Below are 57,671 nucleotides of genomic sequence, written 5' to 3'. Positions count from 1 at the left end.
ATCGCCGCCATCACGCCAAGCTCGCGGTAATCGTCGAAGCCGAGGTTGCGGTCTTCCTCGTCGGGGTTCTTCCAGGAGATGCAGAACACCGTGAAGCCCTGCGCCACCGCCCAGGCGATCAGGCTCTCGGGCGGGGTGAGATCGAGGATGTAGTATTTCATGATCCACGCGGGCACGATCAGGAGCGGCGTGGCCTGCACCGTCTTCGTCACCGGCGCATATTGGATAAGCTCGATCAGCCGGTTGCGGAACACCACACGGCCCTTGGTCAGCGCCACCGTCTCGCCGGGGCGGAATTGCGCCTCCTCATCAGCCCCCTGCGTCAGCGCGCGCATGTCCTCGGCCAGATAGTGTGCGCCACGGATCAGGTTGCGCCCGCCTTCCTCGCGGGTCCGGGTGATCAGATCGGGGTTGGTGGCAAGGAAATTCGAGGGCGCCATCATGTCGAGGAACTGCCGCCCGTAAAAGGCAACGAGCTTCTCATGCGCGCTTTCGACGCCAGAAAGCCCGGTCGTCGCCTCTTTCCACCAGGCCTCGGTCGCCAGAAAACTCTGCGCATAAAGCGAGAAGGGGAATTTCTTCCACTCCGTGCCCGCGAAGCGGCGATCAGACTTGAAGGGCGTCACGCAATCGAGCCCGTCGGCACGGCCGCCACGCAGCTGGCATTGCACCTCTGCCGCCAATTGCTGGGCGCGCGCCAGGGCATTGTAGCCGAGTTCGGCCTGTTTGCCGGGGCTCATCGCCAGATGCGCGGCCCAGTCGGCCCAGGCCAGCCACAGAGAGACCGGTGACAGCCCCCCCTCCGCCTTGCCCATCAGCGCGTGAACCATACGGTCAAAGCGGCGGAACCCGGCCTCGTCGAGCACCGGTTCCGCCTCGGGGCGGGTCTTCAAAGGGCTATTCATTCGATCCTCATTCTGCGGGCGGGCGCGCCCGCGGTCCTGTCCGGGCGGCAAGGCCGCCCGGTTCGTCCTCTTGCCCGGCTGCGCGCGGCCGGGCCATGGCCACCGCTTACAGCACTAGTCCTTCGCCTTGCCCGCCATCGACAGCATCGCCGTCCCCTCCTCGGTCGCGCTGCGCAAAGCGGTTTCGGCAATCTCCCCGGCATGGGCCGCCAGTTTCGTCGTTTCTACCGAATAATCGGTGAACATCCGGCCCCAGAAATCCTGCCAGATCTGCATTGCCATGGCGGGATCGTCGACCTTGGCGAGATCGGCGAGCATCGCCTTGTCGCGCTCGAAGCGCGCCTTCAAGAAATCGAGCAACTCGATATTCTGCCCCAGCATCGCCTCCGCCATCCGCGCTTGCGGTGCAAAGAACATACTCCAGGTATCGAGCACCGAGGCTTTCGCCTCCATCTGTTTCATCGTTGTCTTGGCCATCGCAGGTCCTCCCCAAGTTGCGATGCTTCATCATATCATGATTTTGCATATGCAGCATCGATTTTCGCACAAACCCCCAAGTCCATGCTGCACTGCGGCGATCATTTTTTGAGCAGATGCCCTTATTTTCGCAACTGCCGCGCGAAAAGCGTCGCTTTGACATGGCGCCGTCAGCCCTGCCCCCTAAACTCGGGGCAGCACAGGAAGAGACCCATGGCGATCCACGCATCCATTCATCACCTCACGCATTACACCTATGACCGCCCGGTGAACCTCGGGCCGCAAATCATCCGGCTGCGCCCGGCGCCGCATTCGCGCACGCGCGTGATTTCCCACTCGCTCAAGGTCTCGCCCGGCGGGCATTTCGTGAACCACCAGCAAGACCCCTATGGCAACTGGCTGGCACGCTTCGTTTTTCCCGAGCCGGTGCGGGAGTTGAAGATCGAGGTCGATCTCGTTGCCGACATGACGGTTTACAACCCGTTCGATTTCTTCCTGGAGGAAACGGCGGAGCTTTGGCCCTTCGACTACCCCGAAGAGCTGCGCGAGGATCTGAGCATCTATCGCACGCCCGAGCCCGCCGGGCCGCAGCTTGCTCATTTTCTCGGCACGCTCGATGTCACGAAAACCCGCACCGTCGATTTTCTGGTCGCCCTCAATGCCCGGATTTCGCACGACGTAAACTACACCATCCGCATGGAGCCCGGCGTGCAGATGCCGGAGGAAACGCTCTCCTGCGCCTCCGGCTCGTGCCGTGATTCGTCCTGGCTTCTGGTGCAGGTGCTGCGCCATCTGGGCTTTGCCGCGCGCTTCGTCTCGGGCTACCTCATCCAGCTTGCCCCCGATGTGAAGGCGCTCGACGGCCCCTCCGGCACCGAGGTCGATTTCACCGATCTGCACGCCTGGGTCGAAGTGTTCCTGCCCGGAGCGGGCTGGGTCGGGCTTGACCCGACCTCGGGGCTCTTGGCGGGCGAGAGCCATATTCCCTTGGCGGCAACGCCGCATTACCGCAATGCAGCACCGATCTCGGGCGGCTTCACCGCGGCGGGCACGCCCGAGGTGCGCTTCGATTTCGACATGCAGGTGAAGCGCGTGGCGGAGCATCCGCGTATCACCAAACCCTTCTCGGACGCGGCGTGGGAGCGGCTCAACGCGCTTGGCCGCAAGGTCGACGAGCGCCTCACCGCGGGCGATGTGCGCCTGACGATGGGGGGCGAGCCCACCTTCGTTTCGGTTGACGATTTCCAGTCCGACGAATGGAACACCGAGGCCGTGGGGCCGCAAAAGCGCGCCCTTGCCGATGACCTGATCCGGCGGCTGCGCGAACGCTTCGCGCCGGGGGGCTTTCTTCATTACGGGCAGGGCAAATGGTATCCGGGCGAGAGCCTGCCGCGCTGGACCTTCTCGCTCTACTGGCGCCGCGACGGGGCGCCGGTCTGGCGCAACCCTGATCTCGTTGCGCGCGAGGCGGGCACGCCGATGGGCGCGCCCGAGGCGGGGCGGTTCATGGCTGCCTTTGCCGAAAGGCTCGGGCTCGACCCGGCCTATGCCCAGCCCGCCTATGAAGACCCGGGCGAATGGATCCTGAAAGAGGCGAACCTGCCGCCGAACGTCTCGCCCGAGAATTCGAAGCTGAAAAACCCCGAAGATCGCGCGCGTTACGCCAAGGTCTTCAGCCGAGGTCTGACCGAGCCCTCGGGCTATGTGTTGCCCATTCAGCCGATGTGGCAGGCGGCCGACCGCCCGGCGCGCTGGCGCTCCGAGCTCTGGAAGCCGCGGCGCGGGCATATCTTCCTCATCCCCGGCGACAGCCCAGTGGGTTTCCGGCTGCCCTTGGGCGCGCTGCCATGGGTGCCGCCTGCCGCCTATCCCTATTCCTACCCCGCCGACCCCTCGCTCCCGCTCGTGCCGCTCCCCGATTTCCATGCCCAAGTTGAAGCGCGGCGCCGCGCCGTGCAGGCCGAGATCGACGCGCTCGCCCGCGAGGAGACGGAGCGCGCCGCGCTCCTGCCCCCGGTCACGCCCGGTCATGCGCAAACCGCCCGCCCCGGCGCACAGGAAGCGCCCCGCCAAGCGATGCAGCCGCAAGACACGCATCTGGGCGCGGGCACCGACCCCTCGGGGGGCGCGGTGCGCACCGCGCTCACGCTCGAGCCGCGCGACGGCAAGCTTTGCCTCTTCATGCCGCCCTGTGACACGCTTGAGGATTATCTCGACCTGATCGCCACCGCCGAGGCGACCGCGGCAGATCTGAACATGCCGATCCATATCGAGGGCTACGCGCCGCCGCATGACCCGCGGCTCAATGTGATCCGCGTCGCCCCCGATCCGGGCGTGATCGAGGTGAACATCCACCCCGCGCACAGCTGGGAGGATTGCGTTGCCACCACCGAGGCGATTTACGAAGAGGCGCGCAATTCCCGCCTCGGCGCCGACAAGTTCATGATCGACGGGCGCCACACCGGAACGGGCGGCGGCAACCATGTGGTGGTCGGCGGCGCCACGCCAAACGACAGCCCCTTCCTGCGCCGCCCGGATCTGCTCAAATCGCTGATCCTGATCTGGCAGCGCCATCCCTGCCTGAGCTACCTGTTCTCGGGCCTGTTCATCGGCCCGACGAGCCAAGCGCCACGCATCGACGAAGCGCGCCACGACACGCTTTACGAGCTGGAAATCGCGCTCGCGCAAATCGGCGACCCGGTGGCCGGCGGCCCGCTGCCGCCGCCTTGGCTCGTCGACCGGCTGCTGCGCAACATGCTGATCGATGTCACCGGCAATACGCATCGCGCCGAGATCTGCATCGACAAGCTCTTTTCGCCTGACGGGCCGACGGGACGGCTTGGGCTGGTCGAGTTTCGCGGCTTCGAGATGCCGCCGCATCCGCGCATGTCGCTGGCCCAGCAACTGCTTTTGCGCGCGCTCATTGCGCGGTGCTGGGCCGCGCCGGTGCGGGGCCGCCCGGTGCGCTGGGGCACGGTGCTGCATGACCGTTTCATGCTGCCACATTACCTCTGGGAAGACCTGCTCTCGCTGCTGGCCGATCTGCGCGCGCATGGCTTTGACTTCGACCCGGTCTGGTTCGAGGCGCAATCCGAATTCCGCTTCCCCTTCTGCGGCCAGATCGCGGCGGAGGGCGTGCATCTGGAGCTGCGTCAGGCGCTTGAGCCCTGGCATGTGCTGGGCGAGACCGGCGCGATCGGCGGCACCGTGCGCTATACAGACAGCTCCGTCGAGCGGCTGCAAGTGAAGCTCACGAGCCTGCATCAGGACCGCTACACCGTGATGTGCAACCGCCGCCCGGTGCCGCTCGCGCGCACGCAAACCGCGGGCACCTCGGTCGCCGCGGTGCGCTTCAAGGCCTGGCAACCGCCCGCGAGCCTGCACCCGACCCTGCCGGTCAACACGCCCCTTGTGTTTGACATCTACGACACATGGTCGGGCCGCGCGCTTGCGGGCTGCACCTATCACGTCGCGCATCCGGGTGGGCGCAATTACGAGACCTTCCCGGTCAACGCCTATGAGGCCGAGGCGCGGCGTCTGGCCCGGTTCGAGCCGCATGGCCATGCGCCCGGCCCCTACAGCCCTGCCCCCGAACGGCCGCATCCGGAGTTCCCGCTGACCCTTGACCTGCGCCGCCCCATCGGGCTTGAGTGAGCCAAAACGATGTGAGTCATGACCGCGAGCCCCGCCCCCGATCTTTTCTCGGCCTACCGCCTCCGCGAGGGGGTGGCTGATGAGCTTTTCGACGCGCAGGGCCAGATGCGCCCGGTCTGGCGCCGCTTCGTCGAACGGTTTGCAAAGCTCTCGCCCGAGGAAGTCACCACCCGGTTCGAGCGCGCCGATCAATATCTGCGCGATGCGGGTGTGTTCTTCCGGCAATATTCGAACGAGCCGCTGACCGAGCGTGCCTGGCCACTCTCACATATCCCGGTGATTCTGCACGAGAAGGAATGGGAAGAGATCTGCGCCGGGCTCACGCAGCGCGCAGACCTGCTGGAAGCGGTGCTGGCCGACCTCTACGGCCCCGGCCGGCTGGTGAGCGAGGGGCATTTGCCCGCAGAACTCATCGCCGGCTCCAAGCAATGGCTGCGCCCGATGGTGGGCGTGAGCCCCCGCGGTGGTCATTACCTCCATGTCCTCGCCTTCGAGATCGGCCGCTCGCCCGATGGCCGCTGGTTCGTGCTGGGCGATCGCACCAATGCCCCCTCGGGCGCGGGCTTCGCGCTCGAAAACCGCATGGCGACGGGCCGGATCTTTCCTGAGCGGTTCCCGCGGGCGCATATTCACCGGCTCGCGGGTTATTTCGGCGCCTTCCGCGCGGCGATGGAGCGGCTCGCCCAGGGTGCGAGCGGGCGCGAACGGGCCGCTGCGATCCTGACGCCGGGCCCCTCGAACGACACCTATTACGAACATACCTATATCGCGCGCTATCTCGGCCTGCCGCTCCTGGAAGGCGAGGATCTGCTGGTGCAGGACGCGCAGGCCATGGTGCGCACGATCGAGGGGCCGCAGCCGCTTGGCGTGCTCTGGCGCCGGATCGACGCGGCCTTCGCCGACCCGGTGGAGCTTGATGCCACCTCGCGCATCGGCACGCCGGGGCTGGTGGAGGCGGTGCGGGCGGGCAACCTTGCCATGGTCAATGCGCTCGGCTCGGGCGTCCTTGAGATGCGCGCCATGCTCGCCTTTTTGCCGCGGGTCTCCGAAGTGCTCTCGGGCGGGCCGCTCAAACTTCCCAATATCGCCACCTGGTGGTGTGGCGGCGCCGCCGAGCGCGCCTATGTGCGCGAAAATGCCGAGCGGATGATGATCGGCTCGGCCTATGCCTGCGACCTGCCCTTCGATCTGGGCGCCACCACCGCGCTCGGCGGCGCCTTCCGGGGCTCGGCCCGCGCCTCGATCGCCGAATGGCTGGAGGCAGAGGGCAACATGCTGGTGGGCCAGGAGGCGGTGACGCTTTCCACCACGCCCGCTTGGGTCGAATCGGGCGCCGGGCAAAACCGGATCGAACCGCGGCCGATGACGGTTCGGGTCTTTGCGGCGCGCGATGCCCATGGCCGCTGGGTCTTCATGAAGGGCGGTTATGCGCGCATCGGCCGCTCGGGCGATACGACCGCGCTGGCGATGCAGCGCGGCGGTGCGGTGGCCGATGTCTGGGTGGTGGGGGACCGCCCGGTGCGGCAGGAAACGCTCTTTCCCAAACCCATCCGCGGCGTACGCCGCGCCTCTCCCGGCATCCTGCCCGCGCGTGCCGCCGACAACCTGTTCTGGCTTGGCCGCTATGTCGAGCGCACCGAAGATGCGATCCGCCTCATTCGCGCCTATCACCTGCGCCTTGCCGCCACCGACAATATCGACGATGCGCGGCTGCGGCTTCTGCGCAGCTTCCTGGCAGATTACGGTATCGACCTCGCCCGTCCGGTGCCACAGGCGCTGATCGAACGGATCGAGGCGGCGCGGCTCTGCGCCTCCAAGGTGCGCGACCGGTTCTCGACCGATGGCTGGTCTGCGCTTGCCGATCTTGCCAAGACCGCGCGCCAGATGAGCCAGACCGCGCGCCCGGGCGACGATGCCGCCCGCGCCATGTCGGTGCTGTTGCGCAAGATCACCGGCTTTTCCGGCCTCGTGCACGAGAACATGTATCGCTTTTCGGGCTGGACCTTCCTGAGCTTCGGCCGCGCGCTCGAACGTGCCGATGCGCTCTCGGCGCTTCTGGCCACCTTCGCCGATCCCAAAGCCCCCACCGGCACGCTCGACATCGCGATCGAGGTGGCCGACAGCGTGATCACCCATCAGCGCCGCTACCGCATGGAACGCTCGCGCGAGACGGTAGTGGACCTTCTGGCGCTTGATGGCGACAATCCGCGCTCGCTCCTGTTCCAGATCGCGAAGCTGCGCGCGCTCGCCGCCGATCTTCCCAATGCGCGCGACAAAGGCCGCCTCGCCGCGCTTTCACGCGCCATAGTGCCGGTCGAGAGCCTGCTTTCGGTCGCCTCCCCCGACGAGATTCCCACCGCACGGCTTCACGAGATGCGCGGCGAAATCGCCGAGATCTCGGATCTCGTCTCGCGCAGCTATCTCAGGTGAGGCCATGCGTTACGACATCCACCTGAGCATCGATTATACCTACGCCGCGCCCTCGGACCATCTGCGCAACCTTGTGCGCCTGCTGCCCGCCGAACTGCCTGGCCGCCAACGTGTCTGGTCGCGCAAGCTCACCGTCACGCCGACCCCGGACGAGCGCCGCGACACGATCGATTTCTTCGGCAATGCGATGACCTCGGTAGTCTGGCACGGGCCGGTGGCGGAGGCGATCTTCGAGCTATCGGCCCGGGTCGAACGGCTGGCAGTGGGTGACCCGCTCGACCTCTCGCCGCCGCTTGCCGATCTGGGCGCGGAAGTGACGGGAGAGATGACGTTGGCGCCCGCCTCGCCGCATCACTTTCTCGGCGCCTCCCCGCGCGTTGTGCCCTGCGCCGAGATCACCGCCTTTGCCCGGGCCGCTGTGCCGCGCGGCATCTCCGCCTATGGCGCCGTTACCGCGCTCGGCCATGCGCTCCATCACCACATGAGCTTCGACGCCGAGGCGACAACCGTCGACACCCCCCCGCGCGAGGCCTTCGTGCAGCGCCGCGGCGTGTGTCAGGATTTCACCCATGTGATGATCGCCGGGCTCCGGGGGCTCGGCATTCCCGCGGGCTATGTGTCTGGTTTCCTGCGCACATTTCCGCCACCCGGCGCGCCGCGGCTGGAAGGCGCGGATGCGATGCATGCCTGGGTACGCGCCTGGGTCGGCCGCGAGATGGGGTGGATCGAGTTCGACCCGACGAATGATCAGGGCGCCGGGCTCGATTATATCTCCGTGGCGGTCGGGCGGGATTACGACGATGTCGCCCCGGTGCGCGGCGCGCTGCGCTCCGCAGGCAGCGCCGAGACCAGCCAGGCGGTGGATGTGCTGCCGCTCGACAGCTGATGATGCTGGCGCCGGAGATCCTGCCGCTCGGCCTTGATGCGCTGCTGATCCGCTACGCCACCACGTTTTCGGAGCGCGCAAACCGCGCGGCACAAGCGCTCGCTGCCCGCCTCGAGGCCGCGCCGCTCCCAGGGCAAACCGAGGTCTCTGCCGGACTTGGTTCGGTGCTTTTGCGCTTCGACCGGGAGGCCACCACGCGCGCAGCACTCCAGGCAGCGTTGCAAGAGCGCCTTGCCGCGCCGCCGGAACCGCTTCCGGAGCCGCGGCATTTCCTTGTGCCCGCCTGTTTTGGTGACACCGCCGGGCCACAGCTCGCCGAGGCCGCCGCGCTGGCGGGGCGAAGCGAAACCGCTCTCGTGGCAGAACTCTGCGCGACGGAACTGCACGTGCTCGCGCTCGGCTTCGCTCCCGGGCAACCCTATCTCGGCATGCTGCCCGAGCATTGGCAGATGCCGCGGATGGACCGGCTCACCCCGCGTGTCGAGCCGGGCACAATCACCACCGCGATTCGCCAGATCGTGCTGTTCGCCGCGCCCTCGCCCACCGGCTGGCGCGCGCTGGGCCGCTGCGCCCTGCGCCCCTTTGCCCCTGGCGCGCCGAACCCTTTCGCGCTGCGCCCCGGCGACCGGCTGCGCTTTACCTCGGCAAGCGCCCCGGAAATCGCGGCGCTGGAAGCCGCGGGTGATCCGATGGGCGGAACTATCCGGAGTTTCCTGAAATGACGGGCTTTATCGAAGTGGCTGGCATCGCTTCGAAAATCACCGTTCAGGATCTTGGCCGCCCGGGGTTCACGGCCATGGGCCTTGCCCCCGGAGGCGCAGCCGACCGGCGCGCTCTCTGGGAGGCCGCCGCCCTGCTTGATCTCCCCGCGCCCGGGGCCGCACTCGAAATGCCGCTTGCCGGGGGCCGGTTTCGTCTCACCGCTGCGAGCCGCATCGCGCTTACCGGCGCGCCAATGCGCGCATATTGTGAGGGGCGTGCACTTGCCTGGAACGCCAGCCATCTGATCCCCGCGGGCGCCCTGATCGAGATCGGCGCGGCCGAAGCGGGGGTTTACGGCTATCTCTCGCTCGCGGGCGGGATCGCGACGCCCGAACGGCTGGGGGCGCGCGCCACGCTCGCCGCCGCGGGCCTTGGCACCGTGCTTGCGGCGGGCATGCGCCTCCCCTTCGCCCCCGATCCCGCCGCCGAAACGCCAAGCCGATGCCTGCCCACCCCCGCTCGCTTCTCGGGCGGCACGCTGCGGGTGATCGAGGGGCCGCAGACCGCGTTCTTCGATCCGCAAACGCGCGCGCGCGCCTTTGCCAACACCTTCGCGGCGGGTCCGGCAAACCGCCAGGGTCTGCCCCTCCATCACGACGGGGCCCCCTTTCAAAGCCGTAGCGCGGCGCTCCTGTCGGATTTCATCACCGCAGGCGACATCCAGATCACCGGCGCGGGCATGCCCGTGATCCTGCTCGCGGAATGCCAGAGCATCGGCGGTTATCCGCGCCTCGGCACGGTGATCCCGGCCGATCTGCCGATTGCCGCGCAGGCCCGCCCCGGCACGCCCCTGCGCCTTCTCCCGATCTCGCTCGAGGCGGCCGAATCCGCCTCGCCCCCCGAGCCCGCACAGTTTGCCGCGCTGCGCCGCAGTTGCACGTCCCTGATCCGCCGCCCCGATGACATCCCGGACCTTCTCGGCTACCAGTTGATTTCAGGCGTGGTGCGCGGGGATGAGGAAGACGGATGCGGGTCGATCTGAACGCGGATATGGGCGAGGGCGCGGGGACGGATGCCGCACTTTGCGCCGTCGTCACCTCGGCCAATATCTGCGCCGGGCTGCATGCGGGCGGTGCGCTCGAGATGGCGCGAGTAATGCGGCTGGCCGCCACGCGGGGCGTCGGGCTGGGGGTGCATCCGGGCTTCGAGGACCGCGCGCATTTCGGCCGCAACCGGATGAATCTGAGCTGCGCTGAAATCGCCGATCTGATCGCCTATCAGACCGGGGCCGCGCAGGCCGTCGCGCAGATGAACGGCCTGCAATTGCGGCATTTCAAGCTTCATGGCGCCCTGGCCAACATGGCCTCGGAAGATCCGGCGCTTGCGCAGGCCTGCTTTGGCGCGGCGCGCGCCGTCGCCCCCGGTCTGCGGCTCGTGGTGCTTGCCGCCACCGCGCAACAGGCCGCGGCCGCGGCGATGGGCGCCGATTGGGCGGGCGAGATCTTTGCCGACCGCGCCTACAACTCCGATGCCACGCTCGTCGACCGCAAGCTGCCCGGCGCCGTGCTCCATGAGGCGACACAGGCCGCACCGCGGATTCTGGCGATGCTGCGCGCGGGCGCGATCATTTCAGAGACGGGCCACCAGATCCCGGCCCGGATCGACACGATCTGCCTGCATGGCGACAGCCCCGAAGCACTCGATATGGCACGGGCGCTGCGCGCCGGGCTCACGGCTGCAGGGGTGACACTCGCGCCGCTCTAGCGCCCGAGAAAGCGCAGCACCGAGCGCGCCGCCCGCTTCCCCGGAGCCTCTCCCCCGGCCCCGAGCCGCGCCATCGTCACGTCCATCGCGGCGATCTGTGCCGCCCGCCTTTGCGGGCTCTCGATCAGCTCCAGAAGCGCCGCGGCCATCGGCCCGGGCCGGCAGGCGGGGCCAAGAAACTCTGGCACGGCGCGGGTCTCCGAGACGAGGTTCACAAGCGTCACAGTGTCGATGCGCAGCATCCGCGACATGATATGCCAGCTCAAAAAGCTCGCATCATAGCCGATCACCATCGGCGTGCGGTTCGCGGCCAGCTCGAGGCTTACCGTGCCTGAGGCCGCGAGGGCCAGATCGGCGGCGGCAAAGGCGGCACGCTTGTCCTCGGGTTCGACAACAACGATCGGTGCCACCGGCCAGCGCGCCGTCATGTCGCGCACGAGTTTTGCCACGCCCTGCACCGTCGGCACCACGACACGCAACCCCGGTTCGCGGTCGCGCAACCGCATCAGCGCCTCGTCGAAGCGCGGCCCGAGCCGCTTCACCTCTCCGACCCGCGAGCCAGGCAGGCAGAGCGCGAGCGGCTGGTCGGGGCCGATCATGAACGTCTCGCGGAAAGCGGCGGCCTCCGCCTCGGTCGCGCGCGGCTCGGCGACAACCGGATGGCCGACGAACTCGCAGCTCATCCCGGCAGCCGTCATATAAGGCGGCTCGAAAGGCAGAAGGGCAAGCACATGGTCGATCACCTCGGCCATCTTTGCCGCCCGCCCGGGCCGCCAGGCCCAGACCGAGGGAGCGACGTAATGCACCGTCTTCTGATCGGGGCGCGCGGCCTTCACGAGCCGCGCCACCCGCAGACAGAAATCGGGACTGTCGATGGTGATCAGCGCGTCCGGCCGGGCAGCGATCACCGCCTCGGCCGTCTCGGCGATCCGGCGCTTCAGGGCGCGATATTTGGGCAGCACCTCGGCCAGCCCCATGACCGAAAGCTCTTCCATCGGAAAGCGGCTCTCAAGCCCTTCGGCCGCCATCTCTGCGCCGCCGATGCCCAAGACCTCGAGGTCCGGAACCAGTTCTCTCATCGCCGCCATCAGCGCCGCGCCGAGTTTGTCGCCCGAGGCTTCACCGGCAATGAGGAAAAGCTTCATCGGCTGCGCCCCCACAGAAAGAGCCCGGCAGCCTCCGCGGCCCGCAGCGTGGCGTCGCGGTCGAGCAGCAACACCCCGCCCGCTTCGAAGGCGATCCCCGCAAGCCCCGCCGCGGCCGCTTTCGCGATGGTCTGCGGCCCGAGCGCCGGCAGGTCGATGCGCCGGTCCTGCCCGGGCTTCGGCGCCTTGTAAAACACACCCGTCGTCGGCGCGGGGGCGAGCGCGCGGTGTTGCGCGACAAAATCGAGCATCGCATCGGTACCCGGCAGCGCTTCGACGCCAAGGCAGAGCCCGCGCGCGACCACCGCCCCCTGCCCCACATCGACCGCACCAAGCGCGGCAACGATCTCTGCCGCGCGGGCGGCATCGCGCTGGTCTTCGGCGCTGAGGGTGCCGCAAAGCACGCCCGCGCCCGGCACGAGATCGGGGCAGATCGCATCGGCCCCGATCACCTCGAAGTCAAACTCCTCGAAGAGCCCGATCACGGCGCGCAGCGTGGCATCATCGCCCGCCTGCATCGCGCCGAGGAGCCGCGGCACCAGCGCGGCGGTGCGCGCATCAAAGAACTCGGGCTCGAGGCGGGGGCGCTGCATCGCGCCGGCAAGGCAAACCCGGTCAATGCCGCGCTCGGCGAGCGCATCGAAAAACGGCACGAGCCGCTCGATGCGGAAGCGCAGCACCTCGGCACCCGGCAGCGCCTCGAAGCCTTCGAGCTGGCACACCAGCATCTCGGGTGCGGCCGCTATCAGGAGCCGCGGCAGCGCACCGGCACCGGCGATCAGCGCGGTCGCGCTCATTGCGGCGTCAGGAAGCTGCGGTCCGAGGGACCGAGGATGAAATCGAGCACCTCGCGCACCATCGCGCTGTCGCTCCCCTGCTCGGCCCGCGCCCGCGCCTGTTCGCGGAAATTGCCCGCGCCGAGCTCCGCGTAAAGCGCGCGCAGCGCGGAGATCTCGGCACGGTCGATGCCGTGGCGTTTCAACCCGACGAGGTTGAGCCCCTCAAGGGCGGCCCGCGGCCCCGCGACGAGCCCGTGCGGGATCACATCCGCCGTCACCATCGAAAGCGCGCCGATGATCGCGCCGCGCCCGATCCGCACCCATTGATGCACACCCGAGAGCCCGCCGACGATCACATCGTCCTCGATCACGCAATGCCCGGCAATCGCGACGGAATTGACCAGAATGACCCGGTCGCCGATGGTCACGTCATGGGCGACATGGCAATTCGCCATGAAGAGCCCGTCATCGCCCACCTTGGTGAGCCCGCCGCCCCCCGCCGTGCCGCAGTTCATCGTCACATATTCGCGGATACGGTTCCGCGCCCCGATCTCGAGCCGGGTCTTCTCGCCGCGGTATTTCAGATCCTGCGGGATCTGGCCCAGCGAGGCGAAGGGGAAGATCACGGTCCCCTCGCCGATCACGGTATCGCCGGCGATCACGACATGGGATTTGAGCTCGACCCCCTGCCCGAGCACCACCTCCGGGCCGATGTGACAAAACGGCCCGATGGAGCAGCCCGGACCGATCCTGGCGCCCTCCTCGATCACGGCCGACGGGTGAATGGTTGCGGGCGCGTCGCTAGCCATGTCAGCCCTTCAGATCCATCATCGCGGTGAATTCCGCCTCGGCAGCGAGTTGCCCCTCGACGAAAGACTGGCCCTCGAATTTCCACACTTTGCCGCCGCCGCGCTTCACCGTCACCTTCATCTCGAGCACATCGCCGGGCACCACCTTGCGCCGGAACCGGCAGGCGTCAATCGCCATGAAATAAGTGCCCAGAGGCTTGTCGATGACATTCATCGAAATGCCGACCACCACCGCGGCCGTCTGCGCCATCGCCTCGACGATCATCACGCCGGGCATCACCGGTTCCTCGGGAAAATGGCCGGTGAATTGCGGCTCGTTATTGGTGATGCATTTGATCCCCACCGCGCTCTCAAAAGGAACGATGTCGCGCACCTTGTCGATCATCAGGAACGGATAGCGATGCGGGATGATGCGCTTGATCAGGCTCAGATCGGCATGGGTATGCGGGGCGGGGTCGCTCATTTTCGGTCCTTCCTGAAATCGGGTCAGCCTTTCGGCCTTGCTAGCCTTGCCGCGACGGCATTTCAAGGCGCGACTCCGCCGCGCTGGGGCACGCGCTCATTCGACGGAGGCGGCGGGATTCTGTATCGTTTCCGGCGCGGAACCCGGATCCGCGCCCTGATCTTCGGCGGGTCCGGTGCCGAGCCGCGCATCGACAAGGGCAGCAAGATCATCGGTGATATCGGCCGCCTCAAGGCCACGGATGATCGCGCGCCGGTCGAGCAGCACCACCGCGCCGCGCCGCGCCAGCACTTCGTCCATAAGCGGCGCCACGGCCGCATAAAAGCTCTGCCGATGCTGCGCAAGCCCCTGCGACAGCGCCTGATCCTTGGCTTTCTGCGCCGCGCGGATCCCTGTGGCGCGTTCGTCGAAAGCATCTGCCTCGGCGCGGAACGCTTCTGGCGCGAGTGTCGCGCGCCGGTCGGTCAGCGCCTTTTCCTCGGCCACGAGGGCATCGGAAATCCGGTTGTTCTCGGCCCGCAGCGCGTCGCGATCACGCGTCAGATCGGCAATGATCCGCTTGCCCCAGAGCGTCGTCTCGAAGAGCCGCTCGAAATCGAGGGTCAGAACGGGAAGTTCCACATCGTGCCCCCCGGCCTCGGCCGGTGCCGTTTGCTGCGCGACGCCGGGGATCGGCCCCAGAAGCCAGACCGCGGCGAGCACCAGACAGACGAGGCCGAAGCTGCGCCCCGGCCTTGATCTGCTCATGCGATCTTGCTGCGGCATCGGCCGGCTCAGAACTTCGTCGAGATTGTCAGATCGAAGTTCTGCACATTGTCGTAGTCTTCCTTCTTGATCGCATGCGAGAAGTTCAGCCGCAGCGGGCCGAGCGCCGAATCCCAGAACACCGAGACCCCGATCGCAGAGCGCAGCTTCATGCTGTCATCGACAGTGCCGCTTGCCCCGGCAGTATCGTCGAGCCCCCAGACGGAACCCGTGTCCCAGAACACGCCGCCATGGATGCCATATTCCTCCGGCACGCCCAGCGGGAATTCCGTCTCGAGCCGCAGCGCGGCATAATATTTCCCGCCAAGCGCGTCTTCGTTCGGGGCGCCGGTATCGCGCGGACCATAGCCGTTCGATTCGAAGCCGCGCACCTTGCCCGAGCCCGAGAACCGGTCGAGCACCGAGAGCTGGGTGCCGCCGCGGGCCGCGATCGCGCCGCCCTCAAGTTCAGCGCGCAGCGTGACGTCCTCGTGGAACACCTTGCGTTCGGCGCGCAAAAGCGCGGTCGTGCGCAGGGCCTCGACATCGCCTCCGAAGCCGAAGAGATCCTGGCTGATCCGGAACGTGAAGCCGTAACGCGGGTCAATGCCGGTGCGGCGGGTATCCCAGGTGTAGGTATAGCCCGGGCCGGTGCTGGTGCGCGCGCCCTCGTCGCGCACGATCAGCGGCGAAGACCAGCTTTCCGTGGTGGTGCTGGCGGCGCAGGCGGCAACGGAATTGTCCGCCACGCAGTCGTCATAGCCATATGTGCCGCTCATCTCGTTGCGCTGCCAAGTGTAACGCAACTCAAGGCGCGAATTGCGCGCAAGCGGGAACTCGATCGACGGGGTAATCCCAATCTTCTTCGTGTTGTAATCGGCGTAATCGGTGTCGGTGGTGTTGTACCACAGCTGGAGCCGCCCCTTCAGATCGCGTCCGAGCAGATGCGGCTCGATGAAGTCGATCGAGTTGGTCTGGTTGTCCTTGGTGGTGCCGATCGAGACGCCGAGATACTGGCCGCGGCCGAGGAAGTTCGACTCCTCAAGCGAGGCATTGAGGCCAAAACCCGACGAGGCGCCATAGCTCGCGCCGAAGGACAGCGAGCCGGTCGGCTGTTCCTCGACGTTGACATCGACCACCACCTGATCGGGGCCCGAGCCCTGACGGGATTCGACGTCGGCCTTGGAGAAGAAACCGAGCGCGCGGATCCGTTCGGCGGAGTTCTTGATCTCGCGCGGGTTGAAGGGATCGCCCTCGACCGAGTTGAACTCGCGCCGGATCACGCTGTCGAGCGTGGTGGTGTTGCCCTCGATGTCGATGCGCTCGACGAACACGCGCGGACCGCGCACGAGTGCGAATTCGACATTCAGCGTCTGGGTGCGCGGGTCGCGGGTGATGCGCGGATCGACGCGCACGAAATTGGCGCCCTGGCGCAGCGCCAGCTCCTCCATCCGTGTCACCGCATAGTCAATCGCCGCGGGCGAATAGATCGCGCCATTGCGGATTTTCACCTGATCCTCGAAATCCGCAGCGGAGAGTTCGCTCACCTCGGAGACGACAGAGGTCTTGCCGAAATGATATTGCTGGCCCTCGCGGATGTTGAAGGTGAGGTAAAACCCCTCCCGGTCGCGCCCCATCTCGGAGGAGACGCCCGCCACTTCAACATCGGGGTAGCCACGCGAGCGGTAGAAATCTGTCAGCATCTGCCGGTCGAGGTCGATCCGGTCGGGCACGAAATTGTCGCGCTGCACGAGCCGGTGCAGGATGCCCGCCTGTTTCGTGCCGAGCACGTCGCGCAGGCGCCGGTCGGAATAGGCGCGGTTGCCGGTGAAAGTGATGCGGTTGACCTCGGAGACCATGCCTTCCCTGATCTCGAACACTACATCGACGCGGTTGCCGTCGCGCTTGATCACTTTCGGATCGACGCGCACGTTGACGCGCCCGGCCTGGGCATAGCCCTCCGCGAGCGCGGCGGCATCGGCCTCAAGAAGCGCGGGCGAGAACACCCGGCGCGGCTGGGTTTTCACGATCTCAAGGAGCTTGTCGTCCTTGAGCATCTTGTTGCCCTCGAAATCGACGACATTGACGGTCGGGAATTCGTGCACCCGGATCACCAGCGTCGATCCCTGCGGCACCAGTTCGACGCTCTCGAAGAGCCCCGAGCCCTGCAACCGCTGATAGGCCTCGTTGAGCGCCCCCCCGCTGAGCGCCTGCCCCTTGCCGATCGCCGCAAAGCCGAGAATCGTTTCCGGCTCGATGCGTTCGTTGCCCTCGATCACGACTTTCTGGAACTGATAGCTTTGCGCCATCACCGGTGCGGCCACAAAAGCCACAGGTACGGCGAAGGCCAGCAGGGTGGTTGCGGCGAGTGCCCCGGCATGCCGGCTCAGACGCCGCGTCGTGCCGGTGGGTTCCTTGCCGTTGCGCCGCTTCGTCATTGCCCTCTCCCGCCCGTGGCCTTTCGCTCTGTCTTGTCAGTGACTAGCGAGAAAGACAGGCCTTGTCAAAGCGGCTGAACGGTCGCGGCGGCGATCCGGCTCCCCTTGGGCGGGGGACGGAAAACCCGGCCACCGGTCGGAACCGGTGCCGGGCGCGCTCAGAGTTGATAGGCGGGGGCAGGCGTCGTCTTGATCAAGGTTTCGATCTGCGGGTCGATCGCGACGGCGAGGCCAAGGGCGAGCACGATTGCAAGCGGCGCCAGAATCCGGTCCTGCGCAAGCCCCCAGATCAGAGACAATTCCCGATAGCTTTCGGCCAGACCTGTCGGCATCCCATCGCTCTCCTGTACTGCCTGACCGGGTTAGCGCAGCATTGCGGCGGGATTATGGCCGGATCGGCCCGGCCGTGGCGCGGGCCGGGCCTTGCCACTCAGCAGGAGAGATCGTTCCAGAGCCCGAAGGCCATCAGACCGAGCACAAGCGCGAGCCCGACCGAGACCATCATCGACATGATCCGGTCCGAGGGCGGCTTGCCGGTGATCCCCTCCCAGAGGTGGAACATCAGATGGCCGCCATCCAGCACCGGAATCGGCATCAGGTTGATGAAGCCGACCGCGGTGGACAAGAGCGCGATGAACCAGATGAAATCGGCGAGCCCCGATTTCGCCGCCGCCGCCGAACCTTCGGCGATGCCGATCGCGCCGCGCAGGTTGCAGCTCGAGATTTTCCCCAGCACCATATGCTCGATCGCCGAGACCGAGGCGGTGATCGTGGCCCAAGTCTGCTTTGCCCCGCCCAGAAGCGCGGTGCCGAGCCCGGGGCTTTCGGTGGCGGGGGTAAAGCCCATCCCCGCCAGAAGCCCGATCTTGTAATCGCTCTCAAAGCTGCCGTCGGCTTTCGGAATGTCGATGATTTTCGGCGTCAGGGTGAGGGAAATCTCCGTCCCCGCCGTCGCATCGGCGGCATCGGGGCGCCAGATGCCAAGCGCAAGCGGCGTGCCCTTGCCCGCCGTGACCGCGGTCACGATATCCTCGAATCGCCAGATCTGCGTGCCGTTGATCTCGGTGATCACGTCGCCCGCCTTGATCCCCGCCTCATAGCCCGCCGATTGCGGCACGACCTGCTCGGCGCGCGGCGGCGCGATCTGCGGCCCCTGCACCTCCATGTCGGTGCCATCGCGGCGGATGCGGTAGTCGAGGAAGGGTTGGCCGGGCGTCTCGACGTCGCGCAGGCCGGAGTAATCGTCGAGCGAAACGCCCGCGATCGCCAGCACTTCATCACCCGGGCGCAGATCGCCCGAGCCTTGCGGCAGCGCCACCAAAGACGCCACCTGCGGCGGCGTCACCGGTGTGCCCTGCCACAGGATCGCCAGACCGAAGACCGCAATCGAGAGGATGAAGTTGAACACCGGTCCCGCCGCCACGGTCGCCGCCCGCGCCCAGAGCGGCGCGCCATGCATGGTGTGGCGCCGCTCCTTGGCGCTCATGCCCGCCATCGCGCCGCTGTCGGCGCCCGCCGAGGCGGCATTGGCATCGCCCAGAAACTTCACATAGCCGCCGAGCGGAAAGGCCGAGACCTTCCAGACCGTGCCATGCCGGTCGCGCCGGCTCACCAGCGTCGGGCCAAAGCCGATGGAGAAGGCCTCCGCCTTGATGCCGCAGATCCGGCCAATGATGTAATGGCCATATTCATGCACCGTCACAATGACCGAAAGGGCCAGGACGAAGGCGATGATGGTGTAAAGCAGGTTGCCGAAATCGGGCAGAAATTCCAAGGGTCAGGTCCTTAGGCTCGGGATCACCTGACGCGCGAGCGCGCGCGCCGTGGCATCGGTCTGGTAGACCATATCGAGGTTCTCGAGCGGTTTTCCAAGCCCATGACGGGCCGACATCTCCGTGAGCACCGCGGTAACAAGTGCCCCCATGTCGAGAAAGCCGATCTCCTCGGCGATGAAGGCATCAAGCGCCGCTTCCTTGGCGGCGTTGAAGGCCGCGCCCGCCGTGCCGCCGGTGGCCATGACCTCGCGCGCGAGCCGCAGCGCCGGAAAGCGCGCCTCATCGGCCTTGCGGAAGGTGAGCTTGCCGATTTCAACGAGATCGAGCCGCTTCACCGGCAGATCCTCGCGCTCGGGCCAGTTCAGCGCATAGCCGATCGCATGGCGCATGTCGGGCGCGCCCAGATGCGCCATCAGTGCGCCATCCTTGAAGCCCACCAGCGCATGGATCATCGACTCGGGGTGCACAACGGCCTCGATCATCTCCGGCGGAAAGCCAAAGAATTCCTTTGTCTCAATGAGTTCCATCGCCTTGTTGAACATCGAGGCGGAATCGATGGTGATGCGCTGGCCCATGGCCCAGTTCGGATGGGTGGAGGCCTGCGCGACGGTGGCCTCCTTCAGCTTCTCAAGCGGCCAGTCGCGGAAGGCGCCGCCCGAGGCGGTGATGATCACCCGCTCGACCGCGGCATAATCCTCGCCCACGAGCGCCTGAAACACCGCCGAATGCTCACTGTCGACGGGCAGGATGCGCGCGCCGTGCTTTTGCGCTTCGGCGAGCAAAAGCGGCCCGGCGGTGACGAGCGATTCCTTGTTGGCCAGCGCCAGCGTCGTGCCCTGCGAGAGCGCGGCAAAGCCCGGCGCCAGCCCCGCAGCGCCAACGATGGCGCTCATCACCCAGTCGGCCGGGCGCAAGGCCGCCTCGATTAGGGCATCCTTGCCGGCCGCCACTTCGGTACCAGCGCCCGCGAGCGCTTCGCGCAATTCCTCAAGGCAGTCTTCATGCGCGGTGACGGCGATCTCGGCGTTGAACTGCCGCGCCTGCTGGGCGAGCAGCTTCACATTGCGCCCGCCCGACAGGGCCACGACCTGAAACGCCCCGGGCCGACGCCCGATCAGGTCAAGCGTATTTACCCCGATCGAGCCGGTGGCTCCGAAAACCGATACGCGACGCATGACTTATCCTCCGAAGAAATTCCGGGGCAATAAAGGATAGATCAGCAGCAGAATGGAAACTGCGCCAATCAGCGCATCGAACCGGTCCAGAAGCCCGCCATGCCCGGGAATAAGGGCGGAGCTGTCCTTCACGCCCATGCGGCGCTTGATCGCGCTCTCGGCAATGTCGCCCATCTGCCCCGCCAGCGCGATCAAGGGCGAGAGCGGCACAAGAACCCAGGAGCCCATCCCGAGCGCCCAGAACAGCGCCCCCACGCCCGCCGCGCCGATCCAGCCCGCAACCGTGCCCGACCATGTCTTTTTGGGAGAGACGCGGGGCCAGAATTTCGGCCCGCCAAGCGCCCTTCCCGCAAAATAGCCCGCCACATCCGAGATCACGACCACGGCCACGAGCCACAGGATGCCGAGCGCGCCGACCCAGCCGCGCAGCATGATCAGCGCATAGCCCGTCGCCATCACGAAAAACGCATAGGAGGCGAAAATCGTCCGGTCCCGCCGCGGCATCAGCGTGCCGATGATCACCGGCAGCAAAAGCGCGATCCGGGTGATCGCGTTGGGCAAAAACAGCACCAAAAGCGTCAGGCCGCCTGCTAGCGCGGCAAGCCCTTTTGCCTGCGTGCCCGATGTGCCTTCGGGCGTGGTCATCGCCGCGAGTTCCCAGACCATCAGCGTGACGACAAGCACGGCCAGAAGGCCAAAGACGATCCCGCCCGACCAGATCGCAAAGGCCCCCACCGCAACCATCGCAAGGCCCGAAAGCGTGCGCGCGCGCAGATCCGACCAGTTCGCGCTCATCCGGTCACCCCGCCGAAGCGCCGCTCGCGCGCACCGAAGCGCGCGAGAATGCCCGAAAGCTCGGCCGGCGTAAAATCGGGCCAGAGGGTCGGAGTGAATTCATATTCCGCATAGGCTGCCTGCCAGGGCAGGAAGTTCGAGGTGCGGCTCTCGCCCGAGGTGCGGATCACCAGATCCGGGTCCGGCAGATCGGCGGTGTCGAGGCAACTCTCGAGCCGCGCCGGGCTGATCTCCTCGGGGGTGATCCGGCCCTCGGCGGCCTGCGCGGCGAGCCGGGCCGCGGCACGCACAAGCTCGTCACGCCCGCCGTAATTGATCGCCACCGTCAGGTTCAGCCTTCCGTTGTTGGCCGTGCGCGCCTCGATCCCCGACATCAACGCCGACAGCTTCGGGTCGAGCGGCGCCCGGTCGCCGATGAAGCGCATCCGGACGCCCTCGGCCGAAAGCGCATCCGCCTCGCGCTGGATATAGCGCGCGAAAAGCGCCATCAGGCCAAGCACTTCCTCGGTCGAGCGCTTCCAGTTCTCGGTCGAGAAGGCATAGACGGTGAGCCATTTCACGCCCATGTCGGGGCAGGCGCGGGTGATCTCCTTCACCCGCTCGGCGCCGCGCCGGTGGCCGACGAGCCGCGGCCAGCCGCGCTCCTTCGCCCAGCGGCCGTTCCCGTCCATGATGATCGCGACATGCGGCACGCCGTGATCGGTGATGCCGGTCCCGGAATCCTCTCCCGGCCCGGAAACCGGAGCGGAGGCCGAAGCCCGGGTCGGCTTGGTCGCGGCCATGATCTGCCTTTCCGAGCGCGCTGAACGCCCCTGATGCCGGCTCTCGCGCAGGTCTCAGACCTGCATGATCTCCGCCTGCTTTTCTTCCAGCGCCTTGTCGACAAGGCCGATATGCTTTTTGGTCAGTTCCTCGACCTCGGCTTCCCAGAACTTCACGTCGTCTTCCGACATGCCGTTCCCTTTCGCCTTCTTGATCTGGTCCATGCCGTCGCGGCGCACATTGCGCACCGCCACCCGGGCGTGCTCGGCATATTGCGCGGCGACCTTGGTCAGCTCGCGGCGGCGCTCCTCGTTCAGCTCGGGGATCGGCAGCATGATGATCGGCCCGTTCGTCTGCGGGTTGATCCCGAGACCCGACTCGCGGATCGCCTTTTCCACCTTGGCGATCAGCCCCTTGTCCCAGACGTTGATGGTCACCATCCGCGGCTCGGGCACGTTGATCGTGCCGACCTGGTTGATCGGCGTCAGCGAGCCGTAAGCGTCGACCATGATCGGCTCGACCATCGTTGCCGAGGCGCGCCCCGTGCGCAGCGTGCCGAATTCGTGCTTGAGCGAATGCATCGCCCCTTCCATGCGGCGCTCAAGATCATCGGTATCGATTTCGATTTCGTCGGACATGGGCTCTCCCCGGTCTTGTCAGTCGGTTTCTTCTTAGCCGCATGGCGCGGCCTTGGATAGGGGCCAAGCGCGCGCACCCGGCCCGGATGAGTGGCTCTTCTGGCCTGTCGGCGCGATTGCGCCGGACTCAGCCCTGCACCCGCGTATAGGTGCCCTGCCCCGCAAGGATGCCGCGGAAGCCGCCCGGCTCGTCGAGCGAGAAGACGATGATCGGCAGCGCATTGTCGCGCGCGAGCGCAATCGCCGAGGCATCCATAACGCCAAGGTTCTTTTGCAGGCATTCGTCATAGCTCACGGTGTCGTAGCGCTTGGCATCCGCGAACTTCTTTGGATCCTTGTCATAGACGCCATCGACCTTGGTGCCCTTGAAGATCGCCTCGCAATTCATCTCGTTGGCGCGCAGCGTCGCCGCGGTATCGGTGGTGAAATAGGGGTTGCCGGTGCCCGCAGCGAAAACGCAGATGCGCTTTTTCTCGAGGTGGCGCACGGCGCGGCGGCGAATGTAGGGCTCGCAGACCTGATCCATCGGAATCGCCGAGATCACGCGGGTGTGGATGCCGAGCGCCTCAAGCTGCGCCTGCATGCCGAGCGCGTTCATCACCGTGGCGAGCATGCCCATGTAATCCGCCGTGGTGCGCTCCATCCCCTGCGCCGAACCGGCCAGCCCACGGAAAATGTTGCCGCCGCCGATCACCATACAGATCTCGACGCCCATGTCGTGAACCGATTTCACCTCGCGGGCGATGCGCGCAACGGTGGGCGGATGCAGCCCGTAGCCCTGATCGCCCATCAATGCCTCACCGGAAATCTTCAACATCACACGTTTGTATTTCACGCTCGGCGCGGCTTCATCGCTCATCGCGGTCCTCGATCTGATCCGGGTTGTCTTTGGCGCGCAAAATGTCGCAAATGGCGGACGCTGACAACCCGCCCCGCACGTTTCAGGATCGCCCCGTGACCGAGCCGCTCGCAGATATTGCCGCCCTGCCCGCAGATCGCCCGGTTCTGCTGGCGGGCGCGACCGCCAGCGGCAAATCAGCGCTGGCGCTTGAAATCGCAGAAAAATCCGGGGGCGTGGTGGTGAATGCCGATGCGCTGCAGGTCTGGAATTGCTGGCGCGTGCTCTCGGCACGGCCTTCGGCAGAAGAAGAGGCGCGCGCCCCCCACCTGCTTTACGGGCATCGCGCGCCGGGCGAGGATTATTCCGTCGGCGCGTGGTTGCGGGAAGTTGCGCCCATTCTTGCTGCATTCCGGTCAGGTGCCGGGCCGCGGCCGATCATCGTGGGCGGCACCGGACTTTACTTCACGGCGCTGACCGAGGGCCTCGCGGAGATCCCCGAGACCCCGCCCGAGATCCGCAAGATGGCCGATGCGCGACGCGAAGCCGAGGGGCATGAGGGCATGCTTTCGGAACTCGACCCCGCCACCGCGGCCCGCATCGATCCGCGCAACCCGATGCGCGTGCAGCGCGCCTGGGAGGTGATGCGCGCCACCGGCCGCGGCCTTGCGCAGTGGCAAGACACGACGCCGCCCCCGCTCCTGCCGCTTTCCGATTGCACCCCCTTGCTGTTGCAGGTGGGGCGCGACGCGCTTGCCGCGCGGATCGACCGCCGCTTCGAGGCGATGCTGGGCGCGGGCGCGCTCGAAGAGGTGCGCGCCATGCTCCCCTTCTGGGCGCCCGAAGCGCTCTGGGCGCGCGCGATCGGCGCGCCGGAGCTCGTCGCCCATCTGCGCGGCGAGATCCCGCTTGCGGAGGCCATCGCGCGCACGCAGGCCGCCTCGCGCCAATATGCCAAACGCCAGCGCACATGGTTTCGTGCCCGGATGGCCCGCTGGCACAAGATGGAGCGGGTCTGAGCCCTCTCTGCCGTCACAATAATTTTCGTTGAAATTACAAGTTTCTCGGCCCTATTCTTCACGCGATCAAAGCTGCCGGACCTCACCCGTGAAACTCTTCTCGACGCCCCCGCTTGCGCCCGCCGCGCAGCAAGACCCCTCCGTTCGCCCTGAGGCGCCCGCACGGCTGCGCCGCGCAAGCGTCACGCTTCTGCCCGAGGCGCCCTCGGCGCCCCGCGTGGTGCCGCTGGCGCGGCTTGCCCAGGGGGGCCGGTGGCGCGTGGAGGCGATGCGGGCGCATTCCGAGCCTTGCCTCTTGTGGTTCACCCGCGGTCAGGGCCGGATCACGCTCGGCGGCGTCACCCGCGGTTACGGCCCCCATACGGCCGTGTTCCTGCCGCCCGGGGTCATGCATGCCTTCGAGGTCGGGTTGCAGACGCACGGGATGGCGGTGTTCTTTGGCCGCAATACCGATCTGACCCTGCCCCATGCGGCGCAGCATCTGCGCATCCGCGATACCGCCACGCAGGGCGAGATGACCGGGCTGATCGATTCCGCCGGGCGTGAGCTCGACAGCGGCCGCCCGGGCGCCGAGCGCGCGGCGAGCCATTATCTCGGCCTTCTGAGCGTCGCGCTCGAACGTCAGACCGCCGCCCAGCCCGAAGAGGCGCGCGCCGCCGCCGGCGGGCGCGGCCGCAAGCTCGTCGCGCGTTACACCGCCCTTCTTGAGCGCGATTTCCGCACCGGGCATGGCGTGGCCGATTATGCTGCGAGCCTTGGTGTCACCGCCACGCATCTCACCCGCACCTGCCGCGCCAATTGCGGCCGCGCCGCCTCGGAGCTGCTGCAGGACCGCCGCCTGTACGAAGCACGCCGGCTGCTCACAGAGACCCGCACCCCTGTTAAGGACATCGCGGCCAGCCTCGGCTTCACCTCGGCCGCCTATTTCACCCGCGCCTTCCAGACCCGCACGGGCAAGACCCCCTCGGCATTTCGTCGCGGCGGCTGAGCCCCCTTTGCAGCGTCCCCGTGGGCCGCTATCTCTGCGGCACACCATTCTGACCGGGGATTTTCATGGAACGCGCAATCGAACGGGTACTGTTTGCCAGCCGCTGGCTGATGGCGCCGATGTATCTGGGCCTTGTCGGCACACTCGCCATCCTGCTCTGGGCCTTCATGCTCGAGCTTTACCACTTCATCCTCGAAATCCCGCAGCTCGATGTCGACCACGCGGTGATGGGTGCACTCTCGCTGATCGACCTGAGCCTTGCGGCAAACCTGCTCCTGATCGTGATCTTCTCTGGCTACGAGAATTTCGTCTCGCGCATGGACACTGCCGACCACGAGGACCGGCCGGACTGGCAGGGCGAGGTCGATTTCTCGACGCTGAAGCTGAAACTCGTCGCCTCGATCGTGGCGATTTCGGGGATCCACCTGCTCAAGGTGTTCATGGATCTCGACAAATACCCGAAAGAAAAGATCATCTGGATGATCACGATCCATCTGGTCTTTGTCGTCTCTGGCGTGCTTCTGGCGGCGATGGACTGGATCTCGAACCATGCCAAGACGCTGAAGAAAAACGCAAAATATCAAAACGCCGAGAAGCTGCACTGAAACAGGAGAGGCGCCCGAAGGCGCCCCTCTTTGTCTTCGCGGATCAGGCGGCCTCTGCCGCGCCCGCGCCATCACGCGAAAGGTCGAATTTCTCCACCGTTTCGCGCAGCTCCGAACCCTCGCCCGCCAGCGCACGCCCCGAGGAGGCGGCCTGATCGGTCATCTCGGCAATATGCTGGGTTGTCTGGTCGAGCTGCGTCACCGCGCCATTGATCTCGGCAATGCCGCGCGCCTGTTCCTCGGCGGAAGACGCGATCTCGCCCATCCGGCTGTGGATATCCGTCACCGAAGTCAGGATTTCCTTGAGGGCCGTGCCGGTGCGCCCGACAAGTTTCACGCCGCCCTGCACCTGACTGGTCGAGGTGGAGATCAATTCGGAGATCTCGCGGGCCGCATCCGAAGCGCGCTGCGCCAAGGCCCGCACCTCCGAGGCGACCACGGCAAAGCCGCGCCCCGCCTCGCCTGCCCGCGCCGCCTCCACCCCGGCATTGAGCGCCAGAAGGTTGGTCTGGAAGGCGATTTCCTCGATCACATGGGTGATGCGCGAGATCGATTCCGACGAGGTCTCGATCTCGGCCATCGCCGCCACCGCATCCTGCACCACTTGCGCCCCGTTCTCGGCATTCTTGCGCGCCGTATCGGCCATGCGCCGCGCCGTCACCGCGCCCTCGGCCGCCGAGGACACCGAACTCGTGAGCTCGTTCAACGCGGCCGCCGTCTCTTCGAGCGAGGCAGCATTGCGCTCGGCATTCTGTGCAAGCGCACTTGAGGCGCCCGCAAGTCGCCCGGCCTCAGCCTCGACGCGCAGCGCGGTATCGTCGATCTGGCACAGCGCGGCGCAAAGCTGGGTCACCGCGGCGTTGAAGTTCTGCCGCAAGATGTCGTAATCGCCCGGCAGCGGCTCGGTGATCGCATAGGCGAGATTGCCTTCCGCGAGCGCTTCCAGCCCCTTGCCCAGCATCGTCACGATGCGTTCCTGATCGGCCAGCCGCGCCTCGGCCGCGGCGGCCTGACGCGCCGCCTCTTCCTGCGCCGCGATCTCGCGCAGCCGGCGGCGCTCCTGCATCTCGGCCTCGGCCTGTTCGCGCTCGGCCCGCGCTTGCACTTCCTGCGCGGCCCGCGCCGCTTCCGCTGCCTGCAGCGCGGCTTCCTCAGCTTTCAGCACGGCCTGCATGCGAGCGTTTTCCGCGAGATTGGCCTGAAACACCTGCAGCGCGCGTGCCATATCACCGATCTCGTCGCTGCGGTGCAGTCCCTGCACCTCCACATCCGTGCCCCCTTCGGCAATCGCGCGGGTGGTGTGCGCCATCCGCGCGATGCAATTGACGATCCGGCGCCCGTAGCCCCAGGCAAAACCAAGTGCGAGCACCAGCGCCGCGACCACGGCCGCACTCATCATGCGGATCTCGGAGGCCTGCATCTGCGCCGCCAGCTCATTCGGCGCCGCCACGACATAAATTCCCGCGACGTTGCCAGCAAAATCCTTCACCGCAATCGCCCGGCCAACATGGGCCACGCCGCCGAAATCCTGCTCGATATCGACCGCGCCGGTCGCCATCACCTGTGCGATCTGATCGGCATCGAGCATCGGCGGCGCCTCCGTGGTCGCCGCCTTGCGTTCGATCGTGGCCAGTTCCGCACCGGTCGAGGCGGCAACCGCCGCGCTCGGCACGACATAATATTCGAACACATCGCCGGTGTTGGCGGCCATTTCGCCAAGGAAATTCTGATCCATGTCGAAGCCCACCTCGACGGTGCCGACATGTTCCCCCTGCCAGCTCACCGCGGCAATGCCGCGCGCGCCCACGCCCGCGACGCCGCGCTCGAGCCCCATCACCGAGATATGGTCACGGTTGGCATCGACCACGGTCTGCCGGAACGGGCTCAGATCGTCGCCGCGCTTGTCGAGCTTGTGCAGCCGAATGAGCGAGGTGGCGGGGGGCGTGTGGAACTGCAACTGCTTGAGCCCGGTCTGGGCCTTCAGATCGGTGTAGCTCTGCGTCAGCATCGCCTCGATCGTCCTGTCATCGCCCCGGGCGAGCGCCTCTTGCAGCGCGGGAATGCCGGCAAAGACGCGCGCCATCGAGAGCGCTTCGGTTTCCTTGGCGATCAGGGCGAGGCGCAGCGTCTCTTCCGCGACCTTGCGCTCGTTTTCATAAGCCGTGGCGATCGTCTGCCGACCAACGAGACCCATCCCGCCAGACACAAGAACAACGCCGATCAGAGCGGCAACCACAGGTAAAAGCAGGATCTGTTTGCGAAGGGTCATAGCGATCTCCTGAGCAAGATGGCGCAGACCCTAGGCTGATTTCCCTAATATCGGATTGGTGCGCGCAAGTATCGCAATGGACACAATGTCGCAGACCTCATTCGCCAAAGGCCGCCCCCCGCAAGGGAAGCGGCCAAAAAGCCGGGCGGGGAGGGATCAGAAGAAGCCCAGCTTGTTCGGGTTGTAGCTGACCAGCATATTCTTGGTTTGCTGATAGTGATCGAGCATCATCTTGTGGGTCTCGCGGCCGATGCCGGATTGCTTGTAGCCCCCAAAGGCCGCATGCGCCGGGTAGGCATGGTAGTTGTTGACCCAGACGCGGCCCGCCTGAATGTGGCGGCCAAAGCGGTAGCAGGTGTTGATGTCGCGCGACCAGACGCCGGCGCCGAGGCCGTACATCGTGTCATTGGCGATATGGAGCGCCTCGTCCTCGTCTTTGAAGGTGGTGACCGAAACGACCGGGCCAAAGATTTCTTCCTGGAACACACGCATCTTGTTGTGGCCTTTGAGGATCGTCGGCTGGATGTAAAAGCCGTTCGAAAGGTCGCCGCCAAGACGCGCCGCATCACCGCCACAGAGCACTTGCGCGCCCTCTTCGCGGCCGATCGTCAGGTAGGACATGATCTTGTCCTGCTGCTCCTGGCTCGCCTGCGCGCCGACCATCGTCTCCATCAAGCGCGGGTCGCCCTGCTTGATCGCCTGAACGCGGGCGATGCAGCGCGCGATGAACTCTTCGTAGATGTCCTCCTGAATGAGCGCACGCGAGGGGCAGGTGCAGACCTCGCCCTGGTTGAAGGCAAAGAGCACGAAGCCTTCGACCGCCTTGTCGAGGAAGGCGTCATCCTTCGCCATCACGTCCGAGAAGAAGATGTTCGGCGACTTGCCGCCAAGCTCCAGCGTCACCGGAATGAGGTTTTCGGTCGCATATTGCATGATCTTGCGGCCGGTCTCGGTCGAGCCGGTGAAGGCGATCTTGGCGATGCGCGTGGAGCGGGCCAGCGGCGCGCCGACATCGGGGCCCATGCCGTTGACGATGTTGAGAACGCCGGGCGGCAGCAGATCCTTGATCACGTCAATCAGCACCATGATCGCGGCCGGGGTCTGCTCGGCGGGTTTGAGCACGATGCAGTTGCCCGCCGCAAGCGCCGGCGCCAGTTTCCAGGCCGCCATCAGGATCGAGAAGTTCCACGGGATGATCTGGCCCACCACACCGAGCGGCTCATGGTAATGATAGGCGACGGTGTCGTTGTCGATCTCCGACATCGAGCCTTCCTGCCCGCGCAGCACCCCCGCGAAATAGCGGAAATGGTCGACCGACAGCGGGATGTCCGCGGCGGTGGTCTCCCGGATCGGCTTGCCGTTGTCCCAGGTTTCGGCGGCGGCGAGCAATTCGAGGTTTTCCTCGAGCCGGTCGGCGATCTTCAGCAGCACATTCGAGCGATGCGCGGCCGAGGTGGTGCCCCATTCGCCCTTCGCGGCATGGGCAGCATCGAGGGCGAGTTCGACATCGGCCGCGCCCGAGCGCGCCACTTCACACACTTTCTCGCCGGTGATCGGCGTGATGTTGTCGAAATACTGGCCGCTCACCGGCGGGGTCCATTTGCCGCCGATGAAATTCTCGTAGCGCGGCTTGAAGGGCGACACCATCACCCCGTTGAATGCGTGCGGCATGTCGTTGGCCATCGTTTCCTCCCTGATGGTCAGGCCCCCTCCCGGGGCAAGTTGATGCTCAGAGAGTGCGCCCCTTCGCGATTCTTGCATAGCCGGTTTGTGCCACGGACATGCCTCACCTGTTTCAGGGGCGAGACAGGTGCAGATGCAGCATCGCTTTTTTCGTAAATCCGGCATGATGCCGCAGCGCTGGCGGGGGGGGGCAGACCGCTCTTGCCGCGCCCCCCGTCACCGGCGCTGGCGCCGGCGGCCCGCCCGGTTTGCCACCGGTCCGCCAAATGTAAAGGCCGGGGCGCGCCCGCGCGCCCCGGCCTTTCGCGATGCCCGCAAGCGGCGCGGATCAGCCGATCCGGTAATTCGGGCTTTCGCGGGTGATCTGCACGTCATGCACATGGCTTTCCTTCAGCCCCGCGCCGGTGATGCGCACGAACTGGCAGCCGCCGCGCATCGCATCGACCGTGGCATTGCCGGTATAGCCCATCGCCGCGCGCAGCCCGCCCACCATCTGGTGCAGCACCGCCGCGACCGGGCCCTTGTAGGGCACCTGCCCCTCGATCCCTTCGGGGACGAGCTTGTCGGAAGCCGCATCTTTCTGGAAATACCGGTCCGCCGAGCCGCGCGCCATCGCACCAAGCGAGCCCATGCCGCGATAGCTCTTGTAAGAGCGGCCTTGGTAAAGGATCACCTCGCCGGGGCTTTCATCGGTGCCCGCGATCGCCGAGCCGACCATCGCGCAGCTTGCGCCCGCAGCGATCGCCTTGGCGAAATCGCCCGAATATTTGATCCCGCCATCGGCGATGATCGGAATATCGCCCGCGCCTGAACAGGCATCCATGATCGCGGTGAGCTGCGGCACGCCGACACCCGCCACGATCCGGGTGGTGCAGATCGAGCCCGGCCCGATGCCGACCTTGACCGCATCCGCGCCCGCGCCGATGAGCGCCTTCGTTGCCTCGGCAGTAGCGACGTTGCCCGCCACCACCTGCGCATGCGAGCTGTAGGCCTTCACCCGTTCCACCGCCTTCGCCACGCCCTCGGAGTGGCCATGCGCGGTGTCGATCACGATCAGATCGCAGCCCGCGTCGATCAGCGCGCAGGACCGTTCATAGCCCGCATCGCCCACGGTCGAGGCGGCGGCGACGCGCAGCCGCCCCTTCTCGTCCTTGCAGGCCAAGGGGTGCAGCACCGATTGTTCGCTGTCTTTCAGCGTCAGGAGGCCGGTGAGCTTGCCCTCGGCATTCACCACCAAAAGCTTCTCGATCCGGCGCGCCTTCATCAGGCTCATCGCCTCCTCGCGGTCGGCGGGCTCTTGCAGCATGGCGAGATTGTCGGAGGTCATCATCGCACGCACCGGGGTGGCGTCATCGGTGGCAAAGCGCATGTCGCGGTTGGTGACGATGCCCACGACCTTGCCCGCCGCATCGACGACCGGGAAGCCCGAGACGTTGAACCGCTCGCGCAGCGCTTTCGCATCGGCGAGGGTCTGATCGGCGGTGAGCGTGATCGGGTTATAGACGATACCCGATTCGAACCGCTTGACGCGGCGGACTTCCGCTTCCTGCTGCGCGACGCTCAGGTTGCGGTGGATCACCCCCATCCCCCCCGCTTGCGCGAGCGCGATCGCCATCTTGCCTTCGGTCACCGTATCCATCGCCGAGGACAGAAGCGGAATATTGAGCCGAATTGACCGCGTCACGAAGGTCGAGACATCGGCCGTCGACGGCAGCACGCTGGATGCGGCCGGAACAAGAAGCACGTCATCGAAGGTGAGGGCCTCGCGAATCTGCATGGGGGTCTCCATCGGCAGGGAACGGTTGGCACGTCCCTGTTTCATGGACCGGGCCGCGATGCAACCCCTCAGGCCGTGGCAGCGCCGGTTTTCGCGGCCAGCTCGCCCTTCGCCCACATCTTGTAGAGCCGGAGCACGATCGGCAGGATCACCGCAGTGGCGAGCGCGAGCGCCGCCATCCCCGCGAGCTGCCAAAGCCCTCCGAGCGCGAGCCAGAGGTTTGCCGTCGCCGCAATCGGAAAGGTCAGCGCGCCCCAGAACGGCGAGAACCCGGCCTTGAGGAGCCAAAAGGCTGCCCCCGCGAGCACCGCGAGAAGCACCACCGAGGCGGCGCCAAAGAGCATCGACAGTGTCTCGGCCCCGAGCCCGACCGCAACCGTGCCCAAAAGCGCCACCGGCGCAAGGTGGATCGCGAGAAGCGGGCGCAAAGGTGCGGGCACGCTTGCGCGGGCGAACTGGCTGAGCGACACCGTCCAGATGCCGACCGCAAAGACCAGCGCCGCCCAGAAGAACAGCGTGGCGAGCAGCATGTTTCCCAGCGAAAGCGCGGCGAGCGCGGCGACGATCCAGCCCGAAAAGGTCAGATGCCAGACCGGGGTGACGCGGCGCTGCTCGGGCGGGCCCTTGAGCAGGGTCAGGAGCATCGCCACGGTCAGGATCACATGGAAGGCGAGCCCGAGCCCGAAGACGGCGCGCGCGCCCGGCGCGGCAAAGGGTGCGATGCCGATGGCCAGCAGGTAGATCGAGAGCACCGCCGCCGAGAGACCGGCCCGTCCGGGCAGGATCTTCAGATCCTCGAGCGCCACGGCGGGGCGGCGCGCCATCTTGCCCAGATAGGCGACAAGCGTGAAGAGCGCGAGCAGCGTGGCCGCGCCGATTGCCAGATCGGGTAGGGCCGCGGGCAGATCGAGGGCGGCGGCGGCGCGGCGCCAGCCCAGCATGAGCCCCAAGAGGCCCATGAGCGGCGGAAAGATCGCGGGCGGGGTGCGCCGCCACAGCCCTCCGGGCGCGGCGGGCGGGGGCATCAGCTCGGGCGGAACGGGAGCCATCTGTGACCTCGATGATCTGTGCTTCGGGGCAACTTGCAATATTTCGCGCCAAAGGGAAAGCTCCCGGCCAAGGGAGAGATTGCGACAGATAAAGCCACCGGCAAGGAGATCAGAGATGGCGCAACACGGCTATGAGACGGGGCGGCTGAACCTGCCCTTCGTCGGCATTTCCACATTCGGCAAGCGGCCCTATGTGGCGGATTGGACGAAGATCGAGGCCGATGTCGCGGTGATGGGCGCGCCTTTCGATTTTGGCACCCAGTTCCGGGCGGGCGCGCGCTTTGGCCCGCGCGCGGTGCGCGAGGCCTCGACGCTCTTTTCCTTTGGCCATGCCGGCGCTTATGACCATGAGGATGATGCGACCTATCTGCCCGAGAGCGTGCGCATCGTCGATATCGGCGATGCCGACATCGTTCATACCGATACCGAGGCGAGCCATGCCAATATCGAGGCCGGGGTGCGCGCGATGCTGAAGGCCGGCGCGCTGCCGGTGGTGATCGGCGGCGATCATTCGATCAACATTCCCTGCATCCGCGCCTTTGACGATCAGGGCCCGATCCATATTTTGCAGATCGATGCGCATCTGGATTTTGTCGATGTGCGCCACGGCGTGCGCCATGGCCATGGCAACCCGATGCGGCGCGCGGCGGAAAAGGACTATGTGGAGGGCATCACCGCGCTCGGCATCCGCAATGTGTCCTCGACCGCGAAAGACGGCTATGAGGCCGCGCGCGCGATGGGCGACGATATTCTGAGCGTGCGGCAGGTGCGGCGGCTTGGCACCGAAGGCGTGCTGGCGCGGCTGCCCGAGGGCGCGCGGATCTATGTCACGATCGACATCGACGGGTTTTGCCCCTCGATCGCGCCGGGCACCGGCACGCCCTCGCATGGCGGGTTTCTCTATTACGAGGTGCTCGAGATCTTGCAGGGTGTGGCCAGGCGCCATGAGGTGGTGGGGATCGACCTCGTCGAGGTGGCCCCCGATTACGACCCCTCGGGCGCGACCCAGATCCTTGCGGCCCAGGTGCTCCTGAACTTCCTTGGTTTCATCTTCCATGCGCGGAGCACGCGGGAGGGGTGAGTCTTTCGCTTCGGCAGGGCCGAAGCGACCCGCCGGGGGGCGTTGCCCCCCGGACCCCCCAGGATATTTGCAGCAAGATGAAGGGGAACGGCTGCGCTTTGAGCCGATCTGGGCGAGCGGTGTTCCGGTGCTGGCCCTGAGGCGCGAAACGGGGTAGGATCGGGCATTCGCATTGCAAGGAGGGGATATGTCGGATCTTGTGAGCCTCCGGGCCGGGGCGTTCTGACGGGCTGACCCGCGACCGCCTCGCCCCCTGACGGCCGTCGGCGCCATTTTGGCGCCCGTCTTTCAGTGTCTTGCGAGGATATTCCATTGACCGACACGCTCACGCTCGCCGCGCTCGGCTGGGCTGCTGACTTCATGCGCCAGCTCTCGCTCGAAGAGCTTGCCACCCTCACCCCCTGCCGCATCGCGGCGGTGCATCGCAACCGGCTCGACGTGCGCACGCCAGGCGGCGCGCAAAGCCTGCTCCCGCCCGCGCAGGGCACCACCGCGGCGCTGGCCGTGGGCGATTGGGGGCTCTCGGATGGCACGCGGCTGATCCGCCCGCTGGAGCGGCGCAGCCTGCTGGCGCGCCGCGCCGCGGGCACCGGGGCCGCGCGCCAACTGATTGCGGCAAATGTGGACACGCTCTTCATCACCACCTCCTGCAATGCCGATTTCAACCCCGCCCGGCTCGAGCGCTACCTTGCACTGGCGCGAAGCGCGGGGGTGAGGCCCGTTTTCGTGCTCACCAAGGCCGATCTGAGCGCCGAACCAGAGGCCTGGAGCGCGCGCGCCGCCGCCATCGACCCGCGCGTGGCCTGCTGCCAGATCGATGCACGCGCCCCCGGCGCGGCGCTGGCCGATTGGTGCGGGTCGGGGCAGACGGTGGCGCTGCTCGGCTCTTCGGGCGTGGGCAAGACTACGCTCGCCAATGCGCTCACGGGGGGCGCCGCGGCGACGGCAGGCATCCGCGAAAATGATGCGAAGGGGCGCCACACCACCACCGCGCGTCATCTTTTAGCGATGCCCGCAGGCGGCTGGCTGATCGACACGCCCGGCATGCGGGAGTTGCGGCTGAGCGATGCGGGAGAAGGCGTCGCCGCGACCTTCGACGATATCACCGCGCTCGCCGCAACCTGCCGCTTTGCCGATTGCCGCCACGCGCATGAGCCGGGCTGCGCGGTGCAGGCCGCGATTGCCGAAGGGCAGCTCGCCCCGGAGCGGCTCACCCGCTGGCAAAAGCTTGACCGGGAGGATCGCTACAACTCCGAGACCCTCGCGGAGGCCCATGCCCGCGACCGCGCCTTTGGCCGCATGACCCGCCATGCGAGCCGCGAAAAGGCCCGCCGCCGCGACGTTTGAGCTCCGGGCCGGGCGTCTTCGCGCCCGGCCCATTGCCTCGCCCGAGGCTTGCTTCCATACTGGCGCAAGTTCTCGCAACCGCTGGATCCGATGCGCCTTCTTGTCACCGCCGATATCCATCTGGGCGCGCCGATCCGCTCGGCGGCATTGCGCAACCCGGTGCTGGGCGCAAGCCTCAGGCAGGCAAGCCGCGACAGCCTGTCCGATATCGTTGCACTGGCGATCTCGGAGCGGGTCGATGTGCTCGTACTTGCGGGCGATGTGTTCGACAGTGCCGAGCCGGATCTGAAAATCCGTGCCTTTCTGATCGCGCAACTCGCCCGCGCCGCGGCGGCCGGGGTCGAGACGGTGCTGATCCGCGGCAATCACGATGCGCTGCTCGACCATGCGGCGCAGGGGGCGCTCGGCCCGAAAATCCACCTGCTCGAACGCGCCCGCCCCACGGTCGAGATCGGCGGGGTCGCCTTTCATGGCCTCTCCTTCGAGAGGGGCCATCAGCAGGCAAGCTTCTTGCCGGACTATCCGCCGCCGAGCCCGGGGCGGCGCAATGTCGGGCTCATGCATACTTCGCTGGAAGGCGCGCCGGGCCATGATCCCTATGCCCCCTGCGCCGAGGCCGCGCTGATGGCACAGGGCTACAACCTGTGGTGTCTTGGCCATATCCATGCGCCCTTTGCGCGCCGCGCGGGCGATGTGCTCGCCGTGATGCCCGGCATTCCCCAGCCGCGCCATTTTGGGGAGCGCCACGGCGGCTCTGTGGCGCTCGTCACGCTCGGGGAGGGCCCGCCGGAGCTTGTCTGGCATCCCGTCGCGCGGCTGCGCTTCGTCGAGGCCCGGCCCGATCTGAGCGGCTGCGCCGACCAGAGCGAACGCGCGCAGGCGGTGCGTGACGCCCTTCTGGCCGCGCAGAGCCCGGCGCAGGAAACCGCGCTGCGGCTCACGCTTGCGAGTGCGAAGCAGAGCGAGGCGGAGCTTGCAGCGCTCGCGGCAGCGCTCTGCGAGGATGTCGATCAGGTGCATATCGACAAGCTGCGCCGCATCGATCCGCCCCGCGCCCCGGGCACCGCGGCGCAAACGGATGATCTGATCCGGCTGATGCGCGCCGAAACGGCCGAACCCGGTTTTCGGCAAGCCGCACGCGAGATTCTGGCAGAGTTACGTCAGGCGCTGCCGCGCGAGATCGCCGAGGACCTGGCCGAAACTGCACTCGACGATCTGCTGAGCGCAGCTCTGGGCGAGGTCAGCGCGGAACTCCACCGCGACGCAGCGCGGCCGGAGGACGGCTGATGCGGCTCAACCGGCTCGATCTGATCCGCTACGGTCGCTTCCACGAAGCCCGGCTGAGCCTGCCCGCACCGCCGGCCGGCAGCCCCGACGTCACCCTGATCCACGGCCCGAACGAGGCCGGAAAATCTACCGCGTTCAATGCCTTCCTCGAACTTCTCTACGGCATGAAGACGCGCGAGCATCGCTATGCCTTCCGCTTCGACCGGGCCGATCTGCTGATTGGCGCGGAGCTCGATCTGCCCGGGCGCGGCCCCATCGTGCTGCGCCGTACCGGCAAGCGCGCGCAATCCCTGACCGATGCCGAGGGCCGCCCGGTGGATGAAGCACTCCTTGCCGCGGCGCTTCACGGGCTCGGCCGCGAGGCCTATCTGGAGCGGTTCTCGCTCGACGATGCAGGGTTGCGGGCGGGCGGCGCGCGGATCGCGGGCGCGCAGGGCGATCTGGGCCAGCTTCTTCATGCCGGCATGTCAGGACTGACCTCGATGGCGGGGACATTGGCCGGGCTGGCAGCAAAAAGCGATGCGTTTCACCGCCGCGGGGCCCGCTCCGGCGTGTTGCGCGCCGGCAAGGAGCGCCTCGCCCAGATCGCCGCCGAGCTGCGCGCCGCCCGGCTGACACCCGACCGCGCCGACCGCCTTGGCGCGGCACGGGCGCAAGCCCAAACCGCCTTCGAGACCGCCGAGGCCGCGCTCATCGGCGCGCGCAATGCGCAGGCCGCAGGGGCGGCCGCCGCGATCTGGCAGCACGAAAGCGCCGGGATTGCGCAGCTCGAAATGCAGCTTGCCCAGCTCCCCGCCGGGCCGGATCTGGCCCCCGGCACCGCCGAGCGGGTGGCGGCGCTTCTCGCCACCATCAGCGCGCAGGAAGCCCGCGCTCACGAGGCCGAGACCAAGGCCGCGCGCCATGCGACCGCGCTTGCTGCGCATCCCGAAGACCCGCAGGCCGCCGCCCTCGCCCTCGCGCTTGACCGGCTCGATGCCTTGCAGCTCGACGACGCACCGCTGACGGCGCGCGCGGCCACCGCCCGCACGGATCTGGCGCGCCGCCAGGCGGAGCAGGCCACGTTCGACGCGCAGCGCACGGCGTTGCGCAACCGGCTGGACCTGCCCGCGGCGGCAGATCTGGCGTTGACCCCGGCCGCGCTCGAAGCACTGGGCGCGGCCGCGCAACAGGCCCGGGACGCCGCGCAAAAAGAGCAAAACCTGCGCGCGGCCCATGCGGAGGCAAAAGCGAAAATCGGCGTGCAACCTGCTGCGCCCAAAGATCTTTCCACGCTCGAGGCGGCGTTGCGCCAGTTTTCCACCCGGGCCGATCTCACCCGGGAAGAAGAGCGGCTTGCGCAGGCGCGAGCCCAGCTTGGCACCGCGAGTGCGGCGCTGCCGGCTGACTGGTCGGCGCGGGTTGCCGCCGGTTTGCCCGCCCCGGAGACGCTTGTGCACCTGGTGCAGGCGATTTCGGCGGCGCGGGCCGATCTGGTCACCGCCGAGCGCGACGGGCAGGCCCGCGCGGCGGAATATGCTGAAGCGCAGGCGCTTTGCGCCGCCGTCCGCGCCGCGCCCGAAAGCACGGATGCTGCGCAGATCGAAGTGACGCGGCGCCTCCGCGATCAGGCCTGGACCCGCCATCGGGCCGCCCTCGAGGCCACGACGGCAGAGGCTTTTGCCGCGGCGATGCAGGCCGACGATGCGGCGCGCGCGCATTATCTGACCGGCGCCGAGGCGCGGCAGGCTCTGGCACAGGCAGAGCGCACGCTGGCACTTGCCGAAGCGCGCGCGCAAACCGCCGCGGCGGTGACGCGCGCGGCATCGCACGCAGTTTCCGAACACGACGCGCAGGCCCGGCGCCTTGCGACGGCGCTCGGCCTCGCGCCGGAAACCGCGCCCGAAGCGCTCGCCCCCCGCCACGCCGCGCTCACCGCAGCGGCGGCGGCGGCGGCGGCGGTCGAGGCGGCGCAGGCAGCCTACGAAGCCGCGGCGACACAGCGCGCCCGCGCCGCATCCGCGCTCTCGGCGGCGGCCGCCGCCGCGGAGATCGAGGCCACGCCCGACACCCTTGCGCCCCGCGCCGAGGCGGCACTCGTGATGCAGACGCCAATGCGCAGCGCCTGGACCCGCTGGCAGGCCGACGCGCAGGCGCTGGAAAAACTCACGGCCGCCTGCGCGGCCGCGGCAGTGGCCCGCGAAGAGGCCGATCAGGCGCTGGCCGGGCTCACTCGCCCGCTGGCACTGCCGCAGCGCGACGCTGAAGCGGTGCTGGCCGCCCTGCCCGATCTGCGCGCGCTCCAGCGTCTGGAAGAAAAAACCGGGGCGCTTGCGCAACGCATCGAAGCGCTGAGCGGAGCGATCGCCGCCCTTGCAGCGGGAAGCACCCAGATCGCGCGGATCCTCGGCCGCGATCCGGACGACCCGCTTGCGCTCATCGACACCGCCCGCCTGCGTCTTGCCTCGGCGCAGGTGCAGGCGCGTGCGCGCACCGCCGAGGCCGCCGCAGAAGCCGAGGCGCGCGCGAGCCTTGAGGCCGCGCAGATGGAGCTGCGGGCCGCGCAGGCTGCGCTCGCCACCGCTTTCGAGGGCCAGGAGGGAGGCGCGCTTGCGCCGGCGCAGCGCATCGCGGCACTGGGCCAGCGCGACAATCTGCGCACCGAATTGCGCGCCGCAAACGCGCGTCGCGCAGCGGCGCGCGCGGGGGTTGATGCAGCGCTTTTCGAGGCGGAGCAGAGGCGGCTTCCCGACCCGAGCCGGGCCGAGGCGCTGGCCCGGGCGCTCGCGGAGGCACAAGCCGAGCGCGACCGGGCACGCGATGTCAAGGTCGAGGCGGACCGGCTCTGGCGCGAGGCTTTCGGCGCCGCCGAGCGCGGTGACCTCGTCACCGAACAGGCCGTTGTGCTGGAGGAACTGCGCGAGGGGGCACGCGCTGCGGCGCTCGCGCAGCTGGGCGTTCTGGCGGCGCGGGGCGCGCTGCGCCGGCTTGCCGCCGAGCGGCGATCGAGCATGCTGCGCGATGTCGAAGCGGCTTTCGTGGCAATGACCGCGCCGGCCTGGACGGGGGTCGATGTCTGGTCCGAGGCGGCAGGCGACAAGCTCGTGGGGTTGCGCCCCGATGGCACGCCGGTGCCGGTCGAGATGATGTCGACGGGGACGATGGGGCAGCTCTATTTCGCGCTTCGTCTGGCCGGGTATCGCAACTTTGCCCGCGAGGCGGGGCCGCTGCCGATGATCCTCGACGATATCATGGAAACGTTTGACGACACCCGCGCCCGCGCCGCGCTGACCCTTTGCGCGGGGATCGGCACGGTCGGGCAAGCCATTCTCTTCACCCATCACGCGCATCTTGTTGCGCTCGCGCGCGCGCAGATCCCCGGCGTGAACGTGGTTGAAATGCCCCGCTGAGGCGGTGCAAACGCCCTTGCGGCGGCCCCCGTGCGGGCAGAGAGTGGCGCCATCGAGATGGAGACCCCGATGACCGCATCCGCCCCCCGCCCTTGGCTTCCCGAAGCCGCAAAGACCCGCATTGCCGAGATTGAAACGGCCCTCGACGGCGCACCAAGCGCCACGCTTACGGCCCGGATCGAGGCCCTCGCCGCCAGGAGCCGCGAGATCCACGAGCGCGATTGTTTCAACCTCAACCCCGCCACCAATGTGATGAACCCGCGCGCAGAGGCGCTGCTGTCTGCCGGGCTCGGTACACGCCCCTCGCTCGGCTATCCGGGCGAGAAATACGAAACCGGGCTGGAGGCGATCGAGGAGATCGAGGTGATCGCCCAAGATCTCGCCTGCGCGGTGTTTTCGGCCCGTTTTGCCGAGATCCGTGTTGGCTCCGGCGCGCTGGCAAACCTTTATGCCTTCATGGCGACCTGCGCGCCCGGTGATGCGATCATCGCGCCGCCTGCCGCGATTGCGGGCCATGTCACCCACCATGCCGCGGGCGCTGCCGGGCTCTACGGGCTCGAAATCTTCGAGGCGCCGGTCGATGCGGATGGCTACACGGTTGATTTGCAAGGGCTCGCGGCGCTTGCGCGGCAGGTGCGCCCGAAGCTGATCACGATCGGGCAGAGCTTGAACCTCTGGGCGCATCCGGTGCCCGCCTTGCGCGCGATCTGCGACGAGGTGGGGGCAAAGCTGCTCTTCGATGCCGCGCATCAATGCGGCATGATCGCGGGCGGGGTCTTCCCCGATCCGCTGGCGCAGGGCGCGGATCTGATGACGATGAGCACCTACAAGAGCCTTGGCGGGCCTGCGGGCGGGCTTGTGCTGACGAATGACCCGGCCCTGGCCGAGCGGCTCGAGGCAATCGCCTATCCCGGCCTCACCGCGAATTTCGACGCGGGCCGGGTGGCGGCGCTGGCGGTGGGCTTGCTGGATTGGCGCGATTTCGGCCAAGCCTATGCGGCGCGGATGGTGGCGATGGCGCAGGCCCTCGCCGCGGCCCTCGAAGCCGAGGGGCTCACCCCGTTCCGCACCGCGCAGGGCATCACCGGCTCGCATCAATTCGCGCTTGAGGCGGCGGATCTGGGCGGCGGGCAGGCCGCCGCACGGAAGCTTCGCCAAGCCGGGTTCCTTGCCTGCGGCATCGGGCTGCCGCGCGATCCGGTGGCGGGGGATCTCAACGGGCTGCGCTTCGGCACGCCCGAAATCTGCCGCTTTGGCCTGACCCCGGCCGAGATGCCGCGGATGGCGGGGTTGATCGCGAAAGCGCTGCGCGCCAATGATCCCGCGGCGCTCGCCGCCGAGGTGGCGGCATGGCGGCGCGACTTCACCGCACTGCACTTCCTGCACGGCTAAAAAAATGTGGGCGCCCCGGAGCCAGAGGCTCGGGGCGCCCGGCACGGCTGCCTCGTGAGTGGATCAGCCGGCCTGTTTGAGATCGAGGAAGAGCTGATAGGCTTCCTTGGCGGTGAAGTTCTCATGCACCACCTTGGTCACCGCCTGAATCATCGCAATCGGCGCTTCCGACTGGAAGATGTTGCGGCCCATGTCGACGCCCGCCGCGCCCTGATCAATGGCTTTATACGCCATTTCAAGCGCTTCAAGCTCGGGGAGCTTCTTGCCACCGGCGATCACGAGCGGCACCGGGCAGCCTGCGGCGACCTTCTCGAAGCCCTCTTCGACAAAGTAGGTCTTCACGTAATGCGCGCCGAGCTCGGCCGCGATCCGGGTGGCGAGGCCGAAATAGCGCGCGTCGCGCGCCATGTCCTTGCCAACCCCGGTCACCGCGAGCGTCGGGATGCCGTAGCGGGTGCCGGTGTCGATCAGCTTGAGCACGTTGGTGATCGACTTGTGCTCATATTCCGAGCCGATATAGACCTGCGCCGCCATCGCGCAGACGCCGAGCCGGATCGCATCCTCGATTTCCACCGCGACGGTCTCGTTCGAAAGCTCGGTCAGGATCGAGTTGCCGCCCGAGCAGCGCAGCGCCACCGGTTTGGTGTTGGTCGGCGGCACGGTCGAGCGCAGCGCGCCGCGCGTGCACATCAGCACATCGGCATAGTCGCACAGCGGCAGGATATTGAGATCCATCCGCTCCAGCCCGGTCGCCGGGCCCTGGAAATAGCCGTGGTCAAAGGCCAGCATCACGGTGCGGCCGGTCTTCGGGTTGAAGATCCGGGAAAGGCGGTTCTTCATGCCCCAATCGTAATGGGCGGCCCCTTTGAGATAGAAGCCCTGCAGGTCGGCCGGCTTGTCGAGCCCGAAATCCTTGCCTTCCTTGATGTCGTCGAGATCGGCCATGGAGGATCCTTTCATTGGCAGATTCTGGCCGGCACGCGCGAGCGCACCGGCCGGGGTCATGGAACCCGCCGCCCGGGGGGCGGGCGGCGGGGATCACGCCTCAGAAATCGAAGTTGTCGATATTCTCGGCGGTGAAGACGGTGCGTTCCGGCAACAGGATGATGCCGTTGTTCGGTGCTTCATAGTCATAGCCCTGCACCGAGTTGGGAGAGATTTCAACGGTGCCGACGCCGGGCACGTCGAGCTTGTCGCCGATGGCCCAATTGGCACCATTTGCAAGCTGATCAGCCACATAGACGGCAAGTTTGCCCTGCATGACCACATCCCAGAGGCCGAATTCCTTCACCGTGCCGGACTTGACATATTGCCGCATGGTGTTGGGCGTCGAGAAGCCGGTGACGATGATCGAGCCGCCAAGCCCGAGGTTTTCAGCCGCCTGCGCGGAGCCCGGAAGGGCGTTCGCATCGGGGCAGATGATCGCGTCGAGATCGGGATAGGTCTGGTAGAGCGCGGTCGGCACCTGCACGGCCTTTTGCGCATCCTGGTTGGAGAATTCGGTCGCGACGATTTCCCAGCTCGGATAATCGCGTGCGATGATCGCCTTCGCCTCTTCGGCCCATTGGTTCTGGTCCGTCACCGTCGGCGAGGAATAGTGGAAAGCCACTTTCTTCGGCGCGGTCGGGTCGTCCATCTGCTCGGCGGTCATCTGAACGAGCAGCGCGCCAAGCTGGGCGGGCGTGCCCTGGTCGATGTAGTAGCTGCGGCAGGCGGGGGTGGTGTCACTGTCCCAGGTCAGCACTTTCACGCCCTTGTCCATCGCGCGTTTGAGCGATTCACACAGCCCCTCGGGCGAGAGCGCCGAGATTGCGATGGCGTTGTAGCCCTGATTGACGAAGTTGTTGATGAATTCGACCTGACCCGAGACAGAGGCCTCGCTCGGCCCGTCATATTTCACGTCGATGCCGAGCGTCTTGCCCATCTCGAGCGCGCCCTTGCCGCCGCTTTCAAAGAAGCCGACCCCGGTCAGCTTCGGGATGAAGGCGACGCGCGACCCGTCGGCGCTGGCCGAGAAGGTGGTGAGCGCCGTGGTGAGCGAGGCAATGGCAAGCCCGGTCACGATACGTCCGAAAGTCATGGTAGTTCCTCCGCTTGGTCTTCCCTGCCGGGGCCACAGCCCCGGCCTCTGCGGCCAACGCCCGGCACGGGCGTCAGCCATTTCCTCCCACCGCCCGAAGCTCTGCTTCATAGGCGGTGCGGTTGGCGCGCCGGCTGGCCAGCACCCCCATACCGATTTTCAGCGCCACCGATCCGATCAGCAGCACGCCGACGATCACCGGCACGACATCCGAGCTGATGCCGAGCGCCAGAAGCCCTTGGCGCAGGAAACCGAGCACCAGCCCCGCAAGGAAGGTGCCCAGCACCGAGCCCTGCCCGCCGTAGATCGACGAGCCGCCCAGCACCACGGCGGTGATGATGTTCAAAAGCGCCTCCGCCCCCAGATCGGCGCGGGCCGAGGTGAAATAGGCGCTCAGCACGAGCCCCGCGACGGCACAGGCAAAGCCGTTGAGCGCATAGACGGTCACGAGCGTCCGCGTCACCGGCACGCCGGTAAAGCGCGCCACCGGATCGGAGACACCGATCAGCTTCAGGAACCGGCCAAAGCGGGTGCGATGCATGAGCCAGGTGGCGCCCGCCGCGAGGGTCACGGTGATGATCAGCGGCACCGGCACCCAGCCAAGCGCCCCCGTGCCGACCCAGGTGAAGGTTTTCGGCAGGCCCGAGATGCCCTCGTATTGATAGGCCTCAAATCCCCCTGCCCCGGCCACGGCAAAGCCCATCATGTCGAGCAGCGTCGGCAGACCCGAGGCGAGCCCGGCGTAGAAGAAGAGCATGGCGAGCGTGATCACGAGCGGGTTCACGTCGGTCTTGGCGATCACCGCACCATTGAAGGCCCCGGCACAGAGCCCGACCACGAGCGCAAGCGCCACGCCGCCCCAGATCGGCACCCCCGCCACATAGGCAAGGCCGAGCACGATCGAGGAGAGCCCCATCACCGAGACGCCGGAAATGTCCATGCCCCCGGTCATGATCACCAGCGTCAGCCCCACCGCGCAAATGATCACATGCGCGAAATCCGAGGTGGAAAAGAGCAGGTTCTCGACATTGAGGAAGGCGGGGTTGATCAGGCCAAGGACGCCAAGCTCGACCACCAGCACGACGGCCAGCATCGCCTCCCAGCTCTTGAAGACAGAGTGTTTCACGATGCCATCTCCCGGGTTTTGGTGGCAGAGGAGGCGCGCTCCTGATCCGCCTCGGCACGGCGCATCTCGGCGGCACGGGCGGCGAGTTGACGGTTATGGACGGTGCGGCGGATCAGGTAGTCAAAGACAACGATGCCAAGGAGCACGGCGCCCGCCACGGCATTGTTCCAGCTTCCCGGCACATGCAGGAAGATCATCATGGAATCGACTGCCGTCAGGAACAGCGCGCCGATCACCGCCGACCAGACCGTGCCGGTGCCGCCCATCAGGCTGACGCCGCCGAGCACCACGGCCGCAATCGCCTTGAGTTCCTGCCCGTTGCCGGTCTGCATCGGCACAAAGCCGATCTGGCCGACAAAGACGATGGCCGCCGCCCCCGCAAAGAGGCCCGAGAGGGTGAAGGCGGCAAAGCGCGTGGCCTTGACGTTGATGCCGAGGAGATAGGCGCCATCGGCATTGTCCCCCACCGCATAGAAGTTGCGCGCGGCGCGCACCCGCCAGAGCAGCACGGCCACCACGATCACCAGCACGGCAACGGCCCAGACCATCAGCGGCACATGCAGATAGCGGGTGACGGCAAAGCTCTTGATGCTTTGCGGGATCGACTCGATCCAGCTTCCGCCCGTCAGCACCCGCATGAAGCCGCGGTAAGCGCCGAGCGTGCCGAGCGTCATGATGATCGGCGGAATGCCGACAAAGACCACGCCCACCGCGTTCACCGCCCCCGCGGCGGCGCCGGTGGCGAGCGCGCAGAGCATGGCGAGCGGCAGCGGAAGACCCGCGTTCAGCGCAAAGCCGAAGATCACCGCCGAGAGGCCTGCGATCGCGCCGACCGAAACGTCGATGCCGCGCGTCTGCACCACGAACATCTGCCCCACCGCGATCAGCATCAGGAAGAGGGACGAGTTGACGATGTTGATCAGCGTGAGCGGGCGCAGCACCGCGTGGTTTTGCGTGGCCACGGCGAAGATCATGCCAACCAGCAGGATCAGCACCAGCAGCTCGCGGCTTTTCAGAAGTCTCATCATGCTCCTGCGCCTCCCTTCGCATCAAAGGTGGCCGCCGAGATCTGCTCGACCGCCGTGATGCCCTCGGGCAAGGCGCCCAAGCGGCCGCGTTTCATGATCAAGACCCGGTCGCTGACCTCGGCGATCTCGCCCACTTCGGAGGAGATCACGACAACGCCCACGCCATCAGCGGTGAGTTCGCGGATGATCCGGTACACATCCTGGCGCGCCCGCGCATCAATGCCGCGGGTGGGTTCGTCCAGAATGACGACCCGCGGCGCGGGCGCGAGGGTTTTCGCCAGCACGATCTTTTGCTGGTTGCCGCCGGAGAGCGTTTTGGCTGATTGCATCGGCGAGGAGAGCTTGATGCGCAGCCGGTCAATGAACCCGTTGGCGAGCTTGTGCTCCTCCGCCTCGCTCATGAAGCGTGCGCCGGGCAGCGACATCAGCCCCGAAGAGATCGTTTGCGCCGAGGGCAGCGCCAGAAAGATCCCATGCGCATGCCGGTCTTCGGGAACATAGGAAAGCCCCATCTGCTGGCAGATCTGCGGCGAGCGTTCGGGCGCCGTTTTGCCGGCGATGATCACCTCGCCCGTGGCCTCGGTATCAATGCCGAAGATTGCCTCGGCAAATTCCGTCCGCCCCGATCCGACAACGCCGGAAATCCCAACCACTTCACCGGGATAGACCTCAAAGTTCACATCGCGGAAGGCACGGCCCGAAAGCCCTTTCACCTCCAGAACCGGCGCCGCTCCGGCGACCTTGCAGGAGGTTTTGGCGTCCGCCGCGGGCGGCGTGAAATCCTCGGGCAACATCGCCTCGACCAGTTGGTCGGCGGTGAGCTCGGAGGCCGGGCGCGACAGCACGAAATGGCCGTCGCGCAGCACGGACACGCGGTCGGACATCTCGAGCACTTCGTTCAGCCGGTGCGAGATGAAGAGAATGCCGATCCCCTGCGCGGTGAGATGTTTCACCTCGGCGGCAAGGCTCGCGACCTCGCGGCGCGTGAGCGACGAGGTCGGCTCGTCGAGGATCAGCACATGCGCATTGCGCAACAGCCCCCGCACGATCTCCACAAGCTGCTGGTTGGCAATCGAAAGCTCGCCTCCGGGGGCGGAGAAATCGACCTCAAGCCCGATCTCGGCGGCAAGCTTTTCAGCACGGCGCGCATTCTCCGCGCGCTCGCCCGCAAGCCCCATCGTGAGGTTTTCCAGCACCGTGAGGTTCGGGAAGATATGCGGCTCCTGCGGCACCATATAGATGCCCTTGGCATGGGCCTCCGAGGGCTTGCCAAGCGCGACCGGAACACCGCCCACCTCGACCGCCCCGGCGGTTGGCTTGTAGGCGCCGGAGATGATCTTCACGATGGTCGACTTGCCCGAACCATTCCCGCCCAAAAGCGCATGCACTTGACCGGGATAGATCTCGAAATCGATGCCGCGCAGCACGGTGACGCTTTCGAACACCTTCCAGATGCCGCGCAGGGCCACCAGCGGGGTTTTGCTTTCACTTTGCATGATCGCCCCCCAGATCATTGGCGGCGCGCACGGCAGACAGCCGCGCCAGCATCTCGGCCGGATCCGCCGCCTTGAAGATCGCACTGCCCGACACGACGAGATCGGCGCCCGTGGCACAGGCGGCCTCGATGCTCTTGTCGGTGATGCCACCGTCAATCGCGAGCACCGGCGCAAAAGGCGCACAGCGCGCCCGCAGCGCCGCGAGCCGGGCCGCGGCTTCAGGCACATTGGCAGGCGCCCCGTCGCGCGGGTCGAGCGCCAGCACCAGAACAAGGTCGGGCTCCAGCGCCAAAAGCGCATCGAGATCCGCGATCTCCGTGCCCGGCATCACGCCAAGCCCGGCAAGGATCGGGCGCCCGAGCCGTTCGGCTTCGGCGCGCACGCGCGCCAGCGCCTCGGCCGCGCCCGGCGCCTCGGCATGCACGGTGATGATATCGGCGCCCGCCGCGGCAAAGCCTGCCACCTGCGCCGACGGATTGGCCACCATCAGATGCACATCGCGCAGCACCTCGGTGCCGAGCGCCGCCACAAAGGCCGCTCCGCCCGTCAGTTGCGGCACGAACACCCCATCCATGATATCGAAATGCACCACCTCGAGCCCGTCGAGGGCGTCGAGCGCAGCTCCCATCGCCGCAGCCGGGGCGGCAAAGACGCCCACCCCGATGCCACGCGCGCGGGCCCGCAGAGCGCGGGTCACGCTGATCATGACGCTTACTCCCCGTTCAGCGCCGCCGCATGATCGGGCATGATCATGCGGTAATAATCCTTCTCGCGGCCGCCGATCTGGATCTTGGCAAGCCCTTCGACAACCTTGGCGTAATGGGGCGTCTTGCGATGAGCATCGACCGCGGCCTCATCGGCGAAGGCTTCGTAGATCACGAAGTGATGGTCGTCCTGGGGGTCTTGCAGCACATCAAACCGGTAATTGCCCGGCTCGGCGCGCGTGCCCTCGAAATTGATGCGGAACACATCATGGAAGTCCTGCACGCAGCCCGGTTTGACCCGGATGTGGACAAATTGAACGAACATCGAACGCCTCCTCGCGACGAGCCCTTTTCCTCCTCCCCCACTGCCTCCACGCAGATGGGGAGATCGGCGGCGAGCCGTCTGGCTCGGGACTCTGCTACCGATCATTTGTTCCATGCAAATCTTTTTGATCACATCTGTCAAGCGGGAACAGAGGGTGAAATCCTGCATGGTAGCGCATGACAGCGAATTTCGGCGCTCCATTATTGACAGATTGATCATCAAGTGATCCTCTGCTCACCGGGAGGACCGGAGGATGAGCCAGGTCACAGCACCGCAAGACGGTGCGGCAGTGCTGGATGCAGAAGAGATCGAGCAGATCAGCCGTGCCGCATGGTACTATTACAACGACGGGCTGACGCAGAACCAGATTGCGGACATGCTGGGCGTCTCGCGCATCAAAGTCTCGCGGCTTCTGGAAAAGGGCCGCCAGAGCGGATTGATCGAGCTGCGCATCAACTCACCGCATCAGGGCAGCATGGCGCTGCAGGAAGAGCTGATCGCCGCCTTCGGGCTCGCCGATGCGCGCGTGGTGCCCGCCGCCCCGGTGGGCACAGCCGGGGCAGCGCGGATCGGCCGCGCCGCGGCAAGCCTCCTGATGCAGCATCTCGTGCCCAATGATCTTCTCGCGATCGGCTGGGGCGATGCCACCTCGACCACGCTGCGCTACATGGCGCCGGTGTTCCCGCAATCGAACATCTCGCTTGTCAGCCTCACGGGCGGCGTTTCCGCCTATATCGGCACGACCGGGCTTTACGGGCCGCAGGGCTTTGCCCATCTGATTCCGACGCCGCTCCGCGTTTCCTCGCCCGAACTGGCGGAGATGCTCCGGCTCGAACCCTATGTGCGCCATGTGCTCGACATGGCGTTGACCGCGAAGCTCGCGATGATCGGCGTGGGCTCGGTGGCGCGCTCGGCCACGCTGGTGCGCTACGGCTATTGCACCGCCACCGAGATCGAGCTTTTCACCCGGCGCGGCGCGGTGGGCGATATTCTGGGCTATTTCTATGACCGTGACGGGCAGATCCTCGATCTTGAGGTGCACCGCCACGTTGTCGCCGTGACGCCGCAGGACATGCGCCAGATCCCCTCGGTGGTGGCTGCCGCCGCGGGGCCTGAAAAAGTGGAAGCGATTCTGGGCCTGTTGCGGGGTCGGCTTGCCAATATTCTGGTGACCGACGAGCCGACGGCGCGGGATCTGTTGCGGAGGATCTGATGAAAACCCACCTGCTTGTTCTGGATGCCGGAACCGGCTCCGGCCGTGCTGTCGTGTTTGATCGCGAGGGGCGCCAATGCGGCGTCGCGCAGGAAGAATGGCGCCATCTGCCCGAGGAAGGCGTGCCCGGTTCGATGGCTTTTGACGTGCGGGGCGGCTGGGCGCTGCTCACGCGCTGCATCAAGGGCGCACTCGCGCAGGCGGGGCTGACGGGCAGCGATATTGCCGCGATCTCCGCCACCTCGATGCGCGAGGCGATCGTGCTTTATGACGGGGCGGGCCGCGAGATCTGGGCCTGCGCCAATGTCGACAGCCGCGCCACCGAAGAGGTGAAGGCGCTGCGCGCGCAGGGCGCCGATTTCGAGCGCGCGTTTTATGCTGTCTCGGGCGAGACCTTCGCGCTTGGCGCGCTGCCGCGCCTCAACTGGGTGCGCCGCCATGCGCCCGAAATCTTCGAACGTGTCCGCGCGCTCTCGATGGTGAACGACTGGATCGGCGCGAAGCTGACCGGTGAGATCACGGTGGAACCGACGAATGGCTCGACCAACGGGCTTCTCGATCTCACCACCCGCAACTGGTCGGAAGCGCTGATCGCGAAGGCCGGGCTCGACCGGGCGATCTTTCCGCGCATTGTCGAGCCGGGGGCGCTTGTCGGCCATGTGACGGCCGCCGCCGCAGCGGAAACCGGCCTTGCCGAGGGCACGCCGATGATCGCGGGAGGCGGCGATGTGCAGCTTGGCGCGATCGGGCTTGGCGTGGTGGAGCTTGGCTCTGCCGCGGTGCTGGGCGGCACCTTCTGGCAACAGGTCGTCAACATCCCGCAAGGCAAGGTCGACGAGACGATGCGGCTGCGCGTGAACTCGGCCGCCGTCGCAGGCATGAACCAGGCCGAGGCGCTGAGCTTTTTCGTGGGGCTCACCGCGCGCTGGTTCCGCGACGCATTTTGCCAGGAGGAGGTCAAACGCGCCACCGAGACGGGCCGCGATGCCTATGCGCTGATGGAAGAGCTTGCCATGCAGGTGCCGCCGGGCGCGCATGGGATCATCCCGATCTATTCCGATGCGATGGATTTCGGCAATTGGTATCACGCCGCGCCCTCGCTCCTGAACCTCTCGATCGACCCGGAGAAATCCGGCAAGGGCGCGATCTTCCGCGCGATTCAGGAAAATGCCGCGATCGTGGCGGCGGTGAACCTCGCCCGGGTCGAGGCTTTTGCAGGGGTGGGCGGCAGCGGCCCGCTCACGCTGGCGGGAGGCGCGGCCAAGGGCCTGCTCTGGCCGCAGATCCTTGCCGATGTGACGGGCCGCGAGATCCGCATTCCGCAGGTGCGCGAGGCGACCGCACTTGGCGGTGCGGCGGCGGCGGCAACGGGGGTGGGTCAGTTTTCCAGCCTCGCAGAGGCCGGACGGGCCTTCGTGCGCTGGGACCGCTCGGTCCTGCCCAACACGGCCAATCGCGCGCTCTATGACGAGGCGCGCGCGCGCTGGCAGACAGCCTATGCGGCGCAGAAAGCACTCGTTGATCACGGGATCACCGAGGCGATGTGGCGCGCCCCGGGCAGTTGACCCCACGGCCCGGCGGCATCTGCGCGCCGGGCCGGTTTCCGGGTGTTCGATTCGTGCAACTTGAAATGAATTTTTCCAGAATTGCGCGTGTTAACCTTTCATTAGTCATCACAGCAGAAAATGAGTTCGGCAGGGGAACTGACCGGAAAGGGTCGGAGAGTGCAGGACCTTCGAGACGCTGGCATCACGGACGAGCCCGGACATGACGCGCCCCTCGCGCTGGCGGCGAAGCCAAGGCCGATCCCCGAACGCGAGGTGGTGCTGCCCGAGGTGGAAGCGCTCTGGCGTGCGGTGAGCACCCCTGCCGAGATCGGGCACTGGTATTACGAGATCGCGACCCGGCGGATGTGGGCCACGGAGAGCTACTTCAGCTTGCTCGGTTTTGAGCCGGGCGAAGTCACGCTTGATCTGGCGTGGTTGCGCGCGCGGCTCCATCCTGAGGACCGTGCCGCCACCATCGCCGCGATGGAAGCGCTGCTTGATGACCGCAGCGCACGTTTCGAGATCGACTACCGGCTCGCCTGCAAGGATGGCCGCTGGAAGTGGTTCCATGCCTGCGGTCGCAAACTGCGTCCGAGCGAAAGCCAGCCCGGACGACTGATTTGCGGCAGCCTGACCGATATTGACGCCAGAATGAGTGCCGAGGTGCGGCTTGCGCAGGCGCTGGCCGAGGTCGAGGAGGCGCGGATGCGCGCCGAAGAAGGCGAGGCGCTTTTGCGCACTTCCGCCAGCGCCGGGCGGATCGCGCATTGGCGGCTCGTATGCGGCGACGCCCCGGGCTGGGCGCCCGATGACGCCTATCACCTGCTCGGATACGAGCCGGGCGAAGTGCCCGCCACGCTCAAGGGGCTGCGCGCGCTGATCCATCCCGAGGATCTTCCGGCGACGATGTTCGACATGGCCGAGGTGATCGAGGGCCGTGCCACGGTATTTCAACGCGAGCACCGTCTGCGCCATCATGACGGCAGCTACCACTGGTACCGCACCGTCGGACGCCGGATCGAACGGGACGCCCTCGGTCTCGCGCCGCTTCTGACCGGCGCACATATCGACATCGACGAGCTCAAACGCAGCGAAAGCCGCACCGCCGAGATGGCTCAGGCGCTCCAGATCGCGCATGACACGATCGACGCGGTGGCACAAAACAGCCCCGGCGCGCTGTTTGAATTCCGCTGGGGCGGCAGCCGTCCGATCTTTGCGTTTTTCACCCGGCAGATGGCGCGGCTTCTGGGGGTCGATGCCGCCGATCTGCGCGCCAGCTCCGATACCTATTTCCGCTATGTGCCGCCCGAGGATGCCGCCGAGGTGCGCGCCGCCTATGCGCGTTCCTGCGTGGCGCTCGAACGGGTGGAGTTCCGCCACAGGGTCGAGCATCCGACCAAGGGCCGGATCTGGCTGCATGTCGATGCCAACCCGGTCGCGCGCGCCGATGGCTCGGTGGCATGGTTCGGCAAAATCATGGACATCACCGCGCCGCTCGAGATGGAACATCGCGCCGCCTCCGCCGCTGCCGAGGTCGCCGCCGCCCATGCCCAGCTCTCGACAATCTCGAACCTCGTGCAGGTCGGGCTGTTCGAATGGCGCCAGTTCCCCGACGGGCACTCTGCCTTCGCCTATGCGAACGATCATCTGTGCGACATGATCGGCGTGGCGCGCACGCGCATCGATCGGCTGACGAACGGTTTTGTCGATCTTCTCCCGGCCAGGGAACGGGCCGCCTGCATTGCCCGGCGCGAAGCCTGCGCGAAAACGCTTTCGGTCTGGCAGATGCGGATGCGGCTGTCCCATCCGCGCCGCGGCCCGGTCTGGCTCGCCGGGTCCGCCACGCCACGGATCGAGGCCGATGGCACGCTGGTCTGGACCGGGGCGCTGCATGACATCACCAATGACGTGCGCCGCGAGGAAGAACTGCAACAGGCGCATCGCCTCTCCGAGGAGATGCGCGCCGAGAACGAACGCCAGGCGCTCCACGACGGGCTGACCGGTCTGCCGAACCGGCGCTATTACGACCGTTTCGTAAAGGAGCTGCAGATGCGGGCGCGCCATGCGGTCGGCCCCGGCGGCGCGCTGATCCGGCTCGATCTTGATCATTTCAAACATATCAACGACACGCTGGGCCATCCGGCGGGCGATGCGGTGCTGCGGCATGTGGCCGAAGTGCTGCGCGCGCATCTGCGCCCCGGCGATCTGGCCGCGCGGATCGGTGGCGACGAATTCTCGCTGGTGCTGGCGCCGGAGGAAGCTGGCGGAGACCTGCGCGCCGCCGCGCGCAGCCGCGCCGAGGCGATCCGCACCCGCATTGCCGTGCCCTTCGAGATCGACGGCCGGCCGCTGCGGCTTACGGCGAGCTTCGGCATCGCCTATGCCGCCGATCTCACTGGAACCGAGGACGATCTGCAGATCTGGGCCGATGCCGCGCTCTACCGTGCCAAGGAAAGCGGGCGGAACCGGATCGAGGTGTTCACCGGCACGGTCGCCGCCGAGATCCGCTCGGCCTGGCAACTCTCGGTCGCCTTCCGCGCCGCGCTTGAGAATGATGAATTCGTGCCCTTCTTCCAGCCCCAGATCTGTGCCCGCACCGGCAACCTCGTGGGCGTGGAGGCGCTGGTGCGCTGGCGCCATCCGACGCTCGGGCTCTTGCGGCCGGGTCAGTTCATGCCGGTGGCCGAGCAACTGCGCCTCGTGCCCGAACTCGACCGGATCGTGATGCAGAAATCCGCCCCGGTGCTGGAGCGCTGGCGCGAAAAAGGGCTGATCGTGCCGCGCATCAGCTTCAACGTCAGTTCCGGCCATCTGCACGATCCTGAGGTGCTCTGCGCCGCGCAACGGATGGCCGGGGGCGAGACGCGGGTGGCCTTCGAACTCGTCGAATCCATCCTCGTCGAAGAGGAAAGCGAGACCTTCCGGCGCCATCTCGAAGCGATCCGCGCCCTTGGTATCGACATCGAGATCGACGATTTCGGCTCGGGGCATGCGTCGATTCTCGGGCTGATGCAGATCGCGCCCACCGCCTTGAAGATCGACCGCCGGATCGTTGCCCCGATTGTCGAGGATCCCGGGGCGCGGCGGATGGTGAAGATGATCGTCGATCTGGCCACCTCGCAGAATGTACGCACGGTGGCAGAGGGGGTGGAGACCGCCGAACAGGCGCGGCTTCTGCGCGAGATGGGCTGCGATGTATTGCAGGGCTTTCTTTATGCCGAACCGCTCGACGAGGCGGAACTGCCACGGCATCTGCGCGCGATGGTGTGGTATCACGATCCGCTCGAGGAGCCCGCGCCCGCGGCGGACCCTGCCGCGCGCCGCAGCGCTTGAGCCCGCGCACCGCAACGGAAACGGGGCAGCCCCGAAGGACTGCCCCGCTCCACGGGCGAAGGGTGACGGCCCCCCTCAGCCCGCGGGTTTTGCCTCCGGCTTCGCCGCGCCGCGCCGGGCAAAGAGCGCATTGATCAGGCGGAAGAAGAGCGGCACGTAGAAGATCGCGAGCCCGGTCCCCGAGAGCGTGCCGAAGAGCACGGTATAACCGATCGCCTCGCGCGCGCCCGCGCCCGCACCGGTGGAGAGCACCAGCGGCACCACGCCGAGCGTGAAGGCGAGCGAGGTCATCAGGATCGGGCGGAACCGCAGCTTGGCCGCGGCCACCGCCGCCTCGGTCGCGCTTTCGCCCAGCGTGCGCATCCGGTCGCGGGCAAATTCGACGATCATGATGCCGTTCTTGCCGGTGAGGCCGACCACGGTGAGCAGGCCCACCTGGAAATAGACCCCGTTCGCCTGCCCGCCAAGCCAGGCCCCGACAAGTCCGCCGATGATGCCGACAGGCATCGCGACGATCACCGCGATCGGGATGATCCAGCTTTCATAAAGCGCGGCGAGGCAGAGGAACACCGCGGCCAGCGAGAGCGCATAAAGCACCATCGCACCATTGCCCGCCTCCTTTTCCTCAAGCGAGAGGCCGGTCCATTGCAGTGCGAAGCCGGGCGGAAGCTGTGCGGCGAGCCGCTCCATCTCCCGCATCGCCTCCCCCGAGGAGATCCCCGGTTTCGGCGAGCCCTGGATCTGCATCGCGGGCAGCGCGTCGTAGCGGGTGATCTGCTGCGGGCCGAACACCCAGTTTTCGGTCGCGAAGGTCGAAAGCGAGACGAAATCGCCATTCTGGTTCGGCACCCGCCACAGCGCGAAATCGGCCGGAGAGGTGCGCGCCCAGGGCTCGCCCTGCACATAGACCCGCTTCACCCGGCCCTCGTAGAGGAAGTCGTTCACATAGGAGGACGACCAGATCGTGTTGAGGAAAGCCCCCACATCCGCTGCGGTGAGGCCAACGGCGCCGGCCCGCGCCCAGTCGATATCGAGGCGGAACTGCGCCGCATCCTCGACGCCATTAGGACGCACCGCCATCAGGAGCGGGCTCTGGCTTGCCATGCCCAGAAGCTGGTTGCGTGCGGCCAGAAGCTCGTCATGGGTCTGGCCGGTGCGTGCCTGCAGATAGGCGGTGAAGCCATTCGAGTTGCCGAGTTCAAGGACCGGCGGCGGCACGATCGGGATCACCACCGCCTCCTTGATGCCCCCCATAAGCGGGCCGAAGGCGCGCCCGGCAATCGCTGCGGCGCTGTCTTGCGGATCGGGCCGCTCAGACCAGTCTTTCAGACGCACGAACATCATCGCCATGTTCTGCCCCTGCCCCGCGAAGGAGAAGCCGACCACCGCGAACACCGCCTCGACATTGTCATGCTCGGCGTTGAGGTAATATTGCTCGACCTGCTCGACCACTTTTTTCGTCTGGGCCGCCGTCGTGCCCGACGGCGTCTGGATCAGCGTCATCAACACGCCCTGATCCTCATCGGGCAGGAACGAGGTCGGCGTGCGGTGATAAAGCGCCACCATCGCCGCCACGAGGCAGGCATAAAGCACAACCCCCTTGAACGGATTGGCCACCACCCAGCGGGTGAGCCCGCCATAGCCGTTCGTCACCCGGGTAAAGCGGCGCTCGAACCGGTCGCCGAACCAGTTGGCGATGCCGCCCTTGGCCTCGGCATGGGGCTTGAGCACGGTGGCGCAGAGCGCGGGCGTGAAGATCAGCGCCACCATCACCGAAAGCGCCATCGCCGAAACGATGGTGACGGAGAACTGCTTGTAGATCTCCCCGGTCGAGCCGCCGAAAAAGGCCATCGGCACGAACACCGCCGAAAGCACCATCGCAATGCCCACGAGCGCGCCCGAGATCTCGTCCATCGACTTGCGCGTGGCCTCGCGCGGAGAAAGATGCTCCTCTCCCATGATCCGCTCGACGTTTTCGACCACCACGATCGCGTCATCGACCAGAAGCCCGATCGCCAGCACCATGGCCAGCATCGTCAGCGTGTTGATGGTGAAACCAAAGGCCGCCATGATCCCGAAAGTGCCCAGCAGCACCACCGGCACTGCGAGCGTGGGAATGAGCGTGGCGCGGATGTTGTGCAGGAACAGCAGCATCACCAGCACCACGAGCACGATCGCCTCGAAGAGCGTGCGCACCACCTCTTCGATCGAGAGCGTCACGAAAGGCGTGGTGTCATAGGGGATCACATATTGCATGCCCGACGGGAAGAACGGCGCCAGCTCGTCGAGCCGGTCCTTCACCCGCGCCGCCGTGTCGAGCGCGTTCGCGCCCGAGGCCAGCTGGATCGCCATCCCCGCCGAAGGGCTGCCGTTGTAATAGCCGTTCACCTCATAAGTCTCAGCGCCAAGTTCCACGCGCGCCACGTCGCGCAAAAGCACGAGCCCGCCATCGGTATCGGCACGCAAAACGATGCGCTCGAAATCCTCGGGCGTGGTGAGCAGCGATTGCGCCGTGATGGTGGCGTTGAGCAGTTGGCCGTCGGGCGCGGGCAGCGCGCCAAAGGCGCCCGCCGAGATCTGCGCGTTCTGCCCCTGCACGGCGGCAATCACCGTGTCAGGCCCCATGTCATAAGCCTTGAGCTTGTGCGGATCGAGCCAGATCCGCATCGCATGTTCGGAGCCGAACACACGCACTGTGCCCACGCCCTCGAGCCGCGAGAAGCTCTCGGCCATCGAGGCGCTCATGTAGTCGGAAAGCTCCACGCTCGAGCGCGAATGGTCGGGTGAAATGAGCGAGACCACCATCAGGAAGCCGGTGGTGGATTTCGCTACCGTCACCCCCTGCCGGGTCACCGCCTCGGGCAGGCTCGCCTCAGCCTGGGCGAGCTTGTTTTGCACCTGCACCTGCGCGATGTCCGGGTCGGTGCCCAACTCGAAGGTGAGCGTGATCGTGGCGCGCCCAGTCGAGGTGGTGTCAGAGGTGATGTAGCGCAGCCCGTCAAGGCCGGTCATCTGCTTTTCGACCACCTGCACCACGGTATCGGTGACGGTTTCGGCGGAGGCGCCCGGATAGGTCGCCTGGATCACCACCGAGGGCGAGGCGATGGACGGGTATTGCGACACCGGCAGACGCAGGATCGCGAGCACGCCGACGCCCATCACGACCAACGCCAGAACCCAGGCGAAGATCGGACGGTCGATGAAGAAACGCGACATGTTATTGCCCTTCCGCTTGCGGCGCGGCCCCCGCCGCGGGGGCGGGCGTATCGGGCACCACCGTCACCGGCGCGCCCGGCCCGGTTTTCTGGAAGCCCGAGGTGATCACCTGATCGCCTTCGTTGAGCCCGGAGGTGACGATCCAGTCATTGCCCGAGGCGCGGCCGATCTCAATCGGGCGCTTGGCGACCTTGCCCTCCTCGACGAGCCAGACATAGGCATCGCCGTTGCGCTCGCGCATCACCACGTTTTGCGGCAGCGCAAAGGCGCCCGGCGCTTTCGCCTGCGGCAGGTCCACCTCCACATACATGCCCGGCAGCAGCACGTGATCGGGGTTCGGGAAGGTCATGCGCAACGTCACCATGCCGGTTGTGGGCTCGACGCGCGGCTCCGCCGCCTCAAGCCGCCCGCTGTGCGGGAAGATCGAACCATCGGCGAGCACGAGATGCGCCTCGCCGGTCGCGCGCATCGCCCGCCCTTCGGGGGTAGTGGTGAAATGCATCATGTCGGTGGCCGATTGCGTGACATCGACATGGAT

Annotated in this window: 45 protein-coding genes (2 of these 45 running past the window's edge); 17 read left to right on the top strand and 28 right to left on the bottom strand. The window is 66.9% G+C overall.

What is annotated here, in order from left to right:
• Both CRO22_RS10595 and CRO22_RS10590 read right to left on the bottom strand, forming a co-directional pair.
• On the bottom strand, nt 1-905 hold the 5' portion of the coding sequence (locus tag CRO22_RS10595) for a PHA/PHB synthase family protein (RefSeq protein ID WP_097070111.1). Its footprint begins 847 nt before the window's first position; 905 of the gene's 1,752 nt are visible here — the first part of the coding sequence; its start codon is at nt 903-905; the stop codon falls past the left edge of the window.
• 114 nt (nt 906-1,019) lie between these two features.
• Nucleotides 1,020-1,382: a hypothetical protein gene (locus tag CRO22_RS10590; RefSeq protein WP_097070110.1), complete on the bottom strand. Its 363-nt coding sequence runs from the start codon at nt 1,380-1,382 to the stop codon at nt 1,020-1,022.
• Between the two features lie 213 nt (nt 1,383-1,595).
• Between CRO22_RS10590 and CRO22_RS10585 the strand changes: the two genes are divergently transcribed.
• The 6 genes from CRO22_RS10585 to CRO22_RS10560 are packed head-to-tail and all read left to right on the top strand — an operon-like array spanning nt 1,596 to nt 10,818.
• Nucleotides 1,596-5,036: a transglutaminase family protein gene (locus CRO22_RS10585; protein ID WP_097070109.1), complete on the top strand. Its 3,441-nt coding sequence runs from the start codon at nt 1,596-1,598 to the stop codon at nt 5,034-5,036.
• An 18-nt stretch (nt 5,037-5,054) separates the two neighbouring features.
• A complete protein-coding gene (locus tag CRO22_RS10580) occupies nt 5,055-7,466 on the top strand; it encodes a circularly permuted type 2 ATP-grasp protein (RefSeq protein ID WP_097070108.1) in 2,412 nt (803 codons plus the stop codon).
• A gap of 4 nt (nt 7,467-7,470) precedes the next feature.
• On the top strand, nt 7,471-8,352 hold the full coding sequence (locus tag CRO22_RS10575; RefSeq protein WP_097070107.1) for a transglutaminase family protein: 882 nt from the start codon (nt 7,471-7,473) through the stop codon (nt 8,350-8,352).
• A complete protein-coding gene (locus CRO22_RS10570; protein WP_097070106.1) occupies nt 8,352-9,074 on the top strand; it encodes a 5-oxoprolinase subunit B family protein in 723 nt (240 codons plus the stop codon). The genes CRO22_RS10575 and CRO22_RS10570 overlap by 1 nt, the downstream gene beginning before the upstream one ends.
• Complete coding sequence (locus CRO22_RS10565; protein ID WP_097070105.1) at nt 9,071-10,096, top strand: 5-oxoprolinase subunit C family protein; 1,026 nt, start codon at nt 9,071-9,073, stop codon at nt 10,094-10,096. The genes CRO22_RS10570 and CRO22_RS10565 overlap by 4 nt, the downstream gene beginning before the upstream one ends.
• Nucleotides 10,081-10,818, top strand: coding sequence for a LamB/YcsF family protein (locus CRO22_RS10560; protein WP_097070104.1), 738 nt, complete (start codon nt 10,081-10,083; stop codon nt 10,816-10,818). The genes CRO22_RS10565 and CRO22_RS10560 overlap by 16 nt, the downstream gene beginning before the upstream one ends.
• Here CRO22_RS10560 and lpxB read toward each other — a convergent pair.
• The 13 genes from lpxB to pyrH form a co-directional block, all read right to left on the bottom strand.
• Nucleotides 10,815-11,963 carry a lipid-A-disaccharide synthase gene (gene lpxB, locus CRO22_RS10555; RefSeq protein ID WP_097070145.1) on the bottom strand — a complete coding sequence of 383 codons (1,149 nt, stop codon included), beginning with the start codon at nt 11,961-11,963 and terminating at the stop codon, nt 10,815-10,817. The two genes, CRO22_RS10560 and lpxB, sit on opposite strands and share 4 nt — an antisense overlap.
• Entirely contained in the window at nt 11,960-12,760 is an 801-nt protein-coding gene (locus tag CRO22_RS10550) for an LpxI family protein (RefSeq protein ID WP_097070103.1), read from the bottom strand. The genes lpxB and CRO22_RS10550 overlap by 4 nt, the downstream gene beginning before the upstream one ends.
• Entirely contained in the window at nt 12,757-13,551 is a 795-nt protein-coding gene (gene lpxA / locus CRO22_RS10545) for an acyl-ACP--UDP-N-acetylglucosamine O-acyltransferase (RefSeq protein WP_097070102.1), read from the bottom strand. Before lpxA ends, CRO22_RS10550 begins: the two co-directional genes overlap by 4 nt.
• A 1-nt stretch (nt 13,552) precedes the next feature.
• On the bottom strand, nt 13,553-14,014 hold the full coding sequence (gene fabZ, locus CRO22_RS10540; protein ID WP_097070101.1) for a 3-hydroxyacyl-ACP dehydratase FabZ: 462 nt from the start codon (nt 14,012-14,014) through the stop codon (nt 13,553-13,555).
• A gap of 96 nt (nt 14,015-14,110) precedes the next feature.
• Nucleotides 14,111-14,761 carry an OmpH family outer membrane protein gene (locus CRO22_RS10535; protein WP_176518617.1) on the bottom strand — a complete coding sequence of 217 codons (651 nt, stop codon included), beginning with the start codon at nt 14,759-14,761 and terminating at the stop codon, nt 14,111-14,113.
• 26 nt (nt 14,762-14,787) lie between these two features.
• On the bottom strand, nt 14,788-17,196 hold the full coding sequence (gene bamA / locus CRO22_RS10530; protein ID WP_097070099.1) for an outer membrane protein assembly factor BamA: 2,409 nt from the start codon (nt 17,194-17,196) through the stop codon (nt 14,788-14,790).
• Between the two features lie 158 nt (nt 17,197-17,354).
• Nucleotides 17,355-17,528 carry a hypothetical protein gene (locus CRO22_RS18860; protein ID WP_176518616.1) on the bottom strand — a complete coding sequence of 58 codons (174 nt, stop codon included), beginning with the start codon at nt 17,526-17,528 and terminating at the stop codon, nt 17,355-17,357.
• Nucleotides 17,529-17,626: 98 nt separating this feature from the next.
• Nucleotides 17,627-18,970: an RIP metalloprotease RseP gene (gene rseP / locus CRO22_RS10525; protein ID WP_097070098.1), complete on the bottom strand. Its 1,344-nt coding sequence runs from the start codon at nt 18,968-18,970 to the stop codon at nt 17,627-17,629.
• Between the two features lie 3 nt (nt 18,971-18,973).
• On the bottom strand, nt 18,974-20,146 hold the full coding sequence (gene dxr, locus CRO22_RS10520; protein WP_097070097.1) for a 1-deoxy-D-xylulose-5-phosphate reductoisomerase: 1,173 nt from the start codon (nt 20,144-20,146) through the stop codon (nt 18,974-18,976).
• Nucleotides 20,147-20,149: 3 nt separating this feature from the next.
• Nucleotides 20,150-20,941 carry a phosphatidate cytidylyltransferase gene (locus tag CRO22_RS10515; protein WP_097070096.1) on the bottom strand — a complete coding sequence of 264 codons (792 nt, stop codon included), beginning with the start codon at nt 20,939-20,941 and terminating at the stop codon, nt 20,150-20,152.
• A complete protein-coding gene (uppS, locus tag CRO22_RS10510) occupies nt 20,938-21,612 on the bottom strand; it encodes a polyprenyl diphosphate synthase (protein WP_245860947.1) in 675 nt (224 codons plus the stop codon). The genes CRO22_RS10515 and uppS overlap by 4 nt, the downstream gene beginning before the upstream one ends.
• Before the next feature lie 165 nt (nt 21,613-21,777).
• Nucleotides 21,778-22,341 carry a ribosome recycling factor gene (gene frr, locus CRO22_RS10505; protein WP_097070094.1) on the bottom strand — a complete coding sequence of 188 codons (564 nt, stop codon included), beginning with the start codon at nt 22,339-22,341 and terminating at the stop codon, nt 21,778-21,780.
• A 127-nt stretch (nt 22,342-22,468) separates the two neighbouring features.
• A complete protein-coding gene (gene pyrH, locus CRO22_RS10500) occupies nt 22,469-23,200 on the bottom strand; it encodes a UMP kinase (RefSeq protein WP_097070093.1) in 732 nt (243 codons plus the stop codon).
• A gap of 50 nt (nt 23,201-23,250) precedes the next feature.
• Between pyrH and miaA the strand changes: the two genes are divergently transcribed.
• The 3 genes from miaA to CRO22_RS10485 all read left to right on the top strand — a co-directional run bounded on the left by miaA (nt 23,251) and on the right by CRO22_RS10485 (nt 25,791).
• The gene (gene miaA, locus CRO22_RS10495; protein ID WP_097070092.1) at nt 23,251-24,198 is read left to right on the top strand and encodes a tRNA (adenosine(37)-N6)-dimethylallyltransferase MiaA; all 948 of its coding nucleotides are present in this window, start codon (nt 23,251-23,253) and stop codon (nt 24,196-24,198) included.
• Nucleotides 24,199-24,286: 88 nt separating this feature from the next.
• Nucleotides 24,287-25,186 (top strand): helix-turn-helix domain-containing protein, encoded by a 900-nt coding sequence (locus CRO22_RS10490; protein ID WP_245860944.1) that lies wholly within the window; start codon nt 24,287-24,289, stop codon nt 25,184-25,186.
• A gap of 65 nt (nt 25,187-25,251) precedes the next feature.
• Nucleotides 25,252-25,791 carry a TIGR00645 family protein gene (locus tag CRO22_RS10485; protein WP_097070091.1) on the top strand — a complete coding sequence of 180 codons (540 nt, stop codon included), beginning with the start codon at nt 25,252-25,254 and terminating at the stop codon, nt 25,789-25,791.
• Nucleotides 25,792-25,834: 43 nt separating this feature from the next.
• On the opposite strand, the gene CRO22_RS10480 is transcribed toward CRO22_RS10485, so the two are convergent.
• From CRO22_RS10480 to CRO22_RS10465, 4 genes are all read right to left on the bottom strand, one after another.
• Nucleotides 25,835-28,060, bottom strand: a complete 2,226-nt coding sequence (locus CRO22_RS10480) for a methyl-accepting chemotaxis protein (RefSeq protein ID WP_097070090.1) — start codon at nt 28,058-28,060, stop codon at nt 25,835-25,837.
• A 156-nt stretch (nt 28,061-28,216) separates the two neighbouring features.
• The gene (adh, locus tag CRO22_RS10475; RefSeq protein ID WP_176518614.1) at nt 28,217-29,743 is read right to left on the bottom strand and encodes an aldehyde dehydrogenase; all 1,527 of its coding nucleotides are present in this window, start codon (nt 29,741-29,743) and stop codon (nt 28,217-28,219) included.
• Nucleotides 29,744-30,071: 328 nt separating this feature from the next.
• Nucleotides 30,072-31,520, bottom strand: a complete 1,449-nt coding sequence (guaB, locus tag CRO22_RS10470; protein ID WP_097070142.1) for an IMP dehydrogenase — start codon at nt 31,518-31,520, stop codon at nt 30,072-30,074.
• Nucleotides 31,521-31,588: 68 nt separating this feature from the next.
• A complete protein-coding gene (locus tag CRO22_RS10465; protein ID WP_097070089.1) occupies nt 31,589-32,569 on the bottom strand; it encodes a TDT family transporter in 981 nt (326 codons plus the stop codon).
• 115 nt (nt 32,570-32,684) lie between these two features.
• Here CRO22_RS10465 and speB point away from each other — a divergent pair, with 115 nt between their 5' ends.
• The 5 genes from speB to CRO22_RS10440 all read left to right on the top strand — a co-directional run bounded on the left by speB (nt 32,685) and on the right by CRO22_RS10440 (nt 41,065).
• Nucleotides 32,685-33,650: an agmatinase gene (gene speB / locus CRO22_RS10460; protein WP_097070088.1), complete on the top strand. Its 966-nt coding sequence runs from the start codon at nt 32,685-32,687 to the stop codon at nt 33,648-33,650.
• 312 nt (nt 33,651-33,962) lie between these two features.
• The gene (rsgA, locus tag CRO22_RS10455; protein WP_217991891.1) at nt 33,963-34,997 is read left to right on the top strand and encodes a ribosome small subunit-dependent GTPase A; all 1,035 of its coding nucleotides are present in this window, start codon (nt 33,963-33,965) and stop codon (nt 34,995-34,997) included.
• Nucleotides 34,998-35,087: 90 nt separating this feature from the next.
• A complete protein-coding gene (locus CRO22_RS10450) occupies nt 35,088-36,284 on the top strand; it encodes a metallophosphoesterase family protein (RefSeq protein WP_141399437.1) in 1,197 nt (398 codons plus the stop codon).
• Nucleotides 36,284-39,673: an AAA family ATPase gene (locus CRO22_RS10445; RefSeq protein WP_097070086.1), complete on the top strand. Its 3,390-nt coding sequence runs from the start codon at nt 36,284-36,286 to the stop codon at nt 39,671-39,673. Before CRO22_RS10450 ends, CRO22_RS10445 begins: the two co-directional genes overlap by 1 nt.
• A 69-nt stretch (nt 39,674-39,742) precedes the next feature.
• Nucleotides 39,743-41,065, top strand: a complete 1,323-nt coding sequence (locus tag CRO22_RS10440; RefSeq protein ID WP_097070140.1) for a serine hydroxymethyltransferase — start codon at nt 39,743-39,745, stop codon at nt 41,063-41,065.
• A 63-nt stretch (nt 41,066-41,128) separates the two neighbouring features.
• Here CRO22_RS10440 and lsrF read toward each other — a convergent pair whose 3' ends face one another.
• The 7 genes from lsrF to CRO22_RS10405 form a co-directional block, all read right to left on the bottom strand.
• The gene (gene lsrF, locus CRO22_RS10435; RefSeq protein WP_245860943.1) at nt 41,129-42,025 is read right to left on the bottom strand and encodes a 3-hydroxy-5-phosphonooxypentane-2,4-dione thiolase; all 897 of its coding nucleotides are present in this window, start codon (nt 42,023-42,025) and stop codon (nt 41,129-41,131) included.
• An 85-nt stretch (nt 42,026-42,110) separates the two neighbouring features.
• Entirely contained in the window at nt 42,111-43,145 is a 1,035-nt protein-coding gene (gene lsrB, locus CRO22_RS10430; protein ID WP_097070084.1) for an autoinducer 2 ABC transporter substrate-binding protein LsrB, read from the bottom strand.
• Nucleotides 43,146-43,218: 73 nt separating this feature from the next.
• Nucleotides 43,219-44,271 (bottom strand): ABC transporter permease, encoded by a 1,053-nt coding sequence (locus CRO22_RS10425; protein WP_097070083.1) that lies wholly within the window; start codon nt 44,269-44,271, stop codon nt 43,219-43,221.
• Nucleotides 44,268-45,299: an ABC transporter permease subunit gene (locus tag CRO22_RS10420; protein ID WP_097070082.1), complete on the bottom strand. Its 1,032-nt coding sequence runs from the start codon at nt 45,297-45,299 to the stop codon at nt 44,268-44,270. The genes CRO22_RS10425 and CRO22_RS10420 overlap by 4 nt, the downstream gene beginning before the upstream one ends.
• Nucleotides 45,296-46,795 carry a sugar ABC transporter ATP-binding protein gene (locus CRO22_RS10415; protein ID WP_097070139.1) on the bottom strand — a complete coding sequence of 500 codons (1,500 nt, stop codon included), beginning with the start codon at nt 46,793-46,795 and terminating at the stop codon, nt 45,296-45,298. Before CRO22_RS10415 ends, CRO22_RS10420 begins: the two co-directional genes overlap by 4 nt.
• The gene (locus CRO22_RS10410; protein WP_097070081.1) at nt 46,785-47,501 is read right to left on the bottom strand and encodes an orotidine 5'-phosphate decarboxylase / HUMPS family protein; all 717 of its coding nucleotides are present in this window, start codon (nt 47,499-47,501) and stop codon (nt 46,785-46,787) included. Before CRO22_RS10410 ends, CRO22_RS10415 begins: the two co-directional genes overlap by 11 nt.
• A gap of 5 nt (nt 47,502-47,506) precedes the next feature.
• Nucleotides 47,507-47,824 (bottom strand): antibiotic biosynthesis monooxygenase, encoded by a 318-nt coding sequence (locus CRO22_RS10405; protein WP_097070080.1) that lies wholly within the window; start codon nt 47,822-47,824, stop codon nt 47,507-47,509.
• Nucleotides 47,825-48,077: 253 nt separating this feature from the next.
• Here CRO22_RS10405 and CRO22_RS10400 point away from each other — a divergent pair, with 253 nt between their 5' ends.
• From CRO22_RS10400 to CRO22_RS10390, 3 genes are all read left to right on the top strand, one after another.
• Nucleotides 48,078-49,037 (top strand): sugar-binding transcriptional regulator, encoded by a 960-nt coding sequence (locus tag CRO22_RS10400; RefSeq protein WP_097070079.1) that lies wholly within the window; start codon nt 48,078-48,080, stop codon nt 49,035-49,037.
• A complete protein-coding gene (gene lsrK / locus CRO22_RS10395) occupies nt 49,037-50,602 on the top strand; it encodes an autoinducer-2 kinase (protein ID WP_097070078.1) in 1,566 nt (521 codons plus the stop codon). Before CRO22_RS10400 ends, lsrK begins: the two co-directional genes overlap by 1 nt.
• 159 nt (nt 50,603-50,761) lie before the next feature.
• Nucleotides 50,762-53,917, top strand: a complete 3,156-nt coding sequence (locus tag CRO22_RS10390) for an EAL domain-containing protein (RefSeq protein ID WP_176518613.1) — start codon at nt 50,762-50,764, stop codon at nt 53,915-53,917.
• A 75-nt stretch (nt 53,918-53,992) separates the two neighbouring features.
• Here the strand turns inward: CRO22_RS10390 and CRO22_RS10385 are convergent, their stop codons facing one another.
• The gene (locus tag CRO22_RS10385) at nt 53,993-57,133 is read right to left on the bottom strand and encodes an efflux RND transporter permease subunit (RefSeq protein ID WP_097070076.1); all 3,141 of its coding nucleotides are present in this window, start codon (nt 57,131-57,133) and stop codon (nt 53,993-53,995) included.
• Between the two features lies 1 nt (nt 57,134).
• Nucleotides 57,135-57,671, bottom strand: the 3' end of a protein-coding gene (locus tag CRO22_RS10380) for an efflux RND transporter periplasmic adaptor subunit (RefSeq protein WP_097070075.1). 615 nt of this gene lie beyond the right edge of the window; the window shows 537 of its 1,152 coding nt (coding positions 616-1,152); the start codon falls outside the window, past its right edge; its stop codon occupies nt 57,135-57,137.

It is taken from the genome of Rhodobacter maris (assembly GCF_900217815.1).
Lineage (GTDB): Bacteria > Pseudomonadota > Alphaproteobacteria > Rhodobacterales > Rhodobacteraceae > Rhodobacter > Rhodobacter maris.
The sequence above is the reverse complement of the archived record's forward strand: the minus strand, read 5'-3'. Positions and strand labels throughout refer to the sequence as shown.

What these genes read in the sequence shown, in the direction of transcription:
- lpxA (WP_097070102.1), bottom strand. Translation starts at nt 13,551, where the DNA reads ATGGCTAGCGACGCGCCCGCAACCATTCACCCGTCGGCCGTGATCGAG.
- CRO22_RS10565 (WP_097070105.1), top strand. Translation starts at nt 9,071, where the DNA reads ATGACGGGCTTTATCGAAGTGGCTGGCATCGCTTCGAAAATCACCGTT.
- adh (WP_176518614.1), bottom strand. Translation starts at nt 29,743, where the DNA reads ATGGCCAACGACATGCCGCACGCATTCAACGGGGTGATGGTGTCGCCC.
- uppS (WP_245860947.1), bottom strand. Translation starts at nt 21,612, where the DNA reads ATGGACGGGAACGGCCGCTGGGCGAAGGAGCGCGGCTGGCCGCGGCTC.
- CRO22_RS10405 (WP_097070080.1), bottom strand. Translation starts at nt 47,824, where the DNA reads ATGTTCGTTCAATTTGTCCACATCCGGGTCAAACCGGGCTGCGTGCAG.
- bamA (WP_097070099.1), bottom strand. Translation starts at nt 17,196, where the DNA reads ATGACGAAGCGGCGCAACGGCAAGGAACCCACCGGCACGACGCGGCGT.
- CRO22_RS10515 (WP_097070096.1), bottom strand. Translation starts at nt 20,941, where the DNA reads ATGAGCGCGAACTGGTCGGATCTGCGCGCGCGCACGCTTTCGGGCCTT.
- CRO22_RS10535 (WP_176518617.1), bottom strand. Translation starts at nt 14,761, where the DNA reads ATGAGCAGATCAAGGCCGGGGCGCAGCTTCGGCCTCGTCTGTCTGGTG.
- CRO22_RS10385 (WP_097070076.1), bottom strand. Translation starts at nt 57,133, where the DNA reads ATGTCGCGTTTCTTCATCGACCGTCCGATCTTCGCCTGGGTTCTGGCG.
- pyrH (WP_097070093.1), bottom strand. Translation starts at nt 23,200, where the DNA reads ATGAGCGATGAAGCCGCGCCGAGCGTGAAATACAAACGTGTGATGTTG.
- dxr (WP_097070097.1), bottom strand. Translation starts at nt 20,146, where the DNA reads ATGCGTCGCGTATCGGTTTTCGGAGCCACCGGCTCGATCGGGGTAAAT.
- guaB (WP_097070142.1), bottom strand. Translation starts at nt 31,520, where the DNA reads ATGCAGATTCGCGAGGCCCTCACCTTCGATGACGTGCTTCTTGTTCCG.
- CRO22_RS10465 (WP_097070089.1), bottom strand. Translation starts at nt 32,569, where the DNA reads ATGGCTCCCGTTCCGCCCGAGCTGATGCCCCCGCCCGCCGCGCCCGGA.
- CRO22_RS10400 (WP_097070079.1), top strand. Translation starts at nt 48,078, where the DNA reads ATGAGCCAGGTCACAGCACCGCAAGACGGTGCGGCAGTGCTGGATGCA.
- CRO22_RS10420 (WP_097070082.1), bottom strand. Translation starts at nt 45,299, where the DNA reads ATGATGAGACTTCTGAAAAGCCGCGAGCTGCTGGTGCTGATCCTGCTG.
- lsrB (WP_097070084.1), bottom strand. Translation starts at nt 43,145, where the DNA reads ATGACTTTCGGACGTATCGTGACCGGGCTTGCCATTGCCTCGCTCACC.
- CRO22_RS10415 (WP_097070139.1), bottom strand. Translation starts at nt 46,795, where the DNA reads ATGCAAAGTGAAAGCAAAACCCCGCTGGTGGCCCTGCGCGGCATCTGG.
- speB (WP_097070088.1), top strand. Translation starts at nt 32,685, where the DNA reads ATGGCGCAACACGGCTATGAGACGGGGCGGCTGAACCTGCCCTTCGTC.
- fabZ (WP_097070101.1), bottom strand. Translation starts at nt 14,014, where the DNA reads ATGAGCGACCCCGCCCCGCATACCCATGCCGATCTGAGCCTGATCAAG.
- CRO22_RS10580 (WP_097070108.1), top strand. Translation starts at nt 5,055, where the DNA reads ATGACCGCGAGCCCCGCCCCCGATCTTTTCTCGGCCTACCGCCTCCGC.
- CRO22_RS10590 (WP_097070110.1), bottom strand. Translation starts at nt 1,382, where the DNA reads ATGGCCAAGACAACGATGAAACAGATGGAGGCGAAAGCCTCGGTGCTC.
- CRO22_RS10485 (WP_097070091.1), top strand. Translation starts at nt 25,252, where the DNA reads ATGGAACGCGCAATCGAACGGGTACTGTTTGCCAGCCGCTGGCTGATG.
- CRO22_RS10445 (WP_097070086.1), top strand. Translation starts at nt 36,284, where the DNA reads ATGCGGCTCAACCGGCTCGATCTGATCCGCTACGGTCGCTTCCACGAA.
- CRO22_RS10550 (WP_097070103.1), bottom strand. Translation starts at nt 12,760, where the DNA reads ATGAGCGCGACCGCGCTGATCGCCGGTGCCGGTGCGCTGCCGCGGCTC.
- CRO22_RS10410 (WP_097070081.1), bottom strand. Translation starts at nt 47,501, where the DNA reads ATGATCAGCGTGACCCGCGCTCTGCGGGCCCGCGCGCGTGGCATCGGG.
- lpxB (WP_097070145.1), bottom strand. Translation starts at nt 11,963, where the DNA reads ATGAAGCTTTTCCTCATTGCCGGTGAAGCCTCGGGCGACAAACTCGGC.
- CRO22_RS10480 (WP_097070090.1), bottom strand. Translation starts at nt 28,060, where the DNA reads ATGACCCTTCGCAAACAGATCCTGCTTTTACCTGTGGTTGCCGCTCTG.
- CRO22_RS10585 (WP_097070109.1), top strand. Translation starts at nt 1,596, where the DNA reads ATGGCGATCCACGCATCCATTCATCACCTCACGCATTACACCTATGAC.
- CRO22_RS10450 (WP_141399437.1), top strand. Translation starts at nt 35,088, where the DNA reads ATGCGCCTTCTTGTCACCGCCGATATCCATCTGGGCGCGCCGATCCGC.
- CRO22_RS10575 (WP_097070107.1), top strand. Translation starts at nt 7,471, where the DNA reads ATGCGTTACGACATCCACCTGAGCATCGATTATACCTACGCCGCGCCC.
- CRO22_RS10440 (WP_097070140.1), top strand. Translation starts at nt 39,743, where the DNA reads ATGACCGCATCCGCCCCCCGCCCTTGGCTTCCCGAAGCCGCAAAGACC.
- CRO22_RS10560 (WP_097070104.1), top strand. Translation starts at nt 10,081, where the DNA reads ATGCGGGTCGATCTGAACGCGGATATGGGCGAGGGCGCGGGGACGGAT.
- lsrK (WP_097070078.1), top strand. Translation starts at nt 49,037, where the DNA reads ATGAAAACCCACCTGCTTGTTCTGGATGCCGGAACCGGCTCCGGCCGT.
- frr (WP_097070094.1), bottom strand. Translation starts at nt 22,341, where the DNA reads ATGTCCGACGAAATCGAAATCGATACCGATGATCTTGAGCGCCGCATG.
- miaA (WP_097070092.1), top strand. Translation starts at nt 23,251, where the DNA reads ATGGCGGACGCTGACAACCCGCCCCGCACGTTTCAGGATCGCCCCGTG.
- CRO22_RS18860 (WP_176518616.1), bottom strand. Translation starts at nt 17,528, where the DNA reads ATGCCGACAGGTCTGGCCGAAAGCTATCGGGAATTGTCTCTGATCTGG.
- CRO22_RS10570 (WP_097070106.1), top strand. Translation starts at nt 8,352, where the DNA reads ATGATGCTGGCGCCGGAGATCCTGCCGCTCGGCCTTGATGCGCTGCTG.
- lsrF (WP_245860943.1), bottom strand. Translation starts at nt 42,025, where the DNA reads ATGAAAGGATCCTCCATGGCCGATCTCGACGACATCAAGGAAGGCAAG.